The sequence below is a fragment of the Microbacterium sp. 22303 genome, from assembly GCF_052045265.1.
Lineage (GTDB): Bacteria > Actinomycetota > Actinomycetes > Actinomycetales > Microbacteriaceae > Microbacterium.
In genome coordinates this window covers 114114-171072 of sequence record NZ_JBQEOQ010000005.1, presented here as the reverse complement: position 1 = coordinate 171072, position 56959 = coordinate 114114, and the positions used below count along the sequence as shown (strand labels likewise).

50 protein-coding genes (1 of these 50 running past the window's edge) are annotated in these 56959 nt (G+C 70.8%); 29 read left to right on the top strand and 21 right to left on the bottom strand.

The genetic code is table 11. The features are described 5' to 3' along the window. The 5 genes from arfA to ACTJI8_RS15080 all read right to left on the bottom strand — a co-directional run. On the bottom strand, window positions 1–1211 hold the 5' portion of the coding sequence (gene arfA, locus ACTJI8_RS15100) for an arabinosylfuranosidase ArfA (protein ID WP_440734238.1). Its footprint begins 325 nt before the window's first position; 1211 of the gene's 1536 nt are visible here — the first part of the coding sequence; the start codon lies at window positions 1209–1211; its stop codon lies off the left edge, out of view. 20 nt (window positions 1212–1231) lie between these two features. After that, complete coding sequence (locus ACTJI8_RS15095) at window positions 1232–2128, bottom strand: carbohydrate ABC transporter permease (RefSeq protein WP_440734237.1); 897 nt, start codon at window positions 2126–2128, stop codon at window positions 1232–1234. Then, window positions 2125–3078: a carbohydrate ABC transporter permease gene (locus tag ACTJI8_RS15090; protein ID WP_440734236.1), complete on the bottom strand. Its 954-nt coding sequence runs from the start codon at window positions 3076–3078 to the stop codon at window positions 2125–2127. The genes ACTJI8_RS15095 and ACTJI8_RS15090 overlap by 4 nt, the downstream gene beginning before the upstream one ends. Beyond that, on the bottom strand, window positions 3075–4409 hold the full coding sequence (locus ACTJI8_RS15085) for an extracellular solute-binding protein (RefSeq protein WP_440734235.1): 1335 nt from the start codon (window positions 4407–4409) through the stop codon (window positions 3075–3077). The genes ACTJI8_RS15090 and ACTJI8_RS15085 overlap by 4 nt, the downstream gene beginning before the upstream one ends. A 119-nt stretch (window positions 4410–4528) precedes the next feature. Then, window positions 4529–5575, bottom strand: coding sequence for a LacI family DNA-binding transcriptional regulator (locus ACTJI8_RS15080; RefSeq protein ID WP_440734234.1), 1047 nt, complete (start codon window positions 5573–5575; stop codon window positions 4529–4531). Window positions 5576–5654: 79 nt separating this feature from the next. Between ACTJI8_RS15080 and ACTJI8_RS15075 the strand changes: the two genes are divergently transcribed. From ACTJI8_RS15075 to ACTJI8_RS15015, 13 genes are all read left to right on the top strand, one after another. Then, window positions 5655–6902 (top strand): FAD-binding protein, encoded by a 1248-nt coding sequence (locus ACTJI8_RS15075; RefSeq protein ID WP_440734233.1) that lies wholly within the window; start codon window positions 5655–5657, stop codon window positions 6900–6902. A 308-nt stretch (window positions 6903–7210) separates the two neighbouring features. Continuing rightward, window positions 7211–8263 carry a LacI family DNA-binding transcriptional regulator gene (locus ACTJI8_RS15070; protein ID WP_440734232.1) on the top strand — a complete coding sequence of 351 codons (1053 nt, stop codon included), beginning with the start codon at window positions 7211–7213 and terminating at the stop codon, window positions 8261–8263. A 263-nt stretch (window positions 8264–8526) separates the two neighbouring features. Next, on the top strand, window positions 8527–9477 hold the full coding sequence (locus ACTJI8_RS15065) for a hypothetical protein (RefSeq protein WP_440734231.1): 951 nt from the start codon (window positions 8527–8529) through the stop codon (window positions 9475–9477). A 440-nt stretch (window positions 9478–9917) separates the two neighbouring features. Then, a complete protein-coding gene (locus tag ACTJI8_RS15060; protein WP_440734230.1) occupies window positions 9918–10640 on the top strand; it encodes an L-ribulose-5-phosphate 4-epimerase in 723 nt (240 codons plus the stop codon). Beyond that, a complete protein-coding gene (locus ACTJI8_RS15055; protein ID WP_440734229.1) occupies window positions 10637–12232 on the top strand; it encodes a xylulokinase in 1596 nt (531 codons plus the stop codon). The genes ACTJI8_RS15060 and ACTJI8_RS15055 overlap by 4 nt, the downstream gene beginning before the upstream one ends. Window positions 12233–12330: 98 nt before the next feature. Further along, window positions 12331–13848, top strand: a complete 1518-nt coding sequence (gene araA / locus ACTJI8_RS15050; protein ID WP_440734431.1) for an L-arabinose isomerase — start codon at window positions 12331–12333, stop codon at window positions 13846–13848. A 2-nt stretch (window positions 13849–13850) separates the two neighbouring features. Next, window positions 13851–14807, top strand: coding sequence for an aldose 1-epimerase family protein (locus tag ACTJI8_RS15045; RefSeq protein WP_440734228.1), 957 nt, complete (start codon window positions 13851–13853; stop codon window positions 14805–14807). Between the two features lie 95 nt (window positions 14808–14902). Then, window positions 14903–16453 carry a hypothetical protein gene (locus ACTJI8_RS15040; protein WP_440734227.1) on the top strand — a complete coding sequence of 517 codons (1551 nt, stop codon included), beginning with the start codon at window positions 14903–14905 and terminating at the stop codon, window positions 16451–16453. A gap of 303 nt (window positions 16454–16756) precedes the next feature. Then, window positions 16757–18259 (top strand): CoA-acylating methylmalonate-semialdehyde dehydrogenase, encoded by a 1503-nt coding sequence (locus tag ACTJI8_RS15035; RefSeq protein ID WP_440734226.1) that lies wholly within the window; start codon window positions 16757–16759, stop codon window positions 18257–18259. Between the two features lie 68 nt (window positions 18260–18327). Continuing rightward, the gene (locus ACTJI8_RS15030; RefSeq protein ID WP_440734225.1) at window positions 18328–19554 is read left to right on the top strand and encodes an acyl-CoA dehydrogenase family protein; all 1227 of its coding nucleotides are present in this window, start codon (window positions 18328–18330) and stop codon (window positions 19552–19554) included. Continuing rightward, entirely contained in the window at window positions 19551–20435 is an 885-nt protein-coding gene (gene mmsB / locus ACTJI8_RS15025; RefSeq protein ID WP_440734224.1) for a 3-hydroxyisobutyrate dehydrogenase, read from the top strand. The genes ACTJI8_RS15030 and mmsB overlap by 4 nt, the downstream gene beginning before the upstream one ends. Window positions 20436–20618: 183 nt before the next feature. Continuing rightward, the gene (locus tag ACTJI8_RS15020; protein WP_440734223.1) at window positions 20619–21401 is read left to right on the top strand and encodes an enoyl-CoA hydratase-related protein; all 783 of its coding nucleotides are present in this window, start codon (window positions 20619–20621) and stop codon (window positions 21399–21401) included. 5 nt (window positions 21402–21406) lie between these two features. Next, a complete protein-coding gene (locus ACTJI8_RS15015; RefSeq protein WP_440734222.1) occupies window positions 21407–21943 on the top strand; it encodes a putative immunity protein in 537 nt (178 codons plus the stop codon). 48 nt (window positions 21944–21991) lie between these two features. Here ACTJI8_RS15015 and ACTJI8_RS15010 read toward each other — a convergent pair whose 3' ends face one another. The 5 genes from ACTJI8_RS15010 to ACTJI8_RS14990 form a co-directional block, all read right to left on the bottom strand. Beyond that, a complete protein-coding gene (locus tag ACTJI8_RS15010) occupies window positions 21992–22414 on the bottom strand; it encodes an organic hydroperoxide resistance protein (RefSeq protein ID WP_440734221.1) in 423 nt (140 codons plus the stop codon). Window positions 22415–22455: 41 nt separating this feature from the next. Continuing rightward, window positions 22456–22905, bottom strand: a complete 450-nt coding sequence (locus ACTJI8_RS15005; protein ID WP_440734220.1) for a MarR family winged helix-turn-helix transcriptional regulator — start codon at window positions 22903–22905, stop codon at window positions 22456–22458. A 274-nt stretch (window positions 22906–23179) separates the two neighbouring features. Next, entirely contained in the window at window positions 23180–23620 is a 441-nt protein-coding gene (locus ACTJI8_RS15000) for a YdeI/OmpD-associated family protein (protein WP_440734219.1), read from the bottom strand. Window positions 23621–23630: 10 nt separating this feature from the next. Then, entirely contained in the window at window positions 23631–24113 is a 483-nt protein-coding gene (locus tag ACTJI8_RS14995; protein ID WP_440734218.1) for an SRPBCC family protein, read from the bottom strand. Then, window positions 24113–24649 (bottom strand): MarR family winged helix-turn-helix transcriptional regulator, encoded by a 537-nt coding sequence (locus ACTJI8_RS14990; RefSeq protein ID WP_440734217.1) that lies wholly within the window; start codon window positions 24647–24649, stop codon window positions 24113–24115. The genes ACTJI8_RS14995 and ACTJI8_RS14990 overlap by 1 nt, the downstream gene beginning before the upstream one ends. A 220-nt stretch (window positions 24650–24869) precedes the next feature. On the opposite strand from ACTJI8_RS14990, the gene ACTJI8_RS14985 reads away from it, so the two are divergent. From ACTJI8_RS14985 to ACTJI8_RS14975, 3 genes are read left to right on the top strand one after another with little or no spacing between them, the layout of a single operon-like run. Then, the gene (locus tag ACTJI8_RS14985; protein WP_440734216.1) at window positions 24870–25646 is read left to right on the top strand and encodes an electron transfer flavoprotein subunit beta/FixA family protein; all 777 of its coding nucleotides are present in this window, start codon (window positions 24870–24872) and stop codon (window positions 25644–25646) included. Window positions 25647–25648: 2 nt separating this feature from the next. Continuing rightward, window positions 25649–26629: an electron transfer flavoprotein subunit alpha/FixB family protein gene (locus ACTJI8_RS14980; protein WP_440734215.1), complete on the top strand. Its 981-nt coding sequence runs from the start codon at window positions 25649–25651 to the stop codon at window positions 26627–26629. Between the two features lie 2 nt (window positions 26630–26631). Further along, a complete protein-coding gene (locus ACTJI8_RS14975) occupies window positions 26632–28407 on the top strand; it encodes a cytochrome b/b6 domain-containing protein (protein WP_440734214.1) in 1776 nt (591 codons plus the stop codon). Window positions 28408–28537: 130 nt separating this feature from the next. Here the strand turns inward: ACTJI8_RS14975 and ACTJI8_RS14970 are convergent, their stop codons facing one another. Further along, window positions 28538–29044 (bottom strand): N-acetyltransferase family protein, encoded by a 507-nt coding sequence (locus ACTJI8_RS14970; RefSeq protein ID WP_440734213.1) that lies wholly within the window; start codon window positions 29042–29044, stop codon window positions 28538–28540. Between the two features lie 141 nt (window positions 29045–29185). Between ACTJI8_RS14970 and ACTJI8_RS14965 the strand changes: the two genes are divergently transcribed. Both ACTJI8_RS14965 and ACTJI8_RS14960 read left to right on the top strand, forming a co-directional pair. After that, window positions 29186–29746: an acyl-CoA thioesterase gene (locus ACTJI8_RS14965; RefSeq protein ID WP_440734212.1), complete on the top strand. Its 561-nt coding sequence runs from the start codon at window positions 29186–29188 to the stop codon at window positions 29744–29746. Window positions 29747–29817: 71 nt separating this feature from the next. After that, on the top strand, window positions 29818–31197 hold the full coding sequence (locus ACTJI8_RS14960; RefSeq protein WP_440734211.1) for a hypothetical protein: 1380 nt from the start codon (window positions 29818–29820) through the stop codon (window positions 31195–31197). A 31-nt stretch (window positions 31198–31228) separates the two neighbouring features. On the opposite strand, the gene ACTJI8_RS14955 is transcribed toward ACTJI8_RS14960, so the two are convergent. The 3 genes from ACTJI8_RS14955 to ACTJI8_RS14945 are packed head-to-tail and all read right to left on the bottom strand — an operon-like array spanning window position 31229 to window position 33083. Then, window positions 31229–31798 carry a hypothetical protein gene (locus ACTJI8_RS14955; RefSeq protein WP_440734210.1) on the bottom strand — a complete coding sequence of 190 codons (570 nt, stop codon included), beginning with the start codon at window positions 31796–31798 and terminating at the stop codon, window positions 31229–31231. Further along, window positions 31786–32397, bottom strand: coding sequence for a hypothetical protein (locus ACTJI8_RS14950; RefSeq protein ID WP_440734209.1), 612 nt, complete (start codon window positions 32395–32397; stop codon window positions 31786–31788). The genes ACTJI8_RS14955 and ACTJI8_RS14950 overlap by 13 nt, the downstream gene beginning before the upstream one ends. After that, the gene (locus tag ACTJI8_RS14945) at window positions 32394–33083 is read right to left on the bottom strand and encodes a hypothetical protein (protein WP_440734208.1); all 690 of its coding nucleotides are present in this window, start codon (window positions 33081–33083) and stop codon (window positions 32394–32396) included. The genes ACTJI8_RS14950 and ACTJI8_RS14945 overlap by 4 nt, the downstream gene beginning before the upstream one ends. Window positions 33084–33204: 121 nt before the next feature. On the opposite strand from ACTJI8_RS14945, the gene ACTJI8_RS14940 reads away from it, so the two are divergent. The 3 genes from ACTJI8_RS14940 to rocD all read left to right on the top strand — a co-directional run bounded on the left by ACTJI8_RS14940 (window position 33205) and on the right by rocD (window position 39397). Beyond that, window positions 33205–37122 carry a proline dehydrogenase family protein gene (locus tag ACTJI8_RS14940; RefSeq protein WP_440734207.1) on the top strand — a complete coding sequence of 1306 codons (3918 nt, stop codon included), beginning with the start codon at window positions 33205–33207 and terminating at the stop codon, window positions 37120–37122. A 161-nt stretch (window positions 37123–37283) separates the two neighbouring features. Further along, window positions 37284–38156 carry a dimethylargininase gene (gene ddaH / locus ACTJI8_RS14935; RefSeq protein ID WP_440734206.1) on the top strand — a complete coding sequence of 291 codons (873 nt, stop codon included), beginning with the start codon at window positions 37284–37286 and terminating at the stop codon, window positions 38154–38156. Continuing rightward, window positions 38156–39397, top strand: a complete 1242-nt coding sequence (rocD, locus tag ACTJI8_RS14930; RefSeq protein WP_440734205.1) for an ornithine--oxo-acid transaminase — start codon at window positions 38156–38158, stop codon at window positions 39395–39397. The genes ddaH and rocD overlap by 1 nt, the downstream gene beginning before the upstream one ends. Window positions 39398–39555: 158 nt before the next feature. Here the strand turns inward: rocD and ACTJI8_RS14925 are convergent, their stop codons facing one another. From ACTJI8_RS14925 to ACTJI8_RS14895, 7 genes are all read right to left on the bottom strand, one after another. Further along, window positions 39556–40038 carry a GbsR/MarR family transcriptional regulator gene (locus ACTJI8_RS14925; RefSeq protein ID WP_440734204.1) on the bottom strand — a complete coding sequence of 161 codons (483 nt, stop codon included), beginning with the start codon at window positions 40036–40038 and terminating at the stop codon, window positions 39556–39558. A gap of 7 nt (window positions 40039–40045) precedes the next feature. After that, window positions 40046–41656 (bottom strand): ABC transporter permease, encoded by a 1611-nt coding sequence (locus ACTJI8_RS14920; protein ID WP_440734203.1) that lies wholly within the window; start codon window positions 41654–41656, stop codon window positions 40046–40048. Beyond that, window positions 41656–42702, bottom strand: a complete 1047-nt coding sequence (locus ACTJI8_RS14915) for an ABC transporter ATP-binding protein (RefSeq protein WP_440734202.1) — start codon at window positions 42700–42702, stop codon at window positions 41656–41658. Before ACTJI8_RS14915 ends, ACTJI8_RS14920 begins: the two co-directional genes overlap by 1 nt. Window positions 42703–42894: 192 nt before the next feature. Continuing rightward, the gene (locus ACTJI8_RS14910; RefSeq protein ID WP_440734201.1) at window positions 42895–44565 is read right to left on the bottom strand and encodes a molybdopterin-dependent oxidoreductase; all 1671 of its coding nucleotides are present in this window, start codon (window positions 44563–44565) and stop codon (window positions 42895–42897) included. Between the two features lie 195 nt (window positions 44566–44760). Next, window positions 44761–46005 (bottom strand): multidrug effflux MFS transporter, encoded by a 1245-nt coding sequence (locus ACTJI8_RS14905; protein ID WP_440734200.1) that lies wholly within the window; start codon window positions 46003–46005, stop codon window positions 44761–44763. Continuing rightward, window positions 46002–47390 (bottom strand): MFS transporter, encoded by a 1389-nt coding sequence (locus ACTJI8_RS14900; protein WP_440734430.1) that lies wholly within the window; start codon window positions 47388–47390, stop codon window positions 46002–46004. Before ACTJI8_RS14900 ends, ACTJI8_RS14905 begins: the two co-directional genes overlap by 4 nt. 5 nt (window positions 47391–47395) lie before the next feature. Then, window positions 47396–47842 (bottom strand): MarR family winged helix-turn-helix transcriptional regulator, encoded by a 447-nt coding sequence (locus ACTJI8_RS14895; RefSeq protein ID WP_440734199.1) that lies wholly within the window; start codon window positions 47840–47842, stop codon window positions 47396–47398. A gap of 118 nt (window positions 47843–47960) precedes the next feature. On the opposite strand from ACTJI8_RS14895, the gene ACTJI8_RS14890 reads away from it, so the two are divergent. The 8 genes from ACTJI8_RS14890 to ACTJI8_RS14855 all read left to right on the top strand — a co-directional run bounded on the left by ACTJI8_RS14890 (window position 47961) and on the right by ACTJI8_RS14855 (window position 56892). Beyond that, entirely contained in the window at window positions 47961–48704 is a 744-nt protein-coding gene (locus ACTJI8_RS14890; protein WP_440734198.1) for a copper homeostasis protein CutC, read from the top strand. A 115-nt stretch (window positions 48705–48819) separates the two neighbouring features. After that, window positions 48820–49689, top strand: coding sequence for an alpha/beta fold hydrolase (locus tag ACTJI8_RS14885; protein WP_440734197.1), 870 nt, complete (start codon window positions 48820–48822; stop codon window positions 49687–49689). A 41-nt stretch (window positions 49690–49730) separates the two neighbouring features. Next, window positions 49731–50780: a lipoate--protein ligase family protein gene (locus ACTJI8_RS14880; protein WP_440734196.1), complete on the top strand. Its 1050-nt coding sequence runs from the start codon at window positions 49731–49733 to the stop codon at window positions 50778–50780. A 77-nt stretch (window positions 50781–50857) separates the two neighbouring features. After that, a complete protein-coding gene (locus tag ACTJI8_RS14875) occupies window positions 50858–51853 on the top strand; it encodes a DNA-methyltransferase (protein ID WP_440734429.1) in 996 nt (331 codons plus the stop codon). Between the two features lie 36 nt (window positions 51854–51889). Next, entirely contained in the window at window positions 51890–52465 is a 576-nt protein-coding gene (locus ACTJI8_RS14870; protein ID WP_440734195.1) for a helix-turn-helix domain-containing protein, read from the top strand. A 195-nt stretch (window positions 52466–52660) separates the two neighbouring features. After that, on the top strand, window positions 52661–53632 hold the full coding sequence (gene speB, locus ACTJI8_RS14865; protein ID WP_440734194.1) for an agmatinase: 972 nt from the start codon (window positions 52661–52663) through the stop codon (window positions 53630–53632). Beyond that, on the top strand, window positions 53629–55296 hold the full coding sequence (locus ACTJI8_RS14860) for a thiamine pyrophosphate-binding protein (protein WP_440734193.1): 1668 nt from the start codon (window positions 53629–53631) through the stop codon (window positions 55294–55296). The genes speB and ACTJI8_RS14860 overlap by 4 nt, the downstream gene beginning before the upstream one ends. A gap of 105 nt (window positions 55297–55401) precedes the next feature. After that, a complete protein-coding gene (locus tag ACTJI8_RS14855) occupies window positions 55402–56892 on the top strand; it encodes a sodium:solute symporter (protein ID WP_440734428.1) in 1491 nt (496 codons plus the stop codon). The last annotated feature ends 67 nt before the right edge of the window (window positions 56893–56959 follow it).

Sequence of the window (56959 nt, the reverse complement as noted above, 5' to 3'; positions counted from 1 at the left end):
TGCGCGGTCGCGCCCTGCGACGAAGAGATCGCCAGGCGCATGATCCGCCCCTTCGCCATCCGCGCCATCCGTGCGAACGGCCAGAAGATGGTCTGCCGCCAGGCGGGCCCGCCCTCCTCGGAGCGGATCGGAGCGATGACGTTCACGAGCTGGGCCTGGTTGGCGATCTTCACACGGTCGCCGTGCCGCAGCAGGCTGTGCAGGAACGTGCCGACCACGACCGCGTCGGTGACGTTGTACGTGTCCTCGATGAGGCGGGGGTGCTCGCGCCAGCCGGCCGCGGCCACCTCGCCCTCCTCGACGTCATTGAACCGGTCGAAGTCCCAGACGTTCCACTCGTCGAAGGAGATGTCCACCTGCTTGCTGTGCTTGCCGGCGGCCTTGACCGCGTCGATCGTCGAGATCACGCCGTCGATGAACATGTCCATCTCCACGCCCTCGGCGAGGAACGACGCCGCATCGCCGTTCTTCTCGCGGTAGTACGCGTGCATCGAGATGTAGTCGACCTCGTCATACGCGTGCGTGAGCACGGTGTGCTCCCAGGTGCCGAAGGTGGGCATCCCCCGGTTGGAGGAGCCGACCGCCACGAGCTCGATGGTCGGATCCACGAGCTTCATTGCCTTGGCGGTCTCCTGTGCAAGCCGGCCGTACTCGTGCGCGGTCTTGTGGCCGATCTGCCACGGTCCGTCCAGCTCGTTGCCGAGGCACCACAGCTTGATGCCGAACGGATCCTCTGCGCCGTTGCGGCGGCGCAGATCCGACCAATACGTACCACCGGGGTGGTTGGCGTACTCGACCAGCGCGCGCGCCTCCTCGACGCCGCGCGTGCCGAGGTTGATGGCCTCCATGACCTCGACCTCCGCCTCGCGCGACCAGTCCATGAACTCGTGCAGGCCGAACGCGTTCGTCTCGATCGTGTGCCAGGCGCCGTCCATCCGCACAGGACGATCGGCGACGGGGCCGACGCCGTCCTCCCAGCGGTAGCCGGAGACGAAGTTGCCGCCGGGATAGCGGACCACGGTCGGTCCGAGTTCTCGCACGAGCTCGAGCACGTCGGTGCGGAAGCCGCGGGCGTCCGCCGCCGGGTGGCCGGGCTCGTAGATGCCGGTGTAGACGCAGCGGCCCATGTGCTCGACGAACTGGCCGAACAGGCGGCGCGGGACGTCGGCGAGCGAGAAGTCGCGGTCGATGGTGATGCGGGCGTGGGTCATGGAGATTCGATCCGTTCGGGTCATTGACCGCCGAAGCCGCTGGTGGCGACTCCCTTGACGATCTGCTTCTGGAAGATGAGGAAGACGACGATGAGGGGGAGGGCGGCGAGCACGGCCTGGGCCATGACCTGCGCGTACTGCACCCCGTAGGCGCTGATGACGGTCTGCAGGCCGACCGGCAGGGTCATCAGCCCGGTGTCGTTGATCACGAGGAACGGCCACAGGAAGTTGTTCCAGGCGCCGATGAACACGAAGATCGCGACGGAGGCGAGGATCGGCCGCGACAGCGGCAGCACGATCGACCAGAACACCCGGAACCTCGACGCGCCGTCGACGCGCGCCGCATCCTCGAGCTCGATCGGGATCGCGTCGAAGAAGCGCTTCAGGATGAAGACCATCGCCGGCGCCACGACCTGCGGCAGGATCAGGCCCCAGTGCGTGTCGACCAGGTTGAAGGCGAGCATCTCGTAGAACAGCGGGATGATCAGCACCTGCGGCGGCACGACGATCGCCGCGACGATGACGACGAACAGCCACTTGCGGCCGCGGAAGTCGAGCCGGGAGAACGCGTAGGCGGCGAGGGCCGAGATCGTTACGGTGAGCACGGTGACCGCGGTCGCGGTCCACAGGCTGTTCCACGCCCAGAGGTAGACGTTGCCCTGCGAGAGGATCGAGCCGAACGCCTGGGCGCTCGGACCGCTCGCGCCGATCCAGCCGGGGTCGCCGGAGGCGGCATCGGTCTCGGTCTTGAACGCGGTCGCGACCGCCCACAGGAACGGCAGCAGCCACCCGATCGCGAGGATCAGCAGCACCGCGAAGGCGAGCACGGTGAGAACGGTGAACCGGCGGCCGATCGGCCGGCGGGTGCGAGCGCGCGCAGCGCCCGGAGCGACGAGAGTGCGGGTCGCGGTGGTCATCGGGCGTCCTTCCGCCGACGGGTGATCAGCGCCTGCACGACGCCGAGGATGATGATGATCGCGAAGAACACGTACGAGATGGCGGCAGAGTAGCCGAACCGGTATCCGACGAAGCCGGTCTCGTAGATGTACTGCACGATCGATCGGGTGGTGTCGCTGGAGAGGCCGCCGAGCATCTGGTACGCCTGATCGAACAGCTTGAGCGATGCGAGGATCTGCAGCAGGCCGATGAGCGTGGTCGCCGGTCCCAGCTGGGGGAGCGTGATCGAGGTGAACTGCCGCCAGCCGCCGGCGCCGTCCAGCGACGCCGCCTCGTACTGCTGCTGCGGGATGTTCTGCAGGGCGGCCAGGTAGAGCAGGAAGTTGAAGCCGACTGTCCACCATACGGTCGCGATGACGATCGCGAGCATGTTGATCTTCGGATCCTGCAGCCAGGCGATCGGCTCGAGACCGAAGGCCTTCAGGACGTTGTTCGCCGCACCGATCTGCGGGTTGAAGATCCAGATCCAGATCTGCGAGATGACCGTGGACGCCAGCAGGTACGGCATGAAGAACGACAGCCGCCACAGCCACTGGCCGGGCAGGCCCCGGTCGACGAGCACCGCCATGAGCAGGGCGATGACGACGAGCGGGATCGTGGACAGCAGGGTGAACCACGCCGTGTTGCCGAATGCTCCCCACATCACCGGGTCGCTGAGCGCCTCGACGTAGTTCGCGAGCCCGACGAAGCCGCCCCCGGATCCGGTGAGGGACTGGTCGGTGAAGCTCAGATAGAGCCCCTGCAGGATCGGCCAGGCGAGGAACAGCGCGAAAGCCACCAGGAACGGCGCGAGGAAGACCCAGCCGATCAGCTGCTCGCCGCGGTGGGATCCGCCCGCGTGGCGCCGGGTGGTTCGGGTCGCCGCGCGGCCGGTGACGATGGTCGTGGTGGTGGGGGCCGTCGTGGTCATCTCCGTGCTCCTTCCGGATCGGCGGGATTGGGTTGGGCGAGGAAGCGCTTCACGGCGGCCTCGAAACGGGTGATGGCATCGGCGGGGCTGCCTCCGCCGAGGAGGGCGGGCTGCGCGGCGGCGCCGAACTGGCCCTGGAAGTTGGATCCGGATCCGGTGAACCACGCGGGCGGGTCGTAGCGCACGTACTTCGCGGCCTCCGCGTAGTGCGCCTGCGGAAGCAGCTTCGCGTACTTCGCGGACTCGGTGACCGGCAGGTACGCGGGGACGTGCCCGGCCTCGGCCCAGCCGAAGGAGCCCTTCAGCATGTCGGCCACGAAGCGGTACACGAGATCGCGGCCCGCCGCATCGGGGTGCGACTGGTGCGGCAGAACGAAGGAGTGCGAGTCGGCGTAGACCGCGCGGGTGCCGAAGAGCGGCGGGATCATCGCGACGTCGAAGGGGATCTTCGCGGCCTGCATCGTGCGCAGCTCCCACACGCCGCTGAGGAACATTCCGCTCTTGCCCGTCGCGAACTCCGCGACCGCTGTGCCGTAGTCGGCCTGCTTCGCGGCCCTCTTGCCGTCGAGCAGCTTCTGCATGAACTCGAGCGACGCGACGGCGGCGTCCCTGTCGATCACGGCGGAGCCGCCCTGCGGCATGTCCATCTCGATGCCGTGCTGGGTGTACAGCGTGTAGAACAGCCGCCACATCTGGGAGCCGTCGCCGAGGTAGCCGTAGGAGAGGCCGTGCCCGCCGGTGACGCCGGCGATCGCGTCGACCATCGCGAGGAACTCCTCGGGGCTGGTCGCCTCCTTCAGGCGGCCGTCCTTGTCGAGCACACCCGCCTTGCTGCAGACGTCGGTGTTGTACATGAGGACGAAGGGGTGCGCGTCGAGGGCGAGGCTGAGGCGCCGGCCGTCGACGTCGCCCTTCTTCCAGATCGGATCCGGGAACGTGGACGCGTCCACGCCGAGGTCCGAGAGGCGGTCGGTGTCCCAGGCGTCGAGGAGACCGCCCGGTGCCCAGCCGAGCACACGGGTGGCGTGCATGATCGCGACGTCGGGAGCCCGTCCGCCGGCCGCGGCCATGGCGAGTTTCGTGTAGTAGGGGGTGCCCCAGGCCAGTACGGTGGGGCGGATGCGGTAGGCCGACTGCGCCTTGTTCACGCCCTCGAGCAGGCCGGACATCGTGACGCCGTCGCCGCCCGACAGCAGGTGCCAGAACTGCAGTGTGCGCGTGCCCGACGCGGATGCCGAGGACGGGGAGCATCCGGCGAGCAGGGCGGCACCCGCGGTGAGGCCCGCGGCGCCGAGGAATTGCCGCCGGTTCAGATCGAGAGGTGGTGTCATCGTCACTCCTTCGTGGACGATCGGGGGATGCCGACATCATTACATCGATGAAATGGAGTGCGCAAGAGGCTTCTGAGACCGGTCACGGAGTCGTCGTCCAGTCCCGCCCGGGAGCGCGGTCAGCGCCCTGCGGTCCAGCCGGCCGGAGCGGCGCCGGTGCTCTCGCGCACGATGAGCCGGTGCGGCACAGTGATCGTGCGCGGGGTTCCGGTCGGATCCGCGATCCGCTCGGCGAGCAGGTCGACCGCGGCCGCGGCGAAGGCGGCCCGGTCGATCTGCACCGTGGACAGGGCGGGATCGGTGAAGCGGGCGAGCTCCACGTCGTCGAAGCCCGTGACGAGCACGTCCTCCGGGACTCGGATGCCGCGGTTGTGCAAGACATGCAGTGCGCCGGCGGCGAGTGAGTCGGTGAAAGCCAGGACGGCGTCGAACGGCACGCCGCGATCGAGCAGCTCGGTCATCGCGGACGCGCCCCCGCTCATCGTCCAGTCCGAATGGTTCGCCGTCAGGCGCGGGTCCGCGGGGAGCCCGGCCTCCGCGAGCGCCTGGCGCACCCCCTGCAGGCGGAGCCGGCTAGTGGCGGTCGCGATCGCGTGCTGGTCGTCGCCGCCGACGACGGCGATCCGGCGCGCGCCACGGGCGATCACGTGCCGCGTCAGCTCCGCAGCCCCGGTGACGCTGTCGATCCCCACGTGGTCGACGAGCTGGTGCTCGACCTCGCCGATCAGGACGACCGGCAACTGCCGGTCCTCGTCGGTGAGGGCACTGTCCTCGAGCCGGATGGGGTTCAGGATCAGCCCGTCGACGAGGTGCGCACGGGCGCGCGAGAGAAGTTCGCGTTCGCGGCGCGGTTCGGATCCGGTCTGCTCGACCTGCACAGCGAAGCCCTTCAGCCGGGCGGCCTGGACGATGTGGTCGAGCAGTTCAGCGGAGAACGACGTCGCGAGGTAGGGGAGGGCGAGGGCGATGACCCCGGAGCGGCCGTTGCGCAGGCTCCGGGCGCTCAGGTTGGGCACGAAGTCGAGCTTGCGCATCGCGTCTTCGACGCGCTCGCGCGTGTCCTCGCGCACGAAGACCGTGCCGGTGACCACGTTCGATACCGTCTTCGCCGAGACGCCGGCCAGTGATGCGACGTCCCGCATCGTCGCGCGCGTGCCCCCTGCCATGCGCTCAGCCTATGCCCGCGCATTCGAGTTGCGGATCCGCCATCGTTCTATCGATGTAAGCGGGTTCTATGATGTGGCGATGAGCATCGGGACGAACTGGGCCGGCAACCTGCACTACGGCGCGGCGGGGATCGCCCGTCCGCGCAACCGCGACGAACTGCACGATGCGCTCGCGACCGCGGGTCCGCTGCGCCCGCTCGGATCCCGGCACAGCTTCAACGCGATCGCCGACACCGCGGGCACGCTCATCGACCTCTCCGCGATGCCCGCCGAGGTGCAGCAGACGGCGCCCGATGCCGTGCGTGTGCCGGGCGGTATCCGCTATGGCGACCTCGGGGCCGAACTGCAGCGCCGCGGGCTGGCGCTGGCGAACCTCGCTTCGTTGCCGCACATCTCGGTCGCCGGCGCCGTCTCCACCGGGACGCACGGGTCGGGCGATGCGACCGGATCCCTCGCCACGGCTGTGCGGGCGCTCACGTTCGCAGGCCCGGACGGTGAGCGCACTCTGCGCCGGGGGGACGCGGACTTCGATGGAGCGGTCGTGTCGCTCGGCGCGCTCGGTGTGATCGTCGAGCTCGAACTGGAGGTGGAGCCGGCGTACGACGTGGCGCAGACCGTGCACGAGGGGCCGGCGTGGGACGCCGTGCTGGCCGACTTCGACCGGGTCACCGCGCTGGGCACGAGCGTCAGCCTGTTCAGCCGCTGGACCGACCGCGACCGTGCCGACCAGCTCTGGGTGAAGAACCGGGTCGGCGGCGTCGCTCTCGACGAAGAACTGCTCGCTCAGCTCGGAACCACTCCGGCGGTTGTGCAGCGGCACCCGATCCTCGGCGTCGCGGCCGAGGCCTGCACTCCGCAGCTCGGCGAGCCCGGACCCTGGCACGAACGGCTGCCTCATTTCCAGCTGGCGTTCACACCCTCGGCGGGCGAGGAGCTGCAGAGCGAGTACCTGGTGCCGCGGCGCGACGCCGTGCGTGCCATCGAGGCGATCCGCGCGCTCGCCGACCGGATCGCACCGCTGCTGCTCGTGAACGAGATCCGCACGGTCGCCGCCGACGACCTGTGGCTGAGTTCGTCGTACGGCGAGGGCGCGGTGGGTCTGCACTTCACCTGGCGCCGGGACCAGCCCGCGGTCGAGGCGCTGCTGCCGGTGATCGAGGCGGCGCTGCCCGACACCGCCCGTCCGCACTGGGGCAAGCTCGCCACGCTCGAACCGGCGGAGATCCGCCGCCGCTACGCCCGCTGGGCGGACTTCGCGGCGCTCGCGAGTCGGATGGATCCGGCAGGCCGATTCCGCAACGCGTACCTGGAGCGGCTCGGGCTGTAGTGCCGGGACGAGTCTGGCTGCGGTTCGGTGCCAGGCGTTCGGGCGCCGGCGCTCCGGCGTCGGCTCGGGCGTTCGCGTGCTCGGACCGTGCCCGCGGACCAGGTGCGTGCGCCGGGCGTTCGGGCGCCGCGTTCAAGTCGCACTTTCTGCTGCGTGGAGCCCCTCGATGGAGCAGAAACTGCGACCTGAACGCGAGGATCGCGACCTGAAGCGGTTCGCTGGGAAGGGTTCCTCCTCACGTTGGATCCGTGACGCCGCGTGCCGGCCTCGTCGTCGGCGGTCGGCGCCGGGCCCGTACACTCTCAGGCGTGAGTGAGTCGAAGCCGCAGCGCGCCGCCGGAGTGCGAGAGGTCGCTGCGCTCGCGGGCGTCTCGCGGCAGACCGTGTCGCGCGTGCTCAACGATCATCCGGACGTCGCACCCGACACGCACGCCCGCGTCGTGGCGGCGATGGAGGAGCTCGGCTACCGCATGAACAACGCCGCGCGGGCGCTCGGCACGCACCGCACGCGCACGATCGGCGTCCTCGCCTCGGATGCCCTGCAATACGGCCCCTCGCGGAGCATGGCGGCGATCGAGGCGTCAGCGCGCGAGGCCGGGTACTGGATCACCGCGGCGTTCGCCGATTCCGGCGACGAGGCCTCCGTCCGCGACGCGATCGAGCACCTGCGCGCGCAGTCGGTGGACGGGATGATCGTGTTCGCGCCGCATGCGCGCACGCTCGACGTGCTCGACGCGCTGCGCATCGGGACCCCCGTCGTGATCCTGCACGCCGCCGAGCGGGCCGACTTCTCGGTCGATCAGCGGGCGGGCGCGCGCCTCGCCGTGGCGACCCTCGCCGACGCCGGACACGAGCGGATCGCACACCTCGCCGGCCCGGCGGACTGGCTCGAGGCCGAGGCGCGGGCCGCCGGCTTCGCCGAGGAGCTCGCGGCGCGCGGTCTGCCCGCCGGCGCGGTCTTCGCGGGTGACTGGAGCCCGCGCTCGGGCCATGAGGCCGCGGCGGCCGTGATCGCCTCCGGCGCGACCGCGGTCTTCGCCGCGAACGACCAGATGGCGCTCGGCCTGATCGGCGGCCTGCGCGCGGCGGGAGTGGACGTTCCGGCGCAGCTCAGCATCGTCGGGTTCGACGACGTGCCCGAAGCGGCGTACGCCTGGCCGCCGCTCACGACCGTGCGACAGGACTTCGAGGAGCTCGCGCGGCGTGCGGTCGCGCAGGTGATCGCGCAAAGCGGATCCGGTGCTCCCGGTGCCGGCAGCGCGGGGGCGTCGGGCGCGCCGGCGTCCGCGGTATCCGGCTCGACGGATCCGATCGCCCCCGTCCTGGTCGCCCGCGACTCGGTGGTTCCGCCCTCGGCCTGAGCGCCCTCGAGTCGGTGGTTCCGCCGTCGGCCTGAGTGCCCTCGATCTGCGGACGGCCCCGTTCGCTCAGGTCGCGGATTTTGTCCGCCGGATATTCAGGTCGCAATTTCTGCGGCCTCGGGGATCCGGATAGAGCCGAAAGTGCGACCTGAGCAGCAGGAGCGCGACCTGAAGCATCCGACAGTCAGCACGGCGGTCGCCGCGCCCAACAGGGCCTGTGGATAACCTTCGACGCCGGGCGACGATCCTGACACGGTGGGGGAGTGTCTCGCTCCCAACCGCTCCCTGATGCACTCGGCTCCTCGTTCGCTGTCGGCGAGGCCCGGGCCCTCGGAGTGCGGGCCGGACGGCTGCGCGGCTCCGACCTGCTCCGGCCGTACTCCGGCCTGCGCACTCGCCGCTCCACCGACGTGCCGGACCGTGGCGAGGATCCTTTCGCCGCACAACGACGGATCCGCGTCGAGCAGGCGCTGGCGTACGCACCGCGGCTGCGGCCTGGTCAGTACTTCAGCCACGAGACGGCTGCGGCGCTGTGGGGCGGCCCGCTGCCGATCGTCCGTGACGATCGCGTCGTCGGCGTGCACGTGAGCACCCTCGGCGAGGGGCCGCTCGTGCGGGCGGTGGGCGTCGAGCGCCATCGCGGGGATCCGAGACTCGTTCGCGTGCTCACCGATCTTGGGATTCCCGTCGCGTCTCCCGCCTCGACCTGGACGCAGATGGGGCACCTGCCGTTCTCCGCGCTGGTGGCACTGGGCGACTGCTTCTGCCGGATGTGGCGGCCCGGTGTGGGGCGTCCGCATGCGGGGAAGCCGCCGCTGGCGACCGTCGCTCAGCTCCGCGCCGACATCGGTGCGGGACGACGCCTCGGGGCTCCGATGCTGCGCGAGGCGATCGAGTGGATCCGAGAGGACTCCTGGTCGCCGCGGGAGTCTGAGCTTCGCTGCCTGATCGTCGCCGCAGGGCTGCCCGAGCCGCTGCTGAACGTCGATCTGTTCGACGGCTCGACGTTCTTGGGCTGCGTCGACATGGTCTACCCGGAGCGGAAGGTGGCGATCGAATACCTGGGGAGGGTGCACGCGAACAGCTGGGGCGCGGACGTGGAGCGGCTGGCACGACTTCGCGCGGCCGGGTGGACGGTGATCGAGGTCACGGCGGAGCTCATTGCGGATCCGCCTGAGCTGCTCGGCCGCATACGGCGCGCGCTCGGCTTCTGACTCCGAGCCCGGCGACGGCTTCGGCGTGTGCGCCCCCGGCCGCGGTGTCGGCGTGTGCGCCCGGGTTCGAACGGGCGCCGGCTCCCGGCGTCCGCTTCGGCGTCTGCGCCGGCTCACGTTCCCCACTCAGGTCGCACTTCCATCGTTCAGGTCGCAGTTTCTGCGGCTTGGAGGGCCTCGATAGAGCCGAAAGTGCGACCTGAACTGCAGGAGTGCGACCTGGGGAGCAGGAGTGCGAACTGAGCAGCAGGAGTGCGACCTGGGGAGCAGGAGTGCGACCTGAACTGCAGGAGTGCGACCGCCAGGGGATCGCGTCGTTCCGAGAGCGTGCAACGAGCCCGGTCCCGGCGGCCCTTGACGGACCGAGCGCAGGGATGTCAGACTTGCCGTGACCGGTCACAGTAGCCCAGGAACTCCGGGCGCCACCCGAGAGGATCCGAATGGCCATCTTCGCCCCCGACGTCGAGCAGGCGATCGACGTCGTCCGCGCCGATGTGGCCCGGCTGCACGCCGAGCTCGTGCGCTACGGCCTTGTGGTCTGGACCGGCGGCAACATCTCCGGCCGGGTCCGGCTCTCGGAAGACGGCAGCGGCGACCTGTTCGTGATCAAGCCCTCCGGCGTCGGCTACGACGACCTCGCTCCGGAGAACATGATCCTCTGCGACCTCGACGGCACGGCGATTCCGGGCAGCCCGGGCAGCGACCGCAGCCCGTCGAGCGACACCGCCGCGCACGCGTACGTCTACCGGAACATGCCCGAGATCGGCGGCGTCGTGCACACCCACTCCGACTACGCCGTGGCCTGGGCGGCGCGCGGTGAGGAGATCCCCTGCGTGATCACGGCGATGGCCGACGAGTTCGGCGGGCCGATCCCGGTGGGCCCGTTCGCGATCATCGGCGACGACTCGATCGGCCGCGGGATCGTTCAGACTCTGCGTGGGCACCGCAGTCGTGCGGTGCTCATGCAGAACCACGGACCGTTCACGATCGGCGTGGACGCGAAGGACGCGGTCAAGGCCGCCGTCATGGTCGAGGACGTGGCGCGCACGGTGCACCTCGCCCGCGAGGCGGGGCCGCTCATCCCGATCCCGCAGGAGGCGATCGACAGCCTCTACAACCGGTACCAGAACGTCTACGGGCAGAACACGGACGCTCGCCGATGAGCGCGCGCGACGACATCCTCGCCGGCCGCACGAGCCTCGGCATCGAACTGGGATCCACGCGCATCAAGGCGTGCCTGATCGGATCCGATCCGGCGGTCGTGCTCGCGAGCGGATCCTCATCCTGGGAGAACCGTCTCGAGGACGGGCTGTGGACCTACGGCCTCGACGAGGTCTGGGCGGGCCTCCAGGAGGCCTACGCGACGCTCGTCGCCGACGTGCACGACCGCTACGGCGTGCGGCCGACGACGGTCGGAGCCATCGGCATCTCCGCCATGATGCACGGCTACCTGGCCTTCGACGCCGAGGGCGAGCTGCTCGTGCCGTTCCGCACCTGGCGCAACACCAGCACCGCGGTCGCGGCGGCGGAGCTCACGGAGCTGTTGGGCGTGAACATCCCGCTGCGCTGGTCGATCGCGCACCTGCACCAGGCCGTCCTCGACGGCGAGGAGCACGTGCCTCGGATCGCGAGCGTGAACACCCTCGCCGGGTACGTGCACGAGCGCCTGACCGGCCGCCGGGCGCTGGGCGTCGGCGACGCCTCGGGCATGTTCCCGATCGACTCCGCGACCGGCTACTACGACGCGGCCATGGTCGCGTCCTACGACGCGCTCGCCGCGGGCCGGCTTCCCGCACCCCTGACCGCACTGCTCCCCGCGGTGCTGCCCGCCGGCGCCGACGCCGGCGCGCTCACCGCCGAGGGCGCGCTGCTGTTGGATCCGTCCGGATTCCTCGCGGCCGGCGTCCCGCTCTGCCCGCCTGAGGGCGACGCCGGCACCGGCATGGTCGCCACGAACGCGGTCACCCCGCGCTCCGGCAACGTCAGCGCGGGAACGAGCATCTTCGCGATGGTCGTCCTCGAACGACCGCTCGAAGGTCTGCACCACGAGATCGACCTCGTCACGACCCCGGCCGGCGACGCCGTCGCCATGGTGCACTGCAACAACGGCGCGAGCGAGCTCGCCGCCTGGGCGGGGCTGTTCACTCGCTTCGCCATCGCGGCCGGCGCGCCCGTGAGCGACGACACCGCCTTCGAGGCGCTGTTCCGCGAGGCACTCGCGGGTGAGGCCGACGCGGGCGGACTGCTCGCCTACAACCACCTCGCGGGGGAGCCGATCGCCGGACTCACTGAGGGACGACCGCTTCTCGTGCGCACCCCCGACAGCGCCTTCACCCTGGCGAATTTCATGCGCGCCCAGCTCTACGGCGTGTTCGGCACGCTCGCGTTGGGCATGCAGACCCTCGCCGCGGAGGGCGTGCAGCTCGATCGGATGTATGCCCATGGCGGAATGTTCCGCACCGCGGGCGTGGCGCAGCGCTTCCTCGCCGGTGCCCTGGGCGCGCCCGTCGCGGTGGGCGAGGCGGCGTCCGAAGGCGGAGCGTGGGGGATCGCGGTCCTCGCGTCGTACCTCGCGCACGCGGGCGAACGGAGCCTGGGCGACTACCTCGACCGGCAGGTGTTCGCCTCGGCGGACATCGCCGTGGCGGATCCGGATCCTGACGACGTCGCCGGATTCGCCGCCTACCTCGACCGCTACCGCGCCGGCCTCGCCATCGAGGCCGCCGCCGTGAACTCCCTTCCATCGGGTCGTTGAGCGAGCGGAGCGAGACGAAACGCAGCCTCCCGCGGAAACCGCGTTTCGTCTCGTCGCTTCGCTCCTCGCTCAACGACCGGCACACAGAAAGGCCAATGATGCCGAAACTCACCACCTCACTCGACGGCTACGAGGTCTGGTTCCTCACCGGCAGCCAGCATCTGTACGGCCCCGAGACTCTCGCGCAGGTCGCCGAGCAGTCGCAGCAGATCGCGCGGATCCTCGACGAGGCCGGCGACGTGCCGGTGCGGATCGTGTGGAAGCCGGTGCTCACCGACGCGGCCGCCATCAAGCGCACCGCGCTCGAGGCCAATGCCGATGAGAAGGTCATCGGCCTGATCGCCTGGATGCACACCTTCAGCCCCGCGAAGATGTGGATCGCGGGCCTCGACGCGCTGCAGAAGCCGCTCGCGCACCTGCACACGCAGGCCAATGTCGAGCTGCCCTGGGCCGACATCGACTTCGACTTCATGAACCTGAATCAGGCCGCGCACGGCGACCGCGAGTTCGGATACATCCAGACCCGGCTCGGTGTGCCGCGCAAGACGATCGTCGGGCACGCGTCCGATCCGCGCGTGCAGCGCGAGCTGGGCACCTGGCAGCGCGCCGCGGCCGGTCTCGCCGCGAGCCGCGACCTCAAGCTCGCCCGCTTCGGCGACAACATGCGCTTCGTCGCGGTGACGGAGGGGGACAAGACCGAGGCCGAGCTGTGCTTCGGCGTGCAGGTGAACACCTGGGGCGTGAACGAGCTCACCGAAGCCGTCGCCGCGGCGGCCGAGACCGACATCGACGCGCTCGTCGCCGAGTACGAGGAGCTGTACGAGGTCGTCCCCGAGCTGAGGCGGGGAGGGGAGCGGCACCAGTCGCTGCGCGACGGCGCGGCGATCGAGCTTGGTCTGCGCGCGTTCCTGGAGGAGGGCGGATTCAGCGCCTTCACCACCTCGTTCGAGGACCTCGGTGCATTGAAGCAGCTCCCGGGGCTCGCCGTGCAGCGGCTCATGGCCGAGGGGTACGGCTTCGGCGCGGAGGGCGACTGGAAGACGGCCGTGCTCGTCCGCATCGCGAACGTCATGGGCGCCGGCCTGCCCGGCGGGGCAAGCCTCATGGAGGACTACACCTACGATCTGACCCCCGGCGACGAGCTCATCCTCGGTGCGCACATGCTGGAGGTCTCGCCCTCGCTCACCACGCGCAAGCCCACGCTCGAGATCCACCCGCTCGGCATCGGCGGCAAGGAGGACCCGGTGCGCCTGGTCTTCACCGCGGATCCCGGATCCGCGGTCGTCGTCGCCCTCAGCGACATGCGCGACCGGTTCCGCCTCACCGCCAACGTCGTCGAGAACGTCGCGCCGCGCGCCGCGCTGCCGAAGCTACCCGTCGGCCGCGCCGTGTGGAAGCCGCAGCCCGACTTCACGACCTCGGCGGCTGCGTGGCTGACCGCTGGTGCCGCGCACCACACCGTGATGTCCACGGCCGTGGGCATCGAGGCGTTCCGCGACTTCGCCGAGATGGCGGAGGTCGAGCTTCTCGTGATCGACGAGAGCACCACTCTGGGCGAGTTCCAGAAACAGGTGCGCTGGAACCAGGCGTACTACCGCCTCGCCCAGGGGCTGTGACCGTGGCGGAGCCTCGCTCCGGCCGGCAGCTGCGCATCGCGGCGCACGGCTACGAGGCCGACATCGCGTCCGTCGGGGCGACCCTGCGCGCGCTGCGGTTCGAGGGGCGTGATCTCGTCGTGCCGTTCGACGCCGACGAGGTGCGGCCAGGGTACCGCGGCGCGACGCTGGCGCCATGGCCGAACCGCATCGTCGACGGACGGTACTCCTTCGGAGGGGTCGAGCACCGGCTGCCCCTCACCGAGCCGGAGCGCGGCCAGGCGCTGCACGGGCTGGTCGCGTGGAGCGAGTTCGCCGATCGGACCGTGGATCAGGATCGCGTCGTGCTGGCCACGACCATCGAACCCCAGACGGGCTATCCGTTCCGCGTCGAGGTCGAGGTGGAGTACCGCCTCGGCGCCGACGGGCTCACGCAGACCGTGACCGGGCGCAACCTCGGCGTCGACGCGGCGCCGTGGGGGACCGGTCCGCACCCGTATCTGGTGGCGGAGCCGGCCCCGATCGCGGATGCCGCGGGAGGAACGGGATCCGCTGTGCCGCCCGTCGACGGCTGGACCCTGCTGCTGCCCGCCGCGGCGGTGCTCACCGTCACACCGGATCGGCTCAGTCCGGTCGCCCTGGAATCGGTCGAGGCGTACCCGGACTGGGACTTCCGCACACCGCGCCGGATCGGGGCCACGTTCATCGATCACGCGTTCACGGCGCTGTCGCAGACGGGCGGATCCACGACGGTCGAGCTGCGCGCCGGTGAGCGCGGCGTCGCCCTCACCTGGGATGCGGCCTGCCCGTGGGTGCAGATCCACACCGCGGACACCCCGGACGATCACGCCACGCACCGGCGCGGACTCGCGGTCGAGCCGATGACCTGCGCGCCCGATGCGTTCAACTCCGGTGCCGGCCTCGTGGTGCTGGAACCCGGTGCGGCGCATGCCGTGAGCTGGCGGATCCACGCGCTGTAGCCGACACGTCGTCGCGACGTGCGCGGCGCCGGAGTTCACCGAGCGGGGCAGTTCTGCCCATCGATCTGGGTCGGGCCGCTCGCTAGTCTGAACCCATGGCCACAGAGGGGGAACCGCCGCAGGGCGGACATGAGCTCGATTTCGGAACCGGGTCGCAGGATCCGACTCCGCCACCGCCGGCGGCGCCGGCAGATGGCGAGACGGTGGACACCGCATCCGTGCCTCCGGTCGCTCCGGGACAGTCGCATCCCGCACCGGAACAGGCCTTCCCGCCACCCGGCCAGCCCGCGCCGGCACAGTCGGGAGCGGAGCAGGGCCCGCCGTACGGCACGCAGCCGGATCAGCCGTACGCGGGGCAGCCGGGCCAGCCGTACGGCGCGCAGCCGGATCAGCCGTACGCGGGGCAGCCAGGCCAGCCCTATGGTGCACAACCCGGACAGCCGTATCCCGGTCAGCCCGCGCAGCCGTACGGGGCGCAGCCCGGGCAGGCATACCCCGGCCAGCCGTACGGTGCGCAGCCGGGCCAGCCGTATCCCAGCCAGCCGGGCCAGCAGTACCCGGCCCAGCCCTATCCAGGCCAGCCAGGCCAGCCTGGCCAGCCCTACGCCGGCCAGTCCTACGGTGCCCAGCCCGGTCAGCCCTACCCGGGCCAGGCCGGCGGTGCGCAGCCGCCGAAGAAGTCGTCGAAGGGCTTGCTCTGGGGCCTGATCGGTGGCGGTGTCGCCGTGCTCATCATCGCGATCCTGGTCGTCGCCCTGCTCGTGGTGCCGGCTCTCACCCGCTCCTCGGTGACGGCGGCAGACACGGTGAAGGCGTACCTGACGGCCGTCTCCAAGAGTGACGCGAAGGCCGCGCTCGGCTATCTCGAGAGCGTCCCCGACAAGAAGCTGCTCACCGACTCGGTGCTGAAGGCCTCCGACAAGCTCGGTGGCCTCAGCCACATCTCGGTGCAGAAGGGCGGCGAGAGCAAGTACGCCGCCACGGTCCCGGCGACGTTCGAGGTGGGCGGGCGCACCGTGTCGACGACGTACGAGGTGTACAAGGACAAGGACACCTGGAAGATCGCGAACGGCGTGACGCCGATCTCGCTGGACAGCCTGCGCGGCCTGGACGCGACATTCAACGGCGTTCCCACGGCCGAGATCAGCAACGCATATGTCTTCCCCGGCACTTACGAGATCGCGATGGACTCGAAGTACTTCTCGATCGATGGCGACTCGACCTTCGCCATCGCGTCGTCCGATGACGCCTCGGCGTTGTACGACGTGCACACGAAGCTCAACGATGCCGGCGTCACCGAGTTCCGTTCGCTCGTGCGCACGGCCGTCGAGGCGTGCGTGGCCATGAAGACGCTGGCGACGCCGTGCGGCATGGACATCACCGCGATCGACCTCTCCGGCGCGAGCCCGGTGGAGGGCACGGTCACCCGCACGCTCACTGCGGACGGCAGTGCGAAGCTCGATGCCCTGGAGCCGGAGAGCGGTGGATCCACGCCGACGGTCGTCTCTGCATACGACTACATCAGCGTCGACATGAGTCTGCAGGGCAGTGACGGCCAGACGTACACCGTCACGTTCGGCGGGACCCTGGACACCCCGACGGTGGACTTCGGAAAGGCCGATCCTCAGGTCACCTGGGAGCAATGAGCGACTGACTCCACCCGCACACGAGGGAACCCCCGCCGACCCGATTCGGCGGGGGTTCTGCGGTTCGTGACCGCGTGGGCGCCCGGGCAGGAAATGCCGGGCGCATCCCGTGGCGCGGGGAGACGAGCACCCGATCCGGTCAGCGTCTGCGGCCCGCGCACGATCCGTTGTACGTGCCGAAGGTGACCGGCAGGTGAACTCGGCGGCAGGTGTCGATGAATTACATGGGAGCCCTCCTAACTGCATGGGTGACCATGTAATCTGGATCCAGCGTCGACGACGACGCAGAACCAGGAGCACACGATGATCCGCGACATCACTCACTTCATCGGAGGATCCGAAGTCCCCGGCAACTCGGGACGCTGGGGGGAGGTCTTCGATCCCTCGACCGGTGCCGTGCAGGCGCGGGTTCCGCTCGCGAGCGCGGACGAGGTGCGTGCGGCGATCGCGAACGCCGAGGCCGCTCAGCCCGCGTGGGCGGAGACCAACCCGCAGAAGAGAGCACGTGTGCTCATGCGCTTCCTCGAGCTGATCCGCGATGAGATGGACGACCTGGCCGCCCTGCTCTCCAGCGAGCACGGCAAGACGCTGGACGATGCCAAGGGCGACATCCAGCGCGGCGTCGAGGTGATCGAGTTCTGCGTCGGCGCTCCGCACCTGCTCAAGGGGGAGTACTCCACCGGCGTCGGCACCGGTATCGACGTGTACTCGCTGCGCCAGCCGCTCGGCGTGGTCGCCGGTATCACCCCGTTCAACTTCCCCGCGATGATCCCGCTCTGGCAGATGGGCCCGGCGATCGCCGCCGGCAACGCGTTTATCCTCAAGCCCAGCGAACGCGACCCCTCGGTGCCCGTCCGGATCGCCGAACTGTTCCTGAAGGCGGGCCTGCCGGCGGGGATCCTCAACGTCGTGCACGGCGACAAGGAGGCCGTCGACGTGCTGCTCACCGACGAGCGGGTGCGCGCGATCGGCTTCGTCGGATCCACCCCGATCGCGGAGTACATCTACACGACCGCGAACGCGCACGGCAAGCGCGCACAGTGTTTCGGCGGGGCGAAGAACCACCTCGTGGTCATGCCCGACGCCGACCTGGACCAGGCCGCCGACGCCCTCATCGGCGCCGGCTACGGCTCGGCGGGGGAGCGCTGCATGGCGATCTCGGTCGCGGTGCCGGTCGGGGAGGAGACTGCGGACGCGCTCGCCGCGAAGCTCGCCGAGCGCGTGGCCGCGCTCAAGGTTGGCCCCTCGCTCGAGCCCGGCATGGACTACGGCCCGCTCGTGAACCGCGCCGCGGTCGAGCGCGTGACCGACTACATCCAGCAGGGCATCGATGCCGGTGCCGAGCTGCTCGCCGACGGGCGGGGCTTCGCCGTGGACGGTCACGAGGAGGGGTTCTACCTCGGCCCGACGCTGTTCGACCGCGTCACGACGGACATGTCGATCTACCGGGAGGAGATCTTCGGACCGGTGCTCGTGATCGCCCGCGCGGCGGACTACGAGGAGGCCCTGCGGATGGCGTCCGAGCACGAGTTCGGCAACGGCGTGGGCATCTTCACCCGCGACGGCGACGCGGCTCGCGACTTCGTGGCCCGGGTGAACGTCGGCATGGTCGGCGTGAACGTGCCGATCCCCGTGCCGATCGCCTACTTCACCTTCGGTGGATGGAAGCGCAGCGGCTTCGGCGACCTCAACCAGCACGGTGCCGACGCCTTCCGCTTCTACACGAAGACCAAGACCGTGACGAGCCGCTGGCCCGCCGCCGGCGTCCGCGAAGGCGCCAGCTTCGTCATCCCCACGATGCACTGATCCTTTCTGGTCGTTGAGCGAGGACGCGAAGCGACCGAGACGACACGCCGCCCACAAGGAGCAACCACATGACCACCGTCGCCACCCCGATCACGATGACCAGCGAAGAGCGCGCCGCCATCCTCGGCGCCGTGCGCGAGTTCGCCGAGACCGAGCTCGCCCCGTTCGCCGCCGAGCGCGACGAGAAGCACCTCTTCCCCCGCGAGACTCTGCGCGCGGCGGGCGAGCTGGGCCTCGGCGGCATCTACGTGCGCGAGGAGTCCGGGGGCACCGGGCTCGAGCGCGTCGACACCGTCGCGATCTTCGAGGAGCTCGCCAAGGGCGACCCGACGATCGCCGCCTACATCTCCATCCACAACATGGTCGTCTGGATGATCGACAGCTATGCGACCGACGCACAGCTCGCGCGCTGGATGCCCGAGCTCACCACGATGCAGGGACTGGGCAGCTACTGCCTCACCGAGCCGGGAGCAGGATCCGACGCCGCGGCGCTCGCGACGAGTGCAACCCGCGAAGGCGATGAGTACGTGCTCACCGGTGTGAAGCAGTTCATCTCGGGCGCAGGCGAGGCCGCCGTCTACATCGTGATGGCCCGCACGGGAGCCCCGGGAGCGCGCGGCATCTCCGCCTTCCTGGTTCCGGGCGACGCGGAGGGTCTCAGCTTCGGGGCGCCGGAGAAGAAGATGGGCTGGCATGCGCAGCCCACCCGCCAGGTGATCCTGGACGGCGTCCGGGTCCCGGCGACGAACATGCTCGGATCCGAGGGGCAGGGCTTCGCGATCGCGATGAGCGCGCTGAACGGCGGCCGCCTCAACATTGCGGCCTGCTCGATCGGCGGTGCGCAGTGGGCGCTGGATCGCGCCGTGCAGTACGTGCACGAGCGTGAGGCATTCGGCGAGCCCCTCGCGGAGAAGCAGTCCATCCTGTTCGCCGTCGCCGACATGCGCACGGACCTGCAGGCCGCTCGGCTCATGGTGCGCGACGGTGCGCAGGCTGTGGACGAGAAGGCACCGGACGCCACGATGCGCTGTGCGATGGCCAAGCGTTTCGCGACGGACGCCGGCTTCGATGTGGCCAACAGGGCCCTTCAGCTGCACGGCGGGTACGGGTACCTTCAGGACTACGGGATCGAGAGGGTCGTCCGTGATCTGCGGGTGCATCAGATCCTGGAAGGGACGAACGAGATCATGAGACTCATCGTCGGACGCGAGATGCTGCGCCCCTCCGGATCCGCCTCCATGCGTCAGGGCCTCCAGCGCAGCGGCGAGAACACGCAGATGCAGGTGGCGTCATGACGCGGATCGCGTTCCTCGGCCTCGGCCACATGGGCCTGCCGATGGCGAAGAACCTGCTCGCCGCCGGGCACGAGGTGATCGGCTTCGACGTGGTGTCCGCCGCGGTCGACGCCGCTGCGGCCGCAGGGCTGCCGGTCGCGCAGTTCGGCGTGGACGCCGTCGCCGGCGCCGAGGTCGTCATCACCATGTTCCCGGCCGGCAAGCACGTGATCGCCGCCTACGAGAACGAGCTGCTGGGCGCGGCGGACCCCGGCACGCTGTTCATCGAGAGCTCGACGATCGCCGTCGACGAGGCGCGCGTCGCGCATGCCCTCGCGATCGAGGCCGGGCACCGCAACATCGACGCCCCCGTGTCGGGCGGCGTCGTGGGGGCTGAGAACGGCACGCTCGCCTTCATGGTGGGCGGATCCGACGAGGACTTCGCCGCGGCGCTGCCGCTGCTCGAGGCCATGGGCAAGCGCATCGTGCACTGCGGCGGGCCCGGGCTCGGGCAGGCCGCGAAGGTGTGCAACAACATGATCCTCGGCATCTCGCAGATCGCTGTGGCCGAGGCGTTCGTGCTGGGCGAGCGGCTCGGCCTCGAGCACCAGGCGCTGTTCGACGTGGTGTCGCAGGCATCGGGTCAGTGCTGGTCGATCACGACGAACTGCCCCGTGCCCGGGCCGGTGCCCACGAGCCCCGCCAACCGCGACTACCAGCCGGGGTTCGCCGGCGCGCTCATGGCGAAGGATCTGGGGCTCGCGCTGCAGGCGATCGAGGGCACGGGCACGGACGCGCAGATGGGCCGGCTCGCGCAGCAGATCTACGCGACGTTCGCGGCCGGCCCGGGTGCCGCCCGCGACTTCTCCGGCATCATCACCGACATCCGCGACGCGTCCTGACCCGACCCGTGCCCTGACCGCGAGACTCCATCTGGGCGACGAGACTGCACGATTCGGGCGCAGTCTCGTCGCTCAAATGGAGTCTCGCGGATCCTCTCCCCCCGCTCGGACGAGAGGGACACCCTCCGTTCACCGACATCGGAGATACTGGAAGCGCCACGAAGGTGCGGCGAAAGGATGACCATGGCCACGAGCGAGTACGAGACGATCCTCACGGAGCAGCGCGGACGGGTCGGCTGGATCACCCTGAACCGGCCGCAGGCACTCAACGCGCTGAACTCGCAGGTCGCCGAGGAGGTCACCGCCGCCGCCACCGCCTTCGACGCGGACGAGGGCATCGGTGCGATCGTCGTGACGGGATCCGAGAAGGCCTTCGCCGCGGGCGCCGACATCAAGGAGATGGAGGGGATGTCCGCGGCCGAGATCACCGCGACCGACCACTTCGGCGTGTGGCGCGACTTCGCCGCCGTGCGCACTCCGGTCATCGCCGCCGTGTCCGGCTTCGCCCTGGGTGGGGGATGCGAGCTCGCGATGATGTGCGACATCATCCTCGCCGCGGACAACGCCAAGTTCGGCCAGCCCGAGGTGAACCTCGGGGTGATCCCCGGCATGGGCGGCACGCAGCGGCTCATCCGCGCGGTCGGCTACTACAAGGCCGCCGAGCTCGTGCTGTCCGGGCGGATCATGGGTGCCGAGGAGGCCGAGCGCGCGGGGCTGGTGTCGCGCGTGGTTCTGACGGCCGAGCTGCTCGCCGAGGCGTCGACGCTCGCTGAGACGATCGCGTCGAAGTCGCTGCCGTCGATCCTCGCTGCGAAGGCGACGCTCGACGCCGCCATGGAGACCACGCTCGCGGTCGGACTCGATATCGAGCGCGAGGCCTTCGCCTCCCTGTTCGATACGGTCGACCAGAAGGAGGGCATGGCCGCCTTCCGTGAGAAGCGACCGCCCCAGTTCGTGAATCGGTGATCGACATGGCCGACATCCGCTCCCTCGGATCCTTCCCGGATCCGTCCGGCGATGATGCAACCGGGCGTGACCGGGACGACTCCAACGTGGTGCCGCTCTTCGCGGACGGCGCACTGCCAGACTCCGACGATCTGCGGCTGTCGGAGGACGACCGGCGAGAGCTGGTCGGCTGGACCATCGCCTGCGCCGAGCGGCTGCTGCCGCTGTTCCAGGTCGAGCGTCCCGACGACGACCGCCCCCGGGAGGCGCTCGCCGCCGCAGAGGCGTTCCTGCGCGGCGAGCTCGACATCGACGCCGTGCGGGAGAAGGCGTTCGCCTGCCACGAGGCCGCGCGGCAGGCGCAGGATCCGAGTGCCGTCGCCGCTGCGCGCGTCTGCGGGCAGGCGGTGGCCGTCGCGCACCTCGCCGGACACAGCCGTCAGGTGCCGCGGCACACCGCCCGGGCGTTCCCCGGCGACCGCTCCCGCCGCGACGAGGAGCTCGCCTGGCAGCGGATGAACATCCCGGCCCGCTTCGACGCCTACGTGTACGACGGCGACTGAGTCGGCTGCCCGGCAGCGCCGGCGGCGGTCAGGATCCGTGACCGCGAGTCAGTCCTCGGAGACGACGACTGTCACCTCGATGTTCCCGCGGGTCGCATTCGAGTACGGGCAGACCTGGTGCGCGGCGTCGGCGAGAGCCTGGGCCTGGGCCTGCTCGAGCCCGGGGAGGACGACCTCGAGGCGCACCGCGAGCTGATAGCCGCCCTGGCCGTTCGGGCCGATCTGCACGCGGCCGGCGACGGAGGAATCGGCGATCGACACCTTCTGCGCACGGGCCACGGAATGGAGCGCGGAGTGGAAGCACGCGCTGTATCCGGCGGCGAAGAGCTGCTCGGGGTTGGCGCCGTCGCCGGAGCCGCCCATCTCGCGGGGGATCGCCAGGTCCAGTTCGACGCGGCGGTCGGTCGTGACGACCCGGCCGTTGCGGCCGGCTCCGGTTGCGATGGCTTCGGCGGTGTAGAGGACGTCCATGGGTGATCTCCTTCGGATCGAGGTGGAGGTGGTCGGTGGGGTCACGGCTGCGACGCGCGGCCGGCGGCGACGGCGTGCATGGATGACGAGATCGTGTGCAGTCTGCGGATGAGGTCTTCGGCACTCGTGCGATCGGGAAGGGCGAAGCCCTCGGCGATCTGACGGGGGATCTCGCGGAGCTCCTCGCGCAGACGAAGGCCGTGAGCGGTCAGTCCGATCGAGACGACCCGCTCATCGGGGGAGCGACGTTCGCGCACGATCAGATCGCTGCTCTCCATGCGGCGCAGAAGAGGGGACAGGGTGCCGGAGTCGAGCTGCAGGCGATCGCCGAGCGACGAGACCGTCTGCTCGCCGTCCAGCCACAGGGTGACGAGCACCAGATACTGCGGGTACGTGAGGCCCCACGGTTCGAGCAGCACACGATAGGCCTGGGTCGTCGCGCGGGTCGCGGCGTAGAGCGCGAAGCACACCATCTCGTCGGTTGCAGCCATGCCGCAAGCATTGCACACAAGTTAGTTGTGCACAACTTAACTGACCGCGCTTGCGGGGTGGTCCCGCCGGCATCCGTGGACGACTCGTACGGTTCGCACCGTCGGTGATCGGGCTCGATCCCGCCTCGCCGGTTCGCTCGCTGGTCGCGAATTGCGGTTTTGCGCGCGGGAAAGCCGCAATTCGCGACCACTGAACGGGCCAGGGCCGGGGCCAGGGCCCGGGCCAGGGCCCGGGGGCGGGGGCTTGAGGAGCCGGCTCGAGGTGGGGCTGCGGTCAGCCGCGCAGCTCGTCCAGGGCCTTGGCGATGCGGCGGTCGCGGGTCGCCTCCTGCTTGGCGTCGGCGACCGACCCCGCGATCTCCTTGCGGCGAGTGAAGCTGAGCGCCTCGTAGGCGGCGGTGAGCCCGGCCTCGGCGAGGGCGGACGTCAGCGTGTCGGGCACGTCGACCGTGCGCTCGGCGACGTCCGGCGTGATCACCGCGTCGAACTCCTCGCCGAGCTCCACGCCCATGGCGGCGCGGTTCGCCTTGCTGAAGCCGATGAGGTTCTTGCCGCCCATGCGCGCGAGCCGCAGGCGTGCGGTGTTCTCCCCGATCGTGACCGCGACGGGGAAGGCCTTCGCGGTGCTGATCTCCGCGACCTGTGCATCGGAGAGCACGATGGCCCCCGCCAGCCCCATGGGCTCGAGGATGGTGCGGATCCGCAGTTCGGTCATGCGCGTCAGCTTACGACCGCTCCGCCAGAGCGGCGAGGGTGTCGCCCCGCTGCTGGATGAGCCGGACCAGATGCCGCCTCATCACGAGTGCGTCGACGACCCGCCCGATCGGGCCGAACGGCGAGCGGAACACGATCTCGTCGCGCATCAGGGTCGCGCGCTCGCCGGAGCGCTCGGGATTCCCCGGAGCCGGATCCGGCTCGAAGATGTGGCGGTGCCGGAACTCGGCGAACGGGCCGCGGATCTGCCGGTCCGAGAACGCGTGCGGCGCGTCCACGTCGAACACGAGCGAGGTCATCCGGAAGCGGATCCCGAAATGCCGGGCGTCCCAGGTGACCGTGTCGCCCTCGGTCATCCGGCCGGAGCGCACGCCGTCGGCGATGCGCTCGTCGTGCGCCACCATCGAGTCGACGTGCACGCCGACGTCCAGGGAGAGGGCGAACACTCGCTCGATGGGTGCGGCGATCGTCCGCTCCAGGACGAACGATCCCATCAGAGCGGATCCGGCTGCGGACGCGGGTCCGCGAAGTCCCCGGCGGCCTTGCGCATGCGCGCCACGATCGCGACGAGATCCGCGCCGTCCTCGGGGGTGATCCCCGGATCCGCGAACACCTCGTCGTTGAGCGCCGTCGTGGCCCGTTCGACGAGCTCGCGTCCGGTCTCGGTGAGCTCCAGCAGGGCGGCGCGGCCGTCGTGCGGGTCGCGGTGCCGGGCGATGAGGCCGTCGCGGACCAGGCGGTCCGCCGTGCTGGAGACGCTCGTCGCATGCACCTGCAGACGCGCGACCACGCTCGACAGCGGCAGGGTGCCCGTGCGGCTGAAGGCGAGCAGTCGCAGCACCTCGTAGCGCGCGAAGGACAGTGCGAACGGTCGCAGAGTGGCATCCACCCGGGCGAGCAGCAGCTGCTGGGCCCGCATGACCGATGTGACCAGCGACATGCCGTCGGCGGCGTGGTCCCAGCCGTGCGCGAGCCACTGCCTCTTCGCCTCGGCGAGAGGGTCGACGGGCAGCGGATGCGGACGGGCCATTCCCCTACGTTACCGGGGCGGGAAACGGATCCTCGTCGGCTCGCTGGCACCCGAAAGGCGCCGTCGAGGGCGCGAAGGGCGGTGGCCACGGTCTCGGTGCGCCGTGTGGCGCGAGCGTGGCCGGCCCGTCTTGCCTGGTGAGACTGAATGTCACCGAGTGTGAGATCGAATTCCACAACTCTCGCCCGCTAGACTCGTCGCAAGCGCAAACGGAGGTTCGATGAAGATCTACGTCCTGGTGAAAGAGGTTCCCGATACGTACGGGGATCGCAAGCTCGACCTGGAGACGGGTCTGGCGGACCGCGGCGCGGGGGAGGTCGTGCTCGATGAGATCACCGAGCGCGCTCTCGAGGTCGCATTGAGCTACGCCGACGCGAACCCCGGGACCGAGGTCGTGGCGCTGTCGATGGCTCCCGAGTCGGCGACCGCATCGATCCGGCGAGCACTCGCGATCGGCGCCGGATCCGCGGTGCACGTCGTCGACGAAGAGCTGCGCGGCGCTGACCTGGGCCTGACCGCGGCGGTGCTCGCGGCGGCGATCCGGCGCGGCGAGCCCGACCTGGTCATCACCGGAAATCTCTCCACGGATGGATCCGGGGGAGTGATCCCGGCGATGCTCGCCGAGCATCTCGGCTTCGCGCAGGCGACCGCGCTCAGTGCTGTGGCGATCGCGACCGACGCCGTGACGGGCACGCGCGCGACGGACTTCGGATCCCAGCAGGTGAGCGCGCCGCTGCCCGCCGTGATCTCGGTCACCGAGGCGCTGCCCGACGCGCGCTTCCCCAACTTCAAGGGCATCATGGCGGCCAAGAAGAAGCCGCTGGAGGTGCTCTCGCTGGCCGACCTCGGTGTGAGCGCCGACCCGGCGGAGGCGCCGCAGACCATCCTCACAGCCGTGGCCGAGAAGCCGCCGCGCGCGGCAGGCGTGAAGATCACGGATGAGGGCGACGCGGCCGCGCAGCTCGTCGAGTTCCTCGCGCAGAACAGGCTGGTGTGACCATGGCGTACCCCTCCGACTCGATTCTTGTGCTCGTGGATGTGACTCCGGCGGGTGCGGCAGCGCCCTCGACCGCGGGCCTGCTCGGCGCTGCGGCGCAACTGGGTTCCCCGGTCGCGCTCGTGGCCGCTCCCGCCGGCACCGCGCAGGCGGCGGTGGACGCCGCCACCGCCGCCGGCGCGCAGGTGGTGCTGACTGCGAACGTCGATGCCGGATCCGTCACCGTCCCCGTGGTCGATGCGCTGCAGGCCGCGTACCGCGCGGTCGGCCCGGACGCGGTGCTCGTGTCGAACTCGATCGCGGGCCGCGACGCCGCGGCGCGGCTCGCCGTGCGCGAGCGCCTGGCGCTGTCCGTCGACGCGATCGGGGTCTCCCGCGACGACGAGGGCGTGGTGGCGCACCACTCGGTCTACGGCGGGGCGTTCCTCACCGACTCCGCTCCCACGTTCGGCGCCCCCGTGATCACGGTGCGTCAGGGCGCGATCGACGCGCGTGCGGAGGCCGTGGCCGATGCTCGTGTCGAGGCGCTCGCGGTGGCGCCGTCGGGAGCCCCGGCGGCCACGGGTGAGCCGATCGAGGCCGTCGAGGCGGTGTCGTCCCGGCCTGAGCTGCGCGGCGCCAAGGTCGTCGTCTCGGGTGGACGCGGGCTCGGATCCAAGGAGAACTTCTCCCTCGTCGAGGATCTGGCCGATGAGCTCGGCGGCGCGATCGGCGCCTCCCGCGCCGCGGTCGACGCCGGGTACATCCCTTATGCGCACCAGGTGGGCCAGACCGGCGTCTCGGTCTCGCCACAGCTGTACATCGCGCTCGGCATCTCCGGGGCGATCCAGCACCGTGCCGGCATGCAGACCGCCAAGACGATCGTCGCGATCAACAAGGATCCGGAATCGCCGATCTTCGACGTGGCGGACTTCGGCATCGTGGGCGATCTGTTCACGGTCGTGCCGCAGGTGATCGAACAGCTGCGCGCACGGAAGAAGTAGCGATGGCGACGTTGCGCAGGGGACTGCCCCGCACCCGTGGCGGCGAGGCCTGGCCTCCCGCCGGGGTCGCCGTCGCGGGCGCCGTCGGCACCGCCGCGGGCGCCGTCGGCACCGTCGCGCCCGGCGATGCTGCACCCCGCGATGATCGACTCGTCGAGCTGGAGAACGCGGGTCCGAGCGTTCCCGGCGCTGCGGAATCCATCTCCCTGGCGCACGGCGCGGCAGCGGGGATGGAAAACGCCGCTCCGAGGAGCGGAGAAGAAGCGGAAAGCACCTCCGCGTATGTGGATCCGGCCCGCGATGCCGGCGCGACAGCAGGCGGATCCACGCTCCGCCGGGGACTCCCGCGGGTGACCGGGGGCGACCCGTGGCCGCCCGCCGGTGCCCTGGCGGCTGGTGCTGCGGCGGCGATGGGCGCCGCGAGCGAGCCCCCGAGGGCGCTGTCCGAGACGGAAGCCGACGCTCAGAACGCGGCAGGAGCTCTGCATGCCCCGGCAGCGGCCACCGCCCCGGCTGCGGCCACCGCCCCGGCTGCCGCCGCTGTCGGTCCCGCGGCGTCTGAGCTCGACATCGCCTCGACTGCCGGAATCGGATCCGCCCTGCGCCGGGGACTTCCGCGCGTCGCGGGCGGGGATCCCTGGCCTCCGGCCGGGACTGCCGTGCTGGTCGAGGCCGCGGTCGAATCCACTCCGTCCGAGGCGGCCGGGATCGCCGTCATCGAGCCCGACCTCGCATCCGATGCGGCATCGGCACTGGCCACGGCACCGGCAGTGCCCACGGCCGCTGTCGCCACGCGCCCGGACGTGTCCGCGCCGCTGCCGTTCACCCGGACGGTCTGGAACGGCTCCGCCCCGCGCCACCTCGCGGCAGAGCCGGCGTCGAGGCCCCGCCCGACCTGGCCGCAGGCGATCGGCGGGCTGTTCGCCGCAGCGGGACTCGCCGTGCTCGCGGGCGCCGCGATCGCGATCGTGCGGGCGTTTTGCAGCCTGCCGTTCATGCAGGACTTCCTCACGACCTACCCAGGCGAGTACCACCTGCCCGCGGGCGCGCCCGTCGGCATCCCCGGCTGGATCGGCTGGCAGCACTTCTTCAACGTGTTCCTGATGACACTGATCATCCGCTCCGGTCTGCGCGTGCGCAGCGAGAAGCGGCCGACCGCGTTCTGGACGCCACGCGGCAACCCGAAGGGCAAGATCAGCCTCACGCTGTGGTTCCACCAGGGTCTCGATCTGCTCTGGATCATCAACGGCGTGATCTTCGTGGTGCTGCTGTTCGTCACGGGGCAGTGGATGCGGATCGTGCCGACGAGCTGGGACGTGTTCCCGAACGCGCTCTCCGCCGCGCTCCAGTACGTCTCCTTCGACTGGCCGACCGAGAACGGCTGGGTGAACTACAACAGCCTGCAGCAGCTCGCCTACTTCACGATCGTGTTCCTCGCCGCACCCGTCGCGATCGCCACGGGGTTCCGGATGTCGGGGCTGTGGCCGAAGAAGGCGGAGGGCCTGTCGAAGGCGTATCCGATCGAGATCGCCCGCGCGGTGCACTTCCCGACGATGCTGTTCTTCACGGCGTTCATCGTGGTGCACGTGGCGCTCGTGCTGCTCACCGGCATGCTGCGCAACCTGAACCACATGTTCGCCGCGCAGGACGCGGTCACCTGGACCGGCTTCTGGGTGTTCGTGCTCTCGCTCGTCGTGATCGCCGGCGGGTGGGCCGCCGCCCGGCCGCTCGTGCTCGCCCCCATCGCGAAGATGTTCGGCCAGGTCTCAGGCCGCTGACCGGCAGCACCCGATGGAGCGTCGGGTCCGTCTTCACCCCCTCGCAGCGTCGAGGCCCCCTCTGAGAAGCGATCCCCCGTGGGGGCGCGGATGCTCGGAGGGGGCCTCGATGCAGAGGCGCTGAGAAGGGTCAGCGCACGAAGCGGACTTCCTTGATGGTCTCGCCGAGGAACGGCTCCTGCTGCGACGCGCCATCCAGGACGAAGCCGTTGCGCACGTAGAAGCGGTGCGCGCGGGGGTTGTCCTCGGCCACCCAGAGGTAGCTGTGCTCGCCGGCGGCCACGGCCGCCTCGAAGAGGCGCTGGCCGATGCCGGTGCCGTGCCAGGCGTCCAGCAGGTAGATGAAGTAGAGCTCGCGCTCGGCCGGCGGGTTCTCGTCACGGGCCGGGCCGGATCCGACGAAGCCCACGATCTCGCCGTCGACGAGCGCCGCGCTCATGCGGTACTCCTCGCCCTGGGAGGCCCAGTGCGTCCACAGCTCGGCGAGGCGCTTGGGCGAGACGGCCTCGAGCGTCGCGGTGCTGATCAGGTGGTCGTAGGTCTCGTGCCAGCACTTCGCGTGCACACGGCCGAGGGCTTCGGCATCGACATCGCGAACAGGCCGGACGGTGACGGTGGGAAGGGCTTCGGCGCTCATGTTCGTGACTCTACGCGCGCCGTGCGCTGAGGAGAAATCGGGCGTTACGGGCTCGTTTCGCCGCGTGACACGGTGTGTCGTGACTGTGCGGATCCGACAATCGATTCCTGGGATCCGTGCCGGATTCACTACGCTCCCGGTGTGAACGTGATCTGGCGCACCCTGCTCGTCATCCTCTCCGCCCGCCGGCGCTCCCGTCGGGGACAGGCCCTGGCGGCGACGGCCGTCGGGCGGATCCGTCTCACCACGCTGCCGACGGATCTGGACATCTTGCGGCACATGAACAACGGCCGGTATCTGTCGCTATTCGACCTCGGCCGGTGGGACCTGCTGATCCGCACGGGTCTGTTCGACGCCATGAAGGAGCGCGGCTGGTACGCCGTGGTCTCGAGCGAGACGATCACCTTCCGCAAGTCGCTCGAACTGTGGCAGCGCTTCGACGTGGAGTCCCGGTTCATCGGACACGACGACAAGGCCCTGTTCATGGAGCACCGCGCGGTCGTCGACGGCGAGGTCTACGCTAAGGTGATCGTGCGCGCACGCATGCTGCGCCGCACTGGCGGAACCGTCTCGCACGAGGAGTTCTTCGGAGCCCTGGGCCGCCCGGAAGACGTGCCGGGCGTCGAGGACTGGATCCACGACTGGGCCGCAGCGTCCGCACTGCCGCCGACCAAGGCCCCGGCGCCGAGCCTCTGGGATTGACCGGCTCCGTGCTTCGAGAAGCGGTCGCACCGCGGCCCCGGGATCCGCGACGGGCGCGCTAATCTGAGCGCGTGGGGGCGATACTTCGGACGACCGGCCGGGTGCTGTGGATGCGGTGGCCTGCGCTGCTGGCCTGGTATCTCGCGGGAATCCTCGTGCACTACGCGGTGAACGAGGTCGCCGGCGTCGTAGGCGCGTACACCTCGGTCGGCGGACTGCTGATCCTCCCGATCGCCGTGCTCGCGCGCCTCATCAGCCTGGTCGGGATGCTGCTCGTCATGCGCGACGGCCTGCGCTCGCTGCAGAGCGTGGCACCCGTGCCGGAGTCGGCCGCAGAACGGCGGCGCAGCTTCCTGACCGCGCTGCTGGCGAGCATCCTGCCGTTCTTCGCGGTCTATGCCGCGCAGGGACTGCTGCGTGAGGACATCCAGAGCTACGGCCAGCGCGCGCTCGCGCAGACCAGGGAGGAGATCGGCGCCACCCTCGGCACCGATCGCACCTTCGACCCCGGCGACAACGTGCTCGAGCTGTCGTTCAACGTCTGGACTGTGCTCGTCATCGTCGTCGCCTTCGCTGCGCGCTGGGCATGGGGTCGCTGGTCGAACCGGCTCCCTCGGATGCTGGCCCTGCTCGCCGTGTACTGCGAGGTCGTCTGGGTGTTCTTCTCCGTGCTGCTGCTCAAGAACATCACCGATGCGGCGACGGCATGGGTCGATGCCCGCGTGGCGATGCAGTGGCTGGGCGAGATGCGCGCCTCGCTCGCGAGCTGGCTGCCTCCGATCGTCTGGCTGGGCGACGGGATCGGCTGGCTCATCTCGCAGGCGGGGCCCGTCCTGCTCGCGCCCCTCGCGTGGCTCACGGTCGCCGGTGTCGTCTACGGGCAGGCGATCGTGGCGGAGAAGCTGCAGATCCAGCACCGGCTCGTCGTGCAGATGCGCGAACGGGCCGCCCGTGTGCCGAACCCTGTCATGCGCCGGCTGCGCGATCTCGGCACCGAGCTCGGATCCCGGTTCCTCCCCATCTGGCGGGCGATCCTGCTGATGTGGCGTGCAGGACCCGTGATCATCGGCTCCTACGCGCTCCTGTACGCCGTGGTGGTCGTCGCACAGTCCTGGCTGCGCTACGGGCTGAGCCGCTGGATCGGACCGCACGACACGGATCTGTTCTGGGCCGTGTACTGGCCGGTGATCTTCCTGCTCCCGCCGCTGATCATCGAGCCGATCAGGCTCGCCCTGGTGGCGAGCGCCTATGACACGACCTTCGGGATGCTGCGCCGCGCGCAGGAGGCGCGGACGGATGCCGCGGCGCCTGTCACCGAGGAGGAGGTCGACGCGGCCGCGATCACCGCCGCCGCGGGAGTGCTGCCCACGGCGGCTCCGCGTGCGAAGGCGTCGGAAGCCGCCGTCCTGCCGCCCGGCGCTCCGGTTCCGCCGGGACTGCCGCCGGCCTGAGCGCCCGCGAAGCCGCCTCTCGGCGCCGGGGTCAGGGGTCGACGCTGAACCGTACGAACTCCGCGTTCGCGTGGAACGGCTGAAGGTCGACCCAGAACGGACCTTCGGTGTCGGTCGGCACCACGTACGGCAGGATCAGCTTGTAGGGGCCCACGCGCTTCTTCCCATCGTCGGGGCTCGTCACGCAGGTGTCGGGCTCGTCCTTGTTCCACAGCAGCCCCAGTTCGGTCCGTTCCGAGAGCCAGACGCGTCCCGTGCTCTGCTGCACGAGTTTCGGACTCCAGCATCCCGGGGCATCGTCGCTCGTGGGCGTCACGGGGATGCCCACGAGGATGAGCTTCGCGTCCTTCGGCATGTCGAGCCCGCCGGTGTCGGTGATCTCCTTGGCCTGGACGGGCCCCCAGGTCGCGCCCCGCAGCTCGGCCGTGCCCGACGCGCCCGGCTCGACGGACCAGACCGGTTGACCGGAGTCGGGGAAGGCATGCTTCCACTGCCACCACCCGACGCCCAGAACGGTGGCCGGCAACAGCATGACGAGCGCGCAGAGCGCGAGCGCGTTGCTGCGCCACCAGCCGGGTCCGCTCGCCATCAGCGCGCCCATCCGGTCGGATCCAGTTCGACCTCGTTCTGCAGGGGCACCTGATCCAGGTCGACGGTGACCTGGATCACGCCGTCCGCTGCCGTGGAGTAGTCGGCGGCGAACTCGAGCGTCGCCGTGCCCTTCAGGGTGCCCTCGGGCAGTTCGAACGCGAGGCTGCCGTGACGGGGGACGCCGGTGACGAGGATCATGCCCCTGGCGGACTTGCCCCGTTCGGTGGCCGAGTAGGTGCGGTCGCCGAGATGCAGGTCTGCGACGTACAGCGCTGCGCCGAACTGATCCACGACCGCGGCGGCATCGAGGTCGACGACGAGCCAGGTGCCGTCCGCATGCCAGCGATCGCCGTCGGATACCGAGCGCGCTGCGCGGACGCGGGTGACCGTCACCGCCAGATTCCGGGTGGTCGCGCGCTCACCGACCGTCGTGGTGCTGACGAAGCTGTCGTAGGGGGCGTCGTCGGGTTTCTGCACCTGGGTGAGCCCCCATGCCGCGACGACTAGGACGATCGACAGCGCCCAGACGCCTGCGGTGCCCCAGCGGTTCCGCGTAGGCGGCGACGGCGGCGGGATCACGGGTGAGGCGGGGAGCGGTGGAGCGGTCACGGCGTCGCCTCCTCCTCGGCCGGTACCTGGTCCACCGGGACCGTCGCGTATGCGCCCGTGCGGATGTCGGCCCAGTAGTCGCCGCGCGTGAAGAGCTGGCCGACGTAGTGCGTCGAGTCCGGCAGCACGACACGGATCTCGTCGCCGCGGGCGACCTCGGCCTCATCCACCACCCAGGCGACCCGCACGCGGGTGGTGACATTCGGCTGAAGGTAGGAGACATTGCTGCCATCGACGACCCGGTTGGCATTGAAGCCCTGGAGGGTGACATCCTTCACGGCGATCCCCTTGAGCGTGTCCTTCTCGGACGCGCTGCGGGGCTTGTCGAACGTGTTCGTGACGTCGAGGACGACGACCAGCGTGCGCTGCCCCTCTGCCGGGTAGAGGTTCGTGCCGCGCACCTCACCACCGATCGCCGCGCTGACCACCGAAATGTCGAGATCGGATCCGGCATAGTGCTGACCGACGTGCAGCTCCGGCGGCGGCGGCTTCGGCACCTCCGCGAGCCCGCCGAAGACCGCCGTGGAAGCGAGCAGGACGGCACCGGCGCCACTGATCAGCCAGCCCGTCGGCAGGCGGTCTGCCATCTTCCGCGCCCACGCCGTGGCACGGGCCTCCGACGCCGCGCGCGTCGCGGCGTCCGCGACGGCCGGCGGCGCGGCCTCCGCCTCGTCCTCTTCCCCCACGAGCACAGCATATAGAGAGGCGCGGAGGGCGTGCCGCCCTGCCGTGGACGGTGAGGAGCGCCATGCTGGAGGGGAGCACTCCGCGCCCATCCCGACGGCGCGGGGAGGGAAGGACGAACCGATGCCGCAGTGGCTGAACGCCGCGGACACCGAGCGTGCGCGCCGGGCCGTCGCCCTCGCCCAGCGCTGGATCGACGAGGCCGCCGCCTCGCACGCGGATCCGGCCGCCGAGCGGCTGGCCGGGGTGCTGCGGGATCCGAACGGGTTGCCGTTCACGCTCGGCTTCGTGGACGACGTGATGCGCCCGGAGAGCCTGGGCGCGGCAGCCGCCGGGCTGAACAGGGTGGCTCCGCTCGTGCCCGGGTTCCTGCCCTGGTACCTGCGTGCGGCCGTCCGCGCGGGCGGCCTGGTGGCGCAGGGGCTTCCCGCGCCCACCGTGCCGATCGCCCGCACCGTGCTGCGCGAGATGGTCGGCCACCTCATCGCGGACGCCCGCCCGGCGAAGCTCACCTCGACCATCGCCAAGCTGCGGGCGACCGGTGCGCGCCTGAACCTGAACCTCCTCGGCGAGGCGGTGCTCGGAGAGGACGAGGCGCAGCGGCGCCTGGACGGGATCCACGAGCTCATCCGCCGCGACGACGTCGACTACGTGTCGGTGAAGGTGTCGGCGGTCGTGAGCCGCATCTCGATGTGGGCGTTCGACGAGGTCGTCGAGCAGGTCGCCGAGCGGCTGCTGCCGCTGTACCTGACCGCGGCGGGCCCTTCGACAGGCTCAGGGACCGGTCCTTGGTCGAGCCCGAAGAGCCGTCAGACGTTCATCAACCTCGACATGGAGGAGTACCGCGACCTCGACCTCACGATCGCCGTGTTCACCCGGATCCTGGAGGATCCGCGGCTGAAGGACCTGGAGGCGGGCATCGTGCTGCAGGCCTATCTGCCCGATGCGCTACCGGCGCTGCGCGAGCTGACCGCGTGGGCGAAGGACCGGGTCGACCATGGCGGGGCGCCGATCAAGGTGCGCCTCGTGAAGGGCGCGAACCTCGCGATGGAGCGGGTCGAGGCGGCGCTGCACGGCTGGACGCCCGCGCCCTACGACACCAAGATCGATACTGACGCGAACTACCTGCGCTGCCTGGACGCGGCGCTCACTCCGGAGTCGGTGCGGGCGGTGCGCATCGGCGTCGCAGGGCACAACCTCTTCGACATCGCATACGCCTGGCTGCTCGCCGGCGACCGCGGGGTGCGACCGGACCCGTCCTCTCCCACTGTGGACGTTGAGCGAGGACGCCCGCAGGGCGACGGAGACGAAACGGGGTCACCTGCGGACGACGTTTCGTCTCGCTTCGCTCGCTCAACGACCGATGGCATCGGATCCGGCTCCGCCCCGATCGAGTTCGAGATGCTGCTCGGCATGGCGCAGGGGCAGGTCGAGGCGGTGAGCCGCGAGGTCGGTCATGTGCTGCTGTACGTGCCCGTCGTGAAGCCGCGCGAGTTCGACGTCGCGATCAGCTACCTCGTGCGGCGCCTCGAGGAGACCGCCTCCCCGGAAAACTTCCTGTCCGCGGCGTTCCGCCTGCATGAGGATCCGGATGCCCTGGACCGCGAGATCAACCGGTTCGCGCTGTCGCTCGAGCGCTCCGCCGACCCTGCGCTGCCCGCGCGCCCGCGCCGCCGCCAGAACCGGCTCGCCCCGGTGCACGAGTCCGCCGCGCTCACCACGGATCCGGATGCGGAATCCGCCGCGCTCACCCAGGCGGTGCTCGGCATCGCCGAGGCCGTGGATCCCGGCGACACCTTCGTCGAGACCGCCGTGTTCGCGGCGCGCGAGGACGAGTCCGCCGTCGCGGCGGGCGCTCCCGGCTTCCGCAACGCTGTCGACACCGACCCGGCGTTGCCGGCGAACCGGGAGTGGGTGCGCGAGATCCTCGCCCGCATCCCCGTCTCCACCGCCGGCGACGGACTCGTGCGGAGCGCGCGCGTGACCGAGGAGGCAGAGCTGGAGCGGATCCTGTCCCGGGTGCGCGCCGCGGCCGCCGCCTGGGGCGCGCGACCCGCGGCCGAGCGCGGCGAGGTGCTGCTGCGGGCCGCCGCGGTGCTCGAGTCGCGCCGTGCCGAGCTCATCGAGGTCGCGGCAGCAGAGACGGGCAAGGTGGTCTCCGAGGGGGACATCGAGGTCAGCGAGGCCGTCGACTTCGCGCGCTACTACGCGGCCAAGGCCCGCGAGCTCGACGCGATCCCCGGAGCCGCGTTCGTGCCGTCCCGGGTCACCGTGGTGGCTCCGCCCTGGAACTTCCCGCTCTCGATCCCCGCGGGCGGCGTGCTCGCCGCGCTCGCTGCGGGATCCGGCGTCGTGTTCAAGCCGGCTCCGCAGGCGCGGCGTTCGGCGGCGGTGATCGCCGCAGCGCTCTGGGATGCGGGGATCCCGCGCGACCTGCTCGCCTTCGTCGACATCTCCGAGGGCGAACTCGGCCGGCAACTCATCGCGCACGCCGACGTCGACCGAGTGATCCTCACCGGATCCTTCGAGACCGCCGCGCTGTTCCGCAGCTGGCGGCACGACCTGGCGCTGCACGCGGAGACGAGCGGGAAGAACGCGATCGTGATCGCCCCGTCGGCGGATCTGGATCTCGCCGTGTCCGACCTCGTGAAGAGCGCGTTCGCGCATGCAGGGCAGAAATGCTCTGCCGCATCGCTCGCTATCCTGGTCGGCCCCGTGGGGCGGTCGAAGCGGTTCGCCCGCCAGCTGGTCGACGCGACCCGGTCCCTGCACGTCGCGTGGCCCGAGGATCCGCGCGCCGAGGTCGGGCCGGTCATCGAGCCGCCCCGGGGCAAGCTGCAGTGGGCGCTCACCGAGCTCGGTCCGGACGAGAAGTGGCTGCTGAAGCCGCGCGAGATCCCCGGATCCGAGGGGCGGCTGTGGACGCCCGGCATCCGCCTCGGCGTGCAGCCGGGGTCGCGCTTCCATCGCGAGGAGTTCTTCGGTCCCGTGCTCGGCATCATGCACGCCCCGACGCTCGCGCGGGCGGTCGAGCTGCAGAACGCCGTGGACTACGGCCTCACGGCGGGGCTGCACACGCAGGATCCGGATGACCTCGCGCTCTGGCTCGATCGCGTGCAGGCCGGCAACCTGTACGTGAACCGCGGCATCACCGGCGCCATCGTGCAGCGCCAGCCCTTCGGCGGCTGGAAGCGCTCCTCGGTCGGCACCGGCGCGAAGGCGGGCGGGCCGAACCACCTGATCGGGCTGGGATCCTGGCGCGACACCGGCGGCGCCGGATCCACGACCCTGCACCTGCGCGGACTGGACTCGCGCATCACCGCGCTCATCGAGGCGGCCCAGCCGTCGCTGGACTACACGGCGTTCGAATGGCTGCGTCGTGCCGCGCTGGCGGACGCGCTGGCGTGGGACCGCGAGTTCGGGCGGGTGCGCGACGTCTCGCGCCTCGGCGTGGAGCGCAATCTGTTCCGGTACCGCTCGGTGCCGGTCGCCGTGCGCGCCACGGGTGAGGCGCCCCTGCGCGCGCTGCTGCGCGTGGCGATCGCGGCGATCCGCGGCGGCGGAGCGTTCACGCTCTCCTCGCCGATCGGCCTGCCCGCCGCGGTGCGCCGCGTGCTGGGCGAGGCCGGCGTCACGGTGTTCGTGGAGAGCGACGCGGAATGGATCCAGCGATTCACGGGACCGGCGGTGACGGCGGACGGATCCGTTCGGTTCGGATCCGATCTGCTCCCGTCGCAGAAACTGCCGGAAAGCCTGGCGGAGAGCGGCGGACATCGCGACGGGAGCGAGAGGGGGGCCGTTGTCGAGGGCGCCCCGCAGCGGCCGAACCGCGTGCGGATCGTGGGAGCGGCGGATGACGTGGCTGCTCTGCACGCCGCGCTCGCCGAGGCGGTGCAGGGAGATCCGGATCTGGCGATCTTCGCCGGCGAGGTGACCACGGCCGGCCGTATCGAGCTGCTGCCCTTCCTGCACGAGCAGGCCATCGCGATCACCGCGCACCGCTATGGCAACCCCGACGACTGGAGCGCTGCGGTGATCTGAGCCGGAACCGCGCCGTGACGGACACGTCCAGGCTCGGGTGAGACAATGGTCGACGGCGTGCCCGTGTCGCACCTTCTCCGCGCATCCGCGATGTGCCGGATCGAAGGACCGCCGGGCCTCAGGACAGCGTCCGCCGCGACCGAAGATTCGCAAGGAGCCTCATGTCGACGCCTGAGACCGCCACCGTCACGCCTGCCCGCACCGCGCACCACCGCCGGTACCTGATGTGCAAGCCCGAGCACTTCACGGTGAACTACAGCATCAACCCGTGGATGGAGCCGGCGAACCCCACCGACACGGCCAAGGCCGTCGCGCAGTGGCAGAAGCTGTACGACCTGTACCTCGAGCTGGGTCACGAGGTCGAGCTCATCGAGCCGCTCGCCGGCTACCCCGACATGGTCTACACCGCCAACGGCGGCTTCGTGATCGGCGGCCGCGCCTACGTGCCCTCGTTCTACTACGAGCAGCGCCAGGGCGAGTCCCCGGCGTTCGCCGACTGGTTCCGCACCCACGGCTTCGACACCGTGATGCCGAAGGAGATCAACGAGGGTGAGGGTGACTTCCTGCTCGCGGGCGACGTGATCCTCGCCGGCACGGGCTTCCGCTCCGCCGGCGACAGCCACCGCGAGGTGAGCGAGGTCTTCGGTCGCGAGGTCGTGACCCTGACCCTCGTCGACCCGCGCTTCTACCACCTCGACACGGCGCTGACCGTGCTCGACCCCGTGATCGGTGAGGAGAACGGTGGCCCCGAGGCCGCCAACATCGCCTACCTGCCGCACGCCTTCGACGATGCCTCGCAGCGGATCCTCGCCGAGCGCTTCCCCGACGCGATCCTGGTCTCCGACGAGGATGGCGCCGTGTTCGGCCTGAACTCCGCGAGCGACGGCTACAACGTCATCATCTCGCCGCGCGCCACGGGCTTCGAGAAGCAACTGCGTGAGCGCGGCTACAACCCGCTCACGGTCGACCTCAGCGAACTGCTGCTCGGCGGCGGCGGCATCAAGTGCTGCACCCTGGAACTGCGGGGCGCGTGATGACGCCCGAGCAGGTCAGGGAGTACGCAGAGCACGGGACGATCGCCGGGCAGGGCCCGGAAGCCGGCGCCGAGCCGCATGTGGCGCGCAACTACGCGCCGCTCGACGTCACGATCGCCCGCGCCGAGGGCGCCTGGGTGACCGATGTCGAGGGCAAGCGCTACCTCGACCTGCTCGCGGCGTACTCCGCCGTGAACTTCGGGCACCGTCACCCCGCACTCGTCTCCGCCCTAGAGGAGCAGCTGGGCCGCGTCGCACTCACCAGCCGCGCCTTCCGCAACGACCGGCTCGAGCCGTTCGCCGCCGCGCTCGCGCGACTGTGCGGCAAGGACCTGGTGCTGCCGATGAACACCGGCGCCGAGGCCGTCGAGACCGGCATCAAGGTCGCGCGCGCCTGGGGCTACCGCGTCAAGGGCGTGCGTCCGGATGCGGCGCGCATCGTCGTCGCGCACGGCAACTTCCACGGCCGCACGACGACCATCGTCGGCTTCAGCGACGACGAGTCGGCGCGCGACGGGTTCGGTCCGTTCACGCCCGGCTTCGATGCGGTGCCGTACGCCGACGCGGAGGCGATCGCGAGCGCAATCACCGACGACACCGTCGCTGTGCTCATCGAGCCGATCCAGGGCGAGGGCGGCGTGGTCATCCCGCCCGAGGGCTACCTGCGCCGTGTGCGCGAGATCTGCTCCGAGCGGAACGTGCTGTTCATCGCCGACGAGATCCAGTCCGGCCTCGGCCGCGTCGGCGAGACCTTCGCGTGCGACCGCGAGGGCGTCGTGCCCGACCTGTACCTGCTGGGCAAGGCACTCGGCGGCGGGATTCTCCCCGTCTCCGCGGTCGTCGGCAACGAGGACGTGCTGGGCGTCATCCGCCCGGGCGAGCACGGATCCACTTTCGGCGGCAATCCGCTCGCCGCGGCCGTCGGACTGCGCGCGGTCGAGATGCTCGAGTCGGGGGAGTTCCAGGAGCGCGCCCGCGCGCTCGGGCAGCACCTGCGCGAAGGGCTCGAGACGCTCCTCGGCCACGGGGTCACGGAGGTGCGCGTGGCGGGTCTCTGGGCCGGCGTCGACATCGATCCGGCCCGCGGCACAGGCCGCGAGATCGCGGAGAAGCTGCTGGACCGGGGGGTGCTCGTGAAGGACACCCACGGTCAGACCATCCGCATCGCCCCGCCCATCGTGGTGCGCGCGACCGAGCTGGACTGGGCGCTCGAGCAGCTCCGGGTTGTGCTCGGGAGCTGAGGCGATAGTCCTCACCCGAGGTCGTTGAGCGACGACGCCGAAGCGACGGAGACGAAACGCGGTGCCCTTGCGGGCGACCGCGTTTCGTCTCGCTCGGCCTTCGGCCGTGCTCGCTCAACGGCCCCATTTCGGCGTCACTCCGACAGGCGGCGCGCGTCTCACAGCCCGGCGCGATGCGCCTCCCACTCGTCGACGAGCTCGGGCATCCGGCGCGCCATGAAGCGGAAGAACTCCGCCATCTCGGCGGCACGGTCCCGCGCGGCGTGGTCGTCGTCGTGCTCGGCGCCGATCGCCTCGATGTGCGCGGCGAGGCGCTCGTAGATCGGGCCGTTGTTCGTCATCAACCCGTACCAGGTGTCCGGGATGATGACATAGTGGTCGCGGCGACGATCGGGGCGCGAGACGCGGCGGATGACCTGGATCGTCTGGAGATAGCGCACTGCGCCCGACACGGCCGCGGCGCTGATGCCGAGCCTGTCGGCGAGATCCGCGGCGCTGTACCCTTCCGCGGGTGCGGCGATGAGCGCCATCATCACGCGACCGGGCATGCGCGGGAAGCCGACCGCGGTGATCATCGCCGCGGCCGCCTCCGCCGCATCCACGCCGTGGTGCACCGGCGGCTCCGGTTCCTGCACGCTCATGACCCCATCATCCCGCCGCACGCAGCTCGCGGCGCCGCATGAGCGTCAGCGCGGCCGCCGCGCCGGCCGCGACCACCAGCACGAGCCACCACGTCCCGCGCGCATCGACCTCGCCGTTCGCCACGATCGGGGTGACCGAGAACGGAGAGAACCGCGTGGTCCACTCCGGCAGCCCGAACAGCGGACCGAACAGGCCGAACAGCGTCGCCAGGAGCAGGAGCGCCCAGGCGGCGGCGATCGTGCCGCGGGGCACCAGCACGAACACGAGCCCGGTCAGCACGATGAACACGCAGGCGGCGAGGCCCTGACCGAGCCCGACCACGGTGACCACCCGCATCAGCGAGGACGCGTGCTCGTTGCCGGCGAGCCCGGCGTACCCGGCGAGGATCGCCGCCGCGACGATGATCGCGATCGCGAACATCGCCACCAGCAGGTAGTCGCACAGCCAGCGCACGCGCCCGACCGGCTGCGCGAGCACGTTCTCGGCCGTGCCGTGCGCCTCCTCCTGCCTGGCTCGCGCGACGATCTGCACGGCGGCGCATGCGGCGAGGATCCCCATCATCGTGAAGAACACCGAGACGACGGTCTCCTCGAGATCGCCCGCCTTGCCGATCTTGTCGAGGACCTGCTGCACCGCGGGATTCTGGCCCGAGATCTGCCCGGCCAGCCCCGACAGCTTGGTCGCGAGCACCCCGGTGAGCGCGCCGCCGATGGCCCAGCCGACGATGGCGCCGTTGGTCAGTCGCCACACAAGTGCATGCGGCGTCGACAGGGCGGGCCTGGCATGCACCCGGCCGGGCCGGGCCGGCACGAAGCCCTCCCCGATGTCGCGCACCGACTGCAGCGATACGGCGACGATCGCCAGGACCAGTCCGAACGCGAGTCCGAGCAGGACGGGCCAGCCGTCGTTCGTGTCGTACGGGCGCGCCTGCTCGGCCCAGCCGAACGGCGAGGCCCAGACGAGACCGGAGCTCGTGATCCGGGTGAGGTCGTCGCTGGGGGTGCCTGCGACGTTGCCGATCCCGTTCACGAGGAACGTGCCGACCAGGATCCACACGGTGAGCGCGTTGGCTCCGCGCGACGTGCGCATGAGCTGGGCGGCCAGAAGTCCGATGCCGAGGAAGGCGATGCCCGTGGCCCCGGAGGTCGCGCCCATGAGCCAGGATCCGGCCGCGTCGAGTCGGGATCCGATCAACGTCACCGCCACCAGCACGCCGAGCACGATGTTCGCGCTTGCGCCGTGGATGATCGTGGCGATGGTCGGCAGAGCGCGCCCCACGGGGGTGGCGGCGACGAGCTCGGTGCGGCCTGACTCCTCGTCACCGCGGGTGTGGCGGACGGCGAGGAAGGTGCTCATCAGTGCGGCGAGCATCGTCAGCCACGGCAGCACCTCGAACGAGAGGAACTGTCCCTCCGAGGCACCGGACGGCAGGCCGCGGAACATCATGATGACGGGATTCGCCATGACCGCGGCGAGCACTTCGACCCGGTCGGCGTGGGTGGCGTAGGACTGGGTCACTCCCGAATAGCCCGCGGCGGTCATCAGGACCGTGGCGAGGATCCAGAGGAGCACCTGCAGCCAGTCGCGGCGCAGGCGCTGCCGGAGCAGGGCGCCCATCATGACTCCTTCATGGCGGCGCGACGCGAGGCGCGAGTGCCGGTCCCGGAGCCGGGCCCACGCGTCCCGGAGGCTCCGGGCAGCGCGGAGCGCTGGCTGGAGGGGGACGGGGGGAGCGAGGGGTCCTCTTCGGCGGCGCGCAGTGCGGCGAGGTCGTCGCCGTAGTGGCGCAGGAACAGCTCCTCCAGGGAGGGCGGCTCGATGCGCAGGCCCGCAACGCTGCGCTGGGCGAGCGCGGGCAGCACCGACGGGACCGCGTCGCTGTCGACGGTGAACCGGATCCGGCCGTCGTCGAAGGTGCCGTCGTGCGCGCCGGGGATGCCGGCGAGAGCCGTGTCGTCCGCGGCCTCGAACGAGACCTCGGTGCGGGTGAGGTGGCGAAGCTCCGAGAGCCTGCCCGATTCCACGATCCGTCCGGCGCGGATGATGCTGACACGGTCGCAGAGCAGCTCGACCTCCGACAGGATGTGGCTGGACAGCAGCACGGTCGCCCCGCGGCTGCGGATCCGCTGCACCTCATCGCGGAAGACGACCTCCATCAGCGGATCCAGCCCGCTGGTCGGCTCGTCGAGGATGTACAGGTCGGCGGGGACCGCGAAGGCAGCGATGAGGGCGACCTTCTGCCGGTTGCCCTTCGAGTAGGCGCGGCCCTTCTTGCGCGGGTCGAACTGGAACGCCGTCATCAGGCGCTCCCGCTCCGCGCGGTAGGCGCCATCCTTGGTCCTGGCTCCCCGGAGACGTGCGAGGAAGTCGATCGCCTCGCCGCCGGAGAGGTTCGGCCAGACGCTCACGTCGCCGGGCACGTAGGCGACGCGGCGATGGATGCTCACCGCCGACGTCCAGGGGTCCTCGCCGAAGACCGTGGCGGATCCGCCGGTCTTTCGGGCGAGGCCCAGCAGGATCCTGATCGTGGTGGACTTGCCGGCCCCGTTCGGGCCGAGGAAGCCGTGCACCTGGCCCTCGTCGACGCTGAGATCCAGTCCGTCGAGCGCATGCACGCGGCCGTAGTGCTTGGTGAGGCCGTCGGTGCGGATGATCGTGTTCATGGCGGTGATGCTACGCCGATTTCACAAATTCGTGAAGTAAGTGAAGCGCACGGATTCCGTGAGGATCCCGGGCCGGCTCGCTGGTCGCTACTCATTGCTCGCTGGTCGCGAATTGCGCCTTTGTCGCCCCGGAAGCCGCATTCTGCGACCAGCGACTGTGGGGGGTGACCTTGTCGACGCGATTTCCGCGGCTCAGGCGTTCACCGTGACGCCGATCGTGTGCCAGCCGGTCGCGCCGTCCGGCGCCGGGGGAGCGGTCTGCGCGGTCTGCACGGTGCCGTCGGCGCCGATCGCCCGGCAGCGGAGAGTGCGCTGTCCGGCCGTCGCCGTCCACGGCAGCCGCCACTGCACCCAGGTGTCGGCGGAGATCGCCGGGGCGAGTTCGGCGCGCTGCCACGGGCCGTCGTCGACCTGCACCTCGACCGCGGAGACGCCGGCGTGCGGCTGCCACGCCACCCCCGCGATCACCGTGTCGCCGGCCGAGACAGGGCCGCGGGGCACGTCGATACGCGATTCGAGCTTGATCGGGCCGCGCTCCGACCAGCCGCGCGCCGTCCAGTACGCGGTGGCGCGGTCGAAGCGGGTGACCTCCAGATCCGTGACCCACTTCGTCGCCGAGACGTATCCGTACAGACCCGGCACCACCATGCGCACCGGGAAGCCGTGCTCGAACGGCAGCGGCTCGCCGTTCATGCCGATCGCGAGCAGCGCGTCGCGGTCGTCGGTGAGCGCCTCCAGCGGCGTACCCGCGGTGAAACCGTCTGCGGAGGTGGACAGCACCATGTCGGCGTCGGCGGACGGCTGCGCCTTCGCCAGCAGCTCGCGGATCGGGTAGCCGAGCCACACGGCATTGCCGATGAGATCGCCGCCGACCTCGTTCGACACGCAGGACAGCGTTGCGGCGTTCTCCACGAGCGGGAGCGCCAGCAGTTCGTCCCAGGTCAGCTCGACCTCGTGCGCGACCATGCCGTGGATGCGCAGTCGCCATTTCGCGGGATCCACCTGCGGCACGACGAGCGCGGTGTCGATGCGGTAGAAGTCGGCGTTCGGGGTGATCAACGGGCTCAGGCCGTCGACCTTCAGCGCGGCGCCGGCCGGGATCGGAGCGGCGGGAGTGGCCGGCTTCGGCAGGTGCAGTGCGGCGCGCACGGTGCCGACGGCGACGGATCCGGCTCGCGCCGCGGTGGCGGCGACGGCCGCGAGGATCCCGACCGCGGCGGTGCCGACGGTCCAGGCGAGGAAATGGCGGCGCGAGGCACCGGTCGCGGATGCGGGTGCGGGGGCGGCGTGCTCGGCCGTGGCCAGAGCGGGCAGCCCGTCGGGCTTGGTCGGTTCTGCCTCGCCCCGGAGCAGCGAGACTGCTTCTGCGCTCCGAGACTGCGGTTCTCGTCTGCTGTCTTGCGACGCAGATGCAGTCTCGCGGTCGGGCAGACGCTTCACGAGCATGCGCAGCACGAGGGCGGCGGCGATCCCGGACAGCAGCGCCGGCAGCCACGACAGGGTGGCGGCGTCGGCACGCAGCGGGGCGAGCAGCGAGACTGCGGCCCCGAGAACCACGAATCCGGCGACGCCGATGCCGCGCCAGCGTCGCTCGCAGAGTCCGAGCGCGGCCGCCACAGCGAGCAGCACGATCGCGATCCCGGTGAGCAGCGCCGCCTTGTCGCCGGTGCCGAACAACGCGATCGCCGTGTCCTTCGCCCAGGCCGGGGCGGCGTCGATCAGGGTGCCGCCGACCACGGCGAACGGGCTGGACGAGGGCGCCAGCAGCGTCGCGATGAGCTCGCCGGCGCCGATCCCGAGCAGGGCCGCGGCGGTGCCGGCGGCGGCAGCGCCTGCCCTGTCGCGCGAAGCGGATCCGGTCATGCACTCAGCGTACGAATCCCCGGGATCCCAGGGGCGCCGAGATCACGGATCCGTAAGAAGTTCGCAGTCACGGCCCGCTCACTGGGCGCGGATTGCGCCTTTGCGGCGTCCCAGGCCGCATTTTGCGACCAGTGAGCGGAAGTAGGGCCAGTGCGGATCAGGGGGCGGATCCGATCGGGCGCGGGGCGGATCCGGTCAGCCTCGTGCGCGTGTGATGCGCCCGGTCGCGGCGAGCAGGGCCAGCGCGGCGGCGAACGCGACCAGCATGGTGGCGCCCATCAGAGTCGCGGACACCCCCGCCCGCGACAGCAGCGGCGGCACCAGCGCGCCCAGCAACGCGGCGAGTGTTCCGAGCACGGCGGAGGCGGATCCGGCCCCGCGGGTGATGCGGCCCAGCGCCAGGGCGGTCAGCGTCGGGTTGTTCACGCCGTGCAGGCCGACGAGCAGGAACAGCGGCGCGAGCAGCCACGGCAGCGGGCTGTGCAGCAGCCCGCTCAGCAGCACGGCCGCGGCTGCTGCGGTGCCGAGGGTGAGCGAGATCAGCACGACGCGGCGAGCGTCGAGGCGGCCGCGGCCCTCGGTCCCTGAGGTCCTCGAAGGGCGGCGCGCGAGGCGCCGGCTGATCCAGGCGCCCAGCATGATGCCACCGGCATTCACGGCGAAGATCAGCGCGAAGCCCTGCGCATCGACGCCGAACTGGTTCTGCAGCACGAACGATGACATCTGCAGATAGGTGAAGAACCCGGCAGAGGCCAGGCCCAGGGTGAGCGCGAACACCATGAACGGCCCGTTGCCGAGAGCCGCCCCGATGCCGCGCAGGTCGTTGCCGAGCCCGCCGGTGGTGCGTTCGGCGCGGGGGTGCGTCTCCGGCACGAACAGTGCCGCCGTCAGCAGCAGCAATGCGCCGATCGCGCCCAGCGCGACGAACAGGCCGCGCCAGTCGGTGAAGGTCAGCAGCGCGCCGCCCAGCAGAGGCGCGAGCACCGGGGCCGCGCCCGCGATCGCCGTGAGCGCGGCGAACGCCGCCGTCGCCTCCGCCCCCGCGTACACGTCGTGCACGACCGCACGGGCGATCGCCATCCCCGCTGCGCCGCACAGCCCCTGCAGCAATCGCACCAGGATCAGCAGCTCGATCGACGGCGAGACCGCACACACGAGCGAGGCGACCGCGAAGCCCGCCACGGCCCACAGCAGTGGACGGCGGCGCCCGTAGCGGTCGCTGATCGGGCCCCACAGCAGCTGGCCCAGGGCGAGCCCGATGAGGCACGCGCTCATGGTCACCTGGGCGAGCGCCTCCGTCGTGTGCAGCTCGTGGCCGAGCGCGGGCAGCGCCGGAATGTACAGATCCATCGAGAGCGGCCCGAACGCCGAGAGCGCGCCGAGCGCGGGCAGCAGCGAACGACGGGCACGTGCGTTCTCGGCCGAGGATGCGTCGCTCACTCGTCGTCGCCCGAGCCGTGGCGGCCGACTCCGTCGGGGCGTTCCCCGGCGTTCGAGCCCACCGCGCGCGGCTCGACTCGGATCGGCGTGGTCGCGCTCGTGATCGGCGGGGTCACGGCGCGCCGCATCGCCTCGACCACCCGCACCGGACGCGTCTCATCGAGGGTGAGCAGGAAGCGGGACTCCTCCCGGCGATGCAGCCGCCCGGAGTAGAGCATCCAGCCGGCGCCGATCGCGAACGACAGCAGTCCCGCGGCGCCGCCGACCATGATCGCCGCGCGCGGCCCGAACGCGTCGGCCACCCAGCCCGCGATCGGGGCGCCGATCGGGGTCGCGCCCATCACGACGGCCATGTACAGCGCGAGCACGCGGCCGCGCAGGGCCGGATCCGTCGTCGTCTGCACGTATCCGTTCGCCGTCGTGAGCATGGTCACCGTGGAGAATCCGACGAACACGAGCGTGACGGCGTAGGAGACGTAGTTCGGCATCTGCGCCGAGACGATCGATGCGACGCCGAACCCGCCGGCGGCGATCATGAGCACCCGCACCCTGGCGCGATCGCGGCGCGCGGCCAGCAGTGCCCCGGTGAGGGATCCGATCGCGAGCACCGAGCTGAGCAGGCCGTATCCGTCTGCCTGCTTGTGGAATTCCAGCGCCATGGTCGACGCGAAGATCGGGAAGTTCATGCCGAACGCGCCGATGAGGAAGACCATCGCGAAGACGACCAGGAGATCCGGCCGGCTGCCCACGTACCGCATGCCCACGATGAGCCCGCCGGCGCGGCGGTTCTTCGGGCGGGGCATGAGCTCGCGGGTGCGGATCAGGAGCAGCGCCACGATCATCGCGAGGAACGTGGCCGCGTTCGCGACGAACACCCAGCCGGATCCGAGGGCGACGATCGCGAGGCCGCCGACGGCGGGGCCGATCAGGCGCGCCATGTTGAAGGACGCGGAGTTCAGCGCGACGGCGTTCGAGGCGTTCTCCATCGAGACCATGTCGGACACGAACGCCTGCCTCGCGGGCGCGTCGAATGCGTTCGCGACGCCGAAGCACGCCGCGAACACGAGCATGAGCGGCAGGGTCATCACGTGCGTGAGCAGGAGCACGGCGACCGCGATGGCGAGCGCCATCAGGGTGCTCTGCGTGACGAGCAGGATCCGGCGCCGGTCGAAGCGGTCGGCGACCCGTCCGGTGAGCCCGACCAGCACGAGGGGCGGCCCGAACTGCAGCGCCATGGTCGCGCCCATCGCCGTGGCGTCGTTGTGCGTGAGCTCGGTCAGCACGACCCAGTCCTGCGCGGTCGACTGCATCCAGCCGCCGATGTTCGAGACGATCGCGCCGAAGAACCAGATCCGGTAGTTGAAGACCCCGAAGGAGCGGAACATCTGGCTCACAGCTCGGCCAGCTTCCGCATCAGGATGCTGGCCTCGTGGAGCACGGTGAGCTCGCGGCTCGTCAGGCCGAGTTCGGTGATCTCGGCGACCAGGAGCTCCGTGCGTCGCTCCAGCGTCTCGACCACGACCTTCTCACCGGCGGCGGTGATCTCCACGTGCACACGGCGCCGGTCCTGGTCATCGGGGATCCGGGTGACGTAGCCCTGCTCCTCGAGCCCGGTCACGACCGCGCTCATCGTGGGGGCGGTGACGCGCTCGCGATCGGCGAGCGCGGTGAGGGAGTGGCGGCCGTGCGCGCGGAGCGCGGCGAGCACGCCGAGCTGGGCGTCGCTCATCGCCGTGTTGCGGCTGTCCACGGCGCGCACGGAGCGCAGGCGGCGGGCGAGTCGGAACGTGGCGAGGCGCAGTTCGGTGGCGGTCTCGTGCAGGTTCTCGGTAGTCATTGCTTAGATAGCCTAACTAAGTATTCGAGAACCTGGGGCTGGATCGGAGTAGGCAGGAGGCTGAACAAATGCCAGCGCGTCCGTTCCGCTCGCATCGGCGACCGGTGAGAATGGACGAATGCCCCTCGCGCTCGAAGTCGCCGTTCAGGACGCTGCCGGAGTACGTGTCGCCCGCGAGATCGGCGCCCGCCGCGTGGAGCTGACCCAGGCCCTGGCCCTCGGCGGGCTCACGCCGTCGCCGGCGACGCTCGAGCTCGCGGTGGAGGCGGCATCGCACGGCGGTCCCGAGGTGCACGTGCTGGTGCGTCCGCGTGCGGGCGGGTTCCACTACGACGCGGAGGAGATCGCGACCGCAGTGCGCGACGTGCGCTGGATGCTCGCCCACGGCGCGGCCGGTGTGGTGATCGGTGCGCAGACGGCCGCCGGCGAGCTCGACGGGGATGCCCTGACGCGCCTGCGCGACGCGGCCCGCGAAGCGAGCCCTGACGCCGCCGTCACCCTGCACCGGGCGATCGACGTCACCCCGGATCCGCGGGCCGGGCTCGATGTCGCGCTCGCCCTGGGTCTCACGCGCGTGCTGACCTCGGGTGGGGCGTCGGCCGCATGCGACGGCGTGGACGTGCTGCGCGCTCTGGTCGCGGCAGCCGCGGGCCGGATCGAGGTGATGGCCGGCAGCGGCGTCACCGCGGCGAACGCGGCCGAGATCGCCGCGACCGGTGTGGACGCCCTGCACTTCTCCGCCAAGCGCACGGTCGCCGCGTCCGGATCCGTACGGATGGGATCCGCAGCCGACGACGGCGGCGGCCATGAGGTCACGGACCTGGAGGAGGCCCGCGCGGTCTGCGCCGCGCTCGGGCTCTGACACGAGCCGGCGCATCGACGCGGGTCGCCCCGCGATGCGGCCTCGGTGAGCGCGCCGACCGCGTCATCTGCCGACCCGATGCGGCGTGCGGGCGTGGGATCCGTAGACTCGGGGCATGGCTGAGCCCCGCACCGCCGAGTTCACCGACGCACACGGCATCGCGATCGTCTACGACGTCCATCCCGCCGCCGACGGCGCGACCCCGCGCGGCGTCGTCCAGCTGCTGCACGGGGTGGGGGATCACGCGGGCCGCTACGGCGCGCTGATCGCCGACCTCACCGCGGCCGGCTTCATCGTCTACGCCGACGACCACCGCGGGCACGGGCGTACCGGTATGAAGCAGCACGGCGACGCGGCGAAGCTGGGCCGGCTGGGCCCCGGCGGCATCCGCGCGGTCGTCGCCGACGAGTGGCAGCTGACCGAGCTCATCCGCGGCGAGAACCCCGGACTCCCGCTCGTCCTGCTCGGCCACTCCTGGGGGTCGTTCCTCGCGCAGATGGTGCTCAACGCACACCCCGAGGCGTACGACGCCGTGATCCTCACCGGATCCGCCCACCGCACCCCGACCGACCTCAACTCGATGCCGCTGAACGCGCGATGGAAGGGGCCGGACGCGCACGGACTGGAGTGGCTCACGCGTGACCCTGCGGTGTGGGAGGCGTTCCGCGCCGACCCGCTGACGACCGAGGTGCCGCTGCTGAAGCTGTTCGGGCCGATCGAGGCCGCGCGCCTCTACGGGCGCCCGGGCAAGGACTATTCGAACGACGTGCCGGTGCTGCTCATGGTCGGCCGCGACGACCCGGTGGGCGGACCGCGCAGCGTGCACCGCCTCGCCGACGATTACCGCAACCGCTCGGGCCTCAGCGACGTCACCACGCTGGTCTACCCCGACGCGCGTCACGAGATCTTCAACGAGCTGCAGCAGGCCGAGGTGCGCGCCGACCTGCTCGCCTGGCTCGACAAGCGCGTCCCCTCCCGCGACTGAGCCGCGGGGCCGCGGGGGCCCGCGCCGCGTAGGCTGGACCGGTGCACGGTGAGTACAAGGTTCCTGGCGGCAAGCTGGTCGTCGTCGACTTCGAGGTGACGGACGGCGCGATCTCCGACTTCCGGCTGGCGGGGGACTTCTTCCTCGAGCCGGACGACGCGCTCGACGACATCAACGCCGCGGTCACGGGGCTGCCCGTCGAGACCGATGCCTCAGCCATCGCTGCCGCCGTGCGTGCCGCGCTGCCGGCAGGGGCGCAACTGCTCGGACTCACCCCCGAAGCCGTCGGCACCGCGGTGCGCCGCGCGCTCGTGACGGCGCCGGGCTGGCGCGACTTCGACTGGGAGATCGTGCACGACAAGGCCGTCTCGCCGCGCATGAACCTCGCGCTCGACGAGGTGCTCACCACCCGTGTCGGCGAGGGACGCCGTCGTCCCACGCTGCGGATCTGGGAGTGGGACGAGTCCGCGGTCGTGATCGGATCCTTCCAGTCCTATCGCAACGAGGTGGATCCGGCCGGGGCTGCGAAGCACGGCTTCGACGTCGTGCGCCGGATCTCGGGCGGCGGCGCGATGATGATGGCCGCCGGTCAGATCATCACCTACTCGCTGTACGTGCCGGCGACCCTCGTGCAGGGCATGACGTTCGCCGACTCCTACGCCTTCCTCGACGACTGGGTGCTGCAGGCGCTGCGCTCGCTCGGCATCGACGCCGTCTACCAGCCGCTCAACGACATCGCCGGCCCCAGCGGCAAGATCGGCGGCGCCGCGCAGAAGCGCCTCGCGAACGGCGGAGTGCTGCACCACGCCACGCTCTCCTACGACATCGACGGTCAGATGATGACCGAGGTGCTGCGGATCGGGCGCGAGAAGCTCAGCGACAAGGGCACCGCCTCCGCGGCCAAGCGCGTGGATCCGCTGCGCAGCCAGACCGGCCTCAGCCGCGCCGAGATCATCGAGCGGTTCAAGGACACCTTCCGCGCCGTCACCGGCGCCGAGGACGGCACGATCGCCGCCGACGAATACGAGGCGGCGGAGGACCTGGTGCGCACGAAGTTCGCCACCGAGGCGTGGCTGCACCGGGTTCCGTGAACGGCGCTCGAGAGCCGGTCGCCGAGGTCGCCGAGGCAGCTCCGGTCGCTGAGCCTGTCGAAGCGTCCGGCCACGGCGTGGTCCCTTCGGCAAGCTCAGGGACCGGATCGAACTCGGGCGCGCGAACCGGCGTCGTCGAGATCGTGCACGGCGAGGCGCTCGACGTGGCCCGCACGCTGGCCGACGGATCCTTCACGCTCGTCTACCTGGATCCGCCGTTCAATACCGGCCGCACGCAGGAGCGGCATGCCGTCTCGAGCCGCCGTGCCGACCGACCGGCGGACGCAACTCAGGATGGATCCGGGGAATCGACCGATTCCGCGCCCGAAATCCGCGGATCCGCGAAATCCATCCTGAGAACGGAACAGCGCACCCCCGAGGAGCGCCCTCGTGAGGTCAACCACGGCTTCCACGGGCACCGCTACGAGCGGGTGCGCGAGCTGCTGCACGCCTACGACGACCGCTTCGACGACTACGGCGACTTCCTGATGCCGCGGCTCGAGGAGGCCTGGCGGCTGCTCGCCGATGACGGCACGCTCTACCTGCACCTCGACTACCGCGAGGCGCACTACGCGAAGGTCATGCTCGACGCGGTGTTCGGCCGGGAGTGCTTCCTGAACGAGATCATCTGGGCCTACGACTACGGCGCCAAGCCGCGCACCCGCTGGCCCACGAAGCACGACACGATCCTCGTCTACGTGAAGACGCCGGGCGGGCACGTGTTCAACGTCGACGACATCGAGCGCGAACCGTACATGGCGCCTAGCCTGGTCAGCGCTGCCAAGCGCGAGCGCGGCAAGCTCCCCACCGACGTCTGGTGGCACACGATCGTGCCGACGTCGGGGCGGGAGAAGACCGGGTATCCGACCCAGAAGCCGGAGGGGATCCTGCGCCGCATGATCCAGGCGTCGAGTCGCCCGGGAGATCGGATCCTGGACCTGTTCGCTGGATCCGGTACCGCGGGCGCCGTCGCGTCCGCGCTCGGCCGCGACGCACTGCTCGTGGACGTCAGCCCGGAGGCGGTGCGGGTGATGCGGCAGCGGATCCCGCATGCGACGCTTCGCGAGGGCTGACCGGGCCGCCCGGGAACTCGGGTAGCGTGTGGATCCATGCGCTCCCTGCCCGTGGATCCGAACAGCCGACCGGTCGCGATCGGTTCGCGGTTGCGTGCGGCGCGCAAAGCGCAGTACCTCACGATCGACGAAGTCGCTGAGGTCACCGGCCTGACCAAGGGCTTCCTCTCGCGCGTCGAGCGCGATCTGACCTCGCCGAGCGTGGCGTCGCTCATCACGCTGTGCGACGTGCTCTCGATCTCGGTCGGCTCGCTGTTCGAGGCCCCCGACGTGCGGGTGGTCCCGGCCGGCACCGGCCCGCAGATCAACTTCGGCGGCACGGGGGTCGAGGAGCGGCTGCTCTCGCCCCGTGGGGAGTCGCGCGTGCAGGTCATGCGCTCGACGGTCTCCGCCGGCGGACACGGTGGCGGGCAGCTGTACACGATCGCTGCCGAGGTCGAGGTGCTGCACGTGCTGAGCGGGCGGGTCTCGGTGCGCTTCTCGGACCGGGACTGGGAACTCGGTCCGGGTGACACGGTCACGTTCCGCGGCAGCGAGCCGCACAGCTGGCGCACCGAGGGCGACGAGGGCGCTGAGCTGATCTGGGTCTTCGCGCCCGCGGCCTGGGCCTGACGGCGAGACCCCGCGGGAGCCGTCGGAGGCCGATCGCCGGCCCTGCGCCGGTGCTGAGGACGAGATCCGGTTCGAGGCCTTGACGTGCGTCCTGCGCGGCTGCTAAATTCGCGCACATCGAAAGTTGTCAAATAGGCAACTAAGGATTCATCCAGAACAACTCTTGGATGGGTATGGTGCGTCGAGGAGGTCGCCGTGGTGGTTCCGATTGGTCCTGTCGACAGTTCGCTGATCCCGAGGTACGCCGGGCGCGACGGGTTCGCCAGGCTCCCGCGTCTGGACCAGGTCGGACGCGCCGACATCGTGGTCGCCGGGGTTCCGTTCGACAGCGGGGTCTCCTACCGCTCCGGAGCACGGTTCGGGCCGAATCACATCCGTGAGGCCTCGCGGCTGCTGCGCCCGTACAACCCTGCGCTCGACGTCTCGCCGTTCGACCTCGCCCAGGTCGCCGACGCCGGCGACATCGCGGCGAACCCGTTCAACATCGGCGAGGCGATCGAGACGATCGAGCAGGCCGCGCTCGACCTCACCGCCGACGACACCCGGCTGGTGATGTTCGGCGGCGATCACACGATCGCGCTGCCGCTGCTGCGCGCCGCCGCCAAGCGGCACGGGCCGGTCGCGCTGCTGCACTTCGACGCGCACCTGGACACCTGGGACACCTACTTCGGCGCGGAGTACACGCACGGCACGCCGTTCCGCCGGGCGTTCGAAGAGGGCATCATCGACACCGAGGCGCTCACCCACGTCGGCACGCGCGGACCGCTCTACGGCAAGAAGGACCTCGAGGACGACCGTCGCTTCGGGTTCGGCATCGTCACGAGCGCCGACGTCTACTACCAGGGCGTCGTCGAGACCGTCGCGAAACTGCGGGACCGCATCGGCGACCGCCCGCTGTACATCTCGATCGACATCGACGTGCTGGACCCCGCGCACGCCCCCGGCACCGGCACCCCCGAGGCCGGCGGCATCACGAGCCGGGAGATCCTCGAGATCCTGCGCGGCTTCCGCGGGCTGAACATCATCGGCGCCGACGTCGTCGAGGTCGCCCCGGCCTATGACCACGCCGAGCTCACCGGCGTCGCGGCCTCGCACATCGCGTACGACCTGGTGTCGCTGCTCGCGGACAAGCACGCGGCCGATGCCGCCGAAAGGGCCTCCGCATGACGGAGCACATCCGCAACGGCGGTGACGTGGTTGTCGAGACGCTGACCGCGCTCGGCGTCTCGCACATCTTCGGCATCCCGGGGCAGCACGCCCTCGGCCTGTTCGACGCGATCCGCCGCAGCGACCTCGAGTTCGTCAGCTCACGCGTCGAGAACAACTCCGCCTTCGGCGCAGACGGCTATGCCCGTGCGACCGGCGAGGTCGCGGTCATGTTCGTCTCGACCGGGCCGGGAGCCCTCACCGCCCTCGGTGCGCTGCAGGAGCCGTACGCGACCGGCGTACCGGTGCTCGTGATCAGCGCGCAGATCCCCCGCCGAGGTCTCGGCGGGCAGAAGAACGGTCTGCTGCACCAGCTCGACGATCAGCAGCGCAGCGCACAGAACGTCACCAAGAGCACCGCGCTGGTGCGCGACTCGGCGCACATTCCGAGCGCGATCCTGGAGGCCTGGGAGCTCGCCCAGACCGTACCGGCGGGCCCGGTCTGGGTGGAGGTGCCGCAGGACGTGCTGCTGGACCCCGCGACGATCCCCGTGGTCCGCGACCTCTCCGGGGCGGTCCCGGACCGCCCGGCCCGAGCCGAGCTCGTCGACGAGGCTGCGCGCCTGCTCGCCGGAGCCGAGCGGCCGGTGATCCTCGCCGGTGGCGGGGTGCGCAGGTCGGCGACCGGATCCGCGGAGCTGCTGCGCGTGGCCGAGGCGCTCGGCGCGCCGGTCGTCTCGACGGCGGGCGGCAAGGGTGCGATCCGCTTCGACCACCCGCTCTCCGCCGCGAGCTGGATCGAGGATCGCTGCACGACCGACCTCCTGGAGGACGCGGACGTGCTGCTGGTGGTCGGCAGCACGATCGGCGAGGTCACCAGCAACTACTTCACCTTCGCCCCCCGCGGGCGGCTGATCCAGGTCGACGCCGAGCCGCGCGCTCTGGGGTCGAACTATCCGGTGCTGGGAATCCACGCCGACGCCGGTCTCGCGCTCAGCGCGATCGCGGACGCGCTGGAGGGATCCGGATCCGCCGACGGATCCGCGGATCCGGAAACCGTCGAGGCCGCGCGGCAGGATGCGAACCTCCGCGGCGCCCGGATCGCGGCCGAGCTGCGCGCGAGAGTCGAGGAGCGCCTCGCAGGCCAGGACCTCGCGACCGAACGGAACCTCCTGCGCGACCTGCGCGCGGCGGTGCCATCCGACGCGCAGACCTTCTGGGACATGACTATCGCGGCCTACTGGGCGTGGTCGGCGTGGGATTCGCAGGACGGCGGGTTCCACTCCGCGCAGGGCGCGGGCGGGCTCGGGTTCGCGTTCCCCGCGGCCATCGCCGCCGCGATCGGCACGGGCCGGCGCACACTCGCCGTCTCGGGCGATGGCGGCGCGATGTACTCGATCGCCGAGCTCGCCACTGCCCGACAGCACGACGCCGACGTGACCTGGCTGATCGTCGACGACGGCGGCTACGGGATCCTCCGCGAGTACATGGAGGGCGCCTTCGGGCAGGCCACGGCGACCGAGCTGGCACGGCCCGACTTCGTGGCGGTGTCCGCCGCGTTCGGCGTCCCCGCCTACGAAGCCACCCTCGACACCCTCGGCGAGATCCTCGCCGGCACCTTCCGGCAGTCCGGACCTGCCGTGGTCGTGCTGCCTGCGCTGCTGCGCATGTTCGAACTCACCTGACGCACGCCGGTCCTCGCCCGAGACGCCGGATCATCATTCGTCCCCTCCACGCACGACAAAGGAGCCCTCGTGGATATCGCCATCATCATCATCTACCTCGTCGCCATGCTGGCGTTCGGGTTCTGGGGCAAGACCAGGACCAAGAACTCCAAGGACTTCCTCGTCGCCGGGCGCCGCCTGGGCCCGGGGTTCTACACCGGGACCATGGCCGCGGTCGTGCTCGGCGGCGCGTCCACCGTCGGCGGCGTCGGCCTCGGCTACAAGTTCGGCATCTCCGGCATGTGGCTCGTCGTCGCGATCGCCGTCGGCCTGCTGCTGCTGAGCCTGCTGTTCGCCCCGGCCATCCAGCGGCTGAAGGTGTACACGGTCGCTCAGATGCTGCAGCTGCGGTACGGCATCAACGGCACCCAGGCGTCCGGCATCGTGATGGCGCTCTACACGCTGATGCTCGTGGTCACCTCGACCATCGCGTACTCGACGATCTTCCACGTGCTGTTCGGCACGGAGCGCTGGGCGTCGATCACGATCGGCGCGGCCATCGTGATCATCTACTCGTCGATCGGCGGGATGTGGTCGATCACGCTGACCGACATGGTGCAGTTCATCATCAAGACCGTCGGCGTGTTCTTCCTGCTGCTGCCGTTCTCCTGGGCGCAGGCCGGCGGCTACGACGGCATCGTGAAGCGCCTCGGCGAGACGGTCGGCGCCTCGCACTTCGACCTGTTCGCCATCGGCGGCGACACCATCATCACGTACTTCGTGATCTACACCTTCGGCATGCTGATCGGCCAGGACATCTGGCAGCGCGTCTTCACGGCCCGCTCTCCACAGGTCGCCCGCTGGGGCGGCACGGCGGCCGGCATCTACTGCGTGCTGTACGGCATCGCCGGCGCGCTCATCGGCACCGCGGCCGCGGCGGTGCTGCCGAAGGACGCCGTGAAGGACGACGTCTACGCCGCCATGGCCGAGCACGCCCTGCCGGTCGGCCTGTCCGGCATCGTGCTCGCCGCGGCCGTGGCCGCGATGATGTCGACGGCCTCGGGTGCGCTCATCGCCTCGGCGACCGTGGCCCGCGCCGACGTGATGCCGCTGCTGCGGCGTCTGGTGGGCCGGGGAACCGATCACAGCCACGACATCGGTCAGGGCAATCCCGAGCACGACATCCGCTCGAACCAGATCTACATCGTCGTCCTCGGCGTGGTCGCTACCCTCATCGCGCTCGTCCTCAATGATGTGGTCGCCGCACTCACCGTGGCCTATGACGTGCTGGTGGGCGGCCTGCTGGTCTCCATCCTCGGCGGCCTGATCTGGAAGCGCGCGAACGGCGCCGGCGCGATCGCGTCGATGATCGTCGGCACCGCCGTGACCCTCGGCAGCATGGTGGTCTACGGCATCATCGCCGGTGATGCGCTCTCGGGTGTGCTCGCGAACGAACCCATCTACTGGGGCCTGCTGTCCAGCGTCGTCGTGTACGTCGTGGTGAGCCTGGCGACCAAGCCCACGCCCGCGGATGTGCTGCAGCGCTGGGAGGACCGCAAGGCGGGCAACTTCGACGAGGAGACCGGCGTCGTCGTGGTCGAGCCGCAGCACCACTGAGCCCGACCGCACCCGGTGCGATCGCGGTCCACGCGTCTGCGCCGGGTGCGACGATCAGCATAGGATG

Excerpts from the sequence above, each read along its gene's own strand:
- ACTJI8_RS14980 (WP_440734215.1), top strand. The coding sequence starts at position 25,649 with ATGGCGTACCCCTCCGACTCGATTCTTGTGCTCGTGGATGTGACTCCG.
- ACTJI8_RS14860 (WP_440734193.1), top strand. The coding sequence starts at position 53,629 with ATGACGGAGCACATCCGCAACGGCGGTGACGTGGTTGTCGAGACGCTG.
- mmsB (WP_440734224.1), top strand. The coding sequence starts at position 19,551 with ATGACGCGGATCGCGTTCCTCGGCCTCGGCCACATGGGCCTGCCGATG.
- rocD (WP_440734205.1), top strand. The coding sequence starts at position 38,156 with ATGACGCCCGAGCAGGTCAGGGAGTACGCAGAGCACGGGACGATCGCC.
- ACTJI8_RS14925 (WP_440734204.1), bottom strand. The coding sequence starts at position 40,038 with ATGAGCGTGCAGGAACCGGAGCCGCCGGTGCACCACGGCGTGGATGCG.
- ACTJI8_RS15095 (WP_440734237.1), bottom strand. The coding sequence starts at position 2,128 with ATGACCACCGCGACCCGCACTCTCGTCGCTCCGGGCGCTGCGCGCGCT.
- ACTJI8_RS15085 (WP_440734235.1), bottom strand. The coding sequence starts at position 4,409 with ATGACACCACCTCTCGATCTGAACCGGCGGCAATTCCTCGGCGCCGCG.
- ACTJI8_RS15015 (WP_440734222.1), top strand. The coding sequence starts at position 21,407 with ATGGCCGACATCCGCTCCCTCGGATCCTTCCCGGATCCGTCCGGCGAT.
- ACTJI8_RS14975 (WP_440734214.1), top strand. The coding sequence starts at position 26,632 with ATGGCGACGTTGCGCAGGGGACTGCCCCGCACCCGTGGCGGCGAGGCC.
- ACTJI8_RS14855 (WP_440734428.1), top strand. The coding sequence starts at position 55,402 with ATGCTGGCGTTCGGGTTCTGGGGCAAGACCAGGACCAAGAACTCCAAG.
- ACTJI8_RS15005 (WP_440734220.1), bottom strand. The coding sequence starts at position 22,905 with ATGGCTGCAACCGACGAGATGGTGTGCTTCGCGCTCTACGCCGCGACC.
- ACTJI8_RS14940 (WP_440734207.1), top strand. The coding sequence starts at position 33,205 with ATGCCGCAGTGGCTGAACGCCGCGGACACCGAGCGTGCGCGCCGGGCC.
- ACTJI8_RS14920 (WP_440734203.1), bottom strand. The coding sequence starts at position 41,656 with ATGGGCGCCCTGCTCCGGCAGCGCCTGCGCCGCGACTGGCTGCAGGTG.
- ACTJI8_RS15020 (WP_440734223.1), top strand. The coding sequence starts at position 20,619 with ATGGCCACGAGCGAGTACGAGACGATCCTCACGGAGCAGCGCGGACGG.
- ACTJI8_RS14915 (WP_440734202.1), bottom strand. The coding sequence starts at position 42,702 with ATGAACACGATCATCCGCACCGACGGCCTCACCAAGCACTACGGCCGC.
- ACTJI8_RS15080 (WP_440734234.1), bottom strand. The coding sequence starts at position 5,575 with ATGGCAGGGGGCACGCGCGCGACGATGCGGGACGTCGCATCACTGGCC.
- ACTJI8_RS15090 (WP_440734236.1), bottom strand. The coding sequence starts at position 3,078 with ATGACCACGACGGCCCCCACCACCACGACCATCGTCACCGGCCGCGCG.
- ACTJI8_RS14990 (WP_440734217.1), bottom strand. The coding sequence starts at position 24,649 with ATGGCCCGTCCGCATCCGCTGCCCGTCGACCCTCTCGCCGAGGCGAAG.
- ACTJI8_RS15010 (WP_440734221.1), bottom strand. The coding sequence starts at position 22,414 with ATGGACGTCCTCTACACCGCCGAAGCCATCGCAACCGGAGCCGGCCGC.
- ddaH (WP_440734206.1), top strand. The coding sequence starts at position 37,284 with ATGTCGACGCCTGAGACCGCCACCGTCACGCCTGCCCGCACCGCGCAC.
- ACTJI8_RS14910 (WP_440734201.1), bottom strand. The coding sequence starts at position 44,565 with ATGACCGGATCCGCTTCGCGCGACAGGGCAGGCGCTGCCGCCGCCGGC.
- ACTJI8_RS14885 (WP_440734197.1), top strand. The coding sequence starts at position 48,820 with ATGGCTGAGCCCCGCACCGCCGAGTTCACCGACGCACACGGCATCGCG.
- ACTJI8_RS14870 (WP_440734195.1), top strand. The coding sequence starts at position 51,890 with ATGCGCTCCCTGCCCGTGGATCCGAACAGCCGACCGGTCGCGATCGGT.
- ACTJI8_RS14955 (WP_440734210.1), bottom strand. The coding sequence starts at position 31,798 with ATGGGCGCGCTGATGGCGAGCGGACCCGGCTGGTGGCGCAGCAACGCG.
- ACTJI8_RS15060 (WP_440734230.1), top strand. The coding sequence starts at position 9,918 with ATGGCCATCTTCGCCCCCGACGTCGAGCAGGCGATCGACGTCGTCCGC.
- ACTJI8_RS15030 (WP_440734225.1), top strand. The coding sequence starts at position 18,328 with ATGACCACCGTCGCCACCCCGATCACGATGACCAGCGAAGAGCGCGCC.
- ACTJI8_RS14995 (WP_440734218.1), bottom strand. The coding sequence starts at position 24,113 with ATGGGATCGTTCGTCCTGGAGCGGACGATCGCCGCACCCATCGAGCGA.
- ACTJI8_RS14985 (WP_440734216.1), top strand. The coding sequence starts at position 24,870 with ATGAAGATCTACGTCCTGGTGAAAGAGGTTCCCGATACGTACGGGGAT.
- araA (WP_440734431.1), top strand. The coding sequence starts at position 12,331 with ATGCCGAAACTCACCACCTCACTCGACGGCTACGAGGTCTGGTTCCTC.
- ACTJI8_RS14890 (WP_440734198.1), top strand. The coding sequence starts at position 47,961 with ATGCCCCTCGCGCTCGAAGTCGCCGTTCAGGACGCTGCCGGAGTACGT.
- ACTJI8_RS15040 (WP_440734227.1), top strand. The coding sequence starts at position 14,903 with ATGGCCACAGAGGGGGAACCGCCGCAGGGCGGACATGAGCTCGATTTC.
- ACTJI8_RS15000 (WP_440734219.1), bottom strand. The coding sequence starts at position 23,620 with ATGACCGAACTGCGGATCCGCACCATCCTCGAGCCCATGGGGCTGGCG.
- ACTJI8_RS14900 (WP_440734430.1), bottom strand. The coding sequence starts at position 47,390 with ATGTTCCGCTCCTTCGGGGTCTTCAACTACCGGATCTGGTTCTTCGGC.
- ACTJI8_RS15035 (WP_440734226.1), top strand. The coding sequence starts at position 16,757 with ATGATCCGCGACATCACTCACTTCATCGGAGGATCCGAAGTCCCCGGC.
- ACTJI8_RS14895 (WP_440734199.1), bottom strand. The coding sequence starts at position 47,842 with ATGACTACCGAGAACCTGCACGAGACCGCCACCGAACTGCGCCTCGCC.
- ACTJI8_RS14970 (WP_440734213.1), bottom strand. The coding sequence starts at position 29,044 with ATGAGCGCCGAAGCCCTTCCCACCGTCACCGTCCGGCCTGTTCGCGAT.
- ACTJI8_RS15075 (WP_440734233.1), top strand. The coding sequence starts at position 5,655 with ATGAGCATCGGGACGAACTGGGCCGGCAACCTGCACTACGGCGCGGCG.
- ACTJI8_RS15055 (WP_440734229.1), top strand. The coding sequence starts at position 10,637 with ATGAGCGCGCGCGACGACATCCTCGCCGGCCGCACGAGCCTCGGCATC.